This window comes from Streptomyces hilarionis (assembly GCF_024539675.1).
Lineage (GTDB): Bacteria > Actinomycetota > Actinomycetes > Streptomycetales > Streptomycetaceae > Streptomyces > Streptomyces hilarionis.
Genome location: NZ_JAHHIT010000086.1, coordinates 1 through 42,662, shown reverse-complemented (window position 1 = coordinate 42,662; position 42,662 = coordinate 1). Strand labels below are relative to the sequence as shown.

The 42,662-nt window shown below is 73.0% G+C and carries 34 protein-coding genes and 1 pseudogene; 27 read left to right on the top strand and 8 right to left on the bottom strand.

Features of this window, described 5'->3' with window-relative positions; genetic code table 11:
- Nucleotides 1–47: 47 nt before the first annotated feature.
- Nucleotides 48–1,061: a LacI family DNA-binding transcriptional regulator gene (locus KMS84_RS21850; protein WP_256918100.1), complete on the bottom strand. Its 1,014-nt coding sequence runs from the start codon at nucleotides 1,059–1,061 to the stop codon at nucleotides 48–50.
- Nucleotides 1,062–1,481: 420 nt separating this feature from the next.
- On the opposite strand from KMS84_RS21850, the gene KMS84_RS21845 reads away from it, so the two are divergent.
- The 7 genes from KMS84_RS21845 to KMS84_RS21815 all read left to right on the top strand — a co-directional run bounded on the left by KMS84_RS21845 (nucleotide 1,482) and on the right by KMS84_RS21815 (nucleotide 10,926).
- The gene (locus KMS84_RS21845; RefSeq protein ID WP_256918099.1) at nucleotides 1,482–3,419 is read left to right on the top strand and encodes an acyl-CoA dehydrogenase family protein; all 1,938 of its coding nucleotides are present in this window, start codon (nucleotides 1,482–1,484) and stop codon (nucleotides 3,417–3,419) included.
- A gap of 95 nt (nucleotides 3,420–3,514) precedes the next feature.
- Complete coding sequence (gene dxr, locus KMS84_RS21840; protein ID WP_256918098.1) at nucleotides 3,515–4,768, top strand: 1-deoxy-D-xylulose-5-phosphate reductoisomerase; 1,254 nt, start codon at nucleotides 3,515–3,517, stop codon at nucleotides 4,766–4,768.
- Nucleotides 4,765–6,069 (top strand): M50 family metallopeptidase, encoded by a 1,305-nt coding sequence (locus KMS84_RS21835; RefSeq protein ID WP_256918097.1) that lies wholly within the window; start codon nucleotides 4,765–4,767, stop codon nucleotides 6,067–6,069. Before dxr ends, KMS84_RS21835 begins: the two co-directional genes overlap by 4 nt.
- A gap of 278 nt (nucleotides 6,070–6,347) precedes the next feature.
- Nucleotides 6,348–7,505 (top strand): flavodoxin-dependent (E)-4-hydroxy-3-methylbut-2-enyl-diphosphate synthase, encoded by a 1,158-nt coding sequence (gene ispG, locus KMS84_RS21830; protein ID WP_256918096.1) that lies wholly within the window; start codon nucleotides 6,348–6,350, stop codon nucleotides 7,503–7,505.
- A gap of 204 nt (nucleotides 7,506–7,709) precedes the next feature.
- Nucleotides 7,710–8,558: a GNAT family N-acetyltransferase gene (locus KMS84_RS21825; RefSeq protein WP_256918095.1), complete on the top strand. Its 849-nt coding sequence runs from the start codon at nucleotides 7,710–7,712 to the stop codon at nucleotides 8,556–8,558.
- Between the two features lie 20 nt (nucleotides 8,559–8,578).
- Nucleotides 8,579–9,115 carry a GNAT family N-acetyltransferase gene (locus tag KMS84_RS21820; protein ID WP_256918094.1) on the top strand — a complete coding sequence of 179 codons (537 nt, stop codon included), beginning with the start codon at nucleotides 8,579–8,581 and terminating at the stop codon, nucleotides 9,113–9,115.
- Nucleotides 9,116–9,222: 107 nt separating this feature from the next.
- Nucleotides 9,223–10,926 (top strand): proline--tRNA ligase, encoded by a 1,704-nt coding sequence (locus tag KMS84_RS21815; RefSeq protein ID WP_256918093.1) that lies wholly within the window; start codon nucleotides 9,223–9,225, stop codon nucleotides 10,924–10,926.
- A gap of 348 nt (nucleotides 10,927–11,274) precedes the next feature.
- Here the strand turns inward: KMS84_RS21815 and KMS84_RS21810 are convergent, their stop codons facing one another.
- From KMS84_RS21810 to KMS84_RS21800, 3 genes are read right to left on the bottom strand one after another with little or no spacing between them, the layout of a single operon-like run.
- Nucleotides 11,275–12,177 carry an aminoglycoside phosphotransferase family protein gene (locus KMS84_RS21810; protein WP_256918092.1) on the bottom strand — a complete coding sequence of 301 codons (903 nt, stop codon included), beginning with the start codon at nucleotides 12,175–12,177 and terminating at the stop codon, nucleotides 11,275–11,277.
- 41 nt (nucleotides 12,178–12,218) lie between these two features.
- A complete protein-coding gene (locus KMS84_RS21805; protein ID WP_256918091.1) occupies nucleotides 12,219–12,737 on the bottom strand; it encodes a ferritin-like domain-containing protein in 519 nt (172 codons plus the stop codon).
- A complete protein-coding gene (locus tag KMS84_RS21800; RefSeq protein ID WP_256918090.1) occupies nucleotides 12,734–13,336 on the bottom strand; it encodes a hypothetical protein in 603 nt (200 codons plus the stop codon). The genes KMS84_RS21805 and KMS84_RS21800 overlap by 4 nt, the downstream gene beginning before the upstream one ends.
- 224 nt (nucleotides 13,337–13,560) lie before the next feature.
- On the opposite strand from KMS84_RS21800, the gene rimP reads away from it, so the two are divergent.
- The 9 genes from rimP (at nucleotide 13,561) to KMS84_RS21755 (ending at nucleotide 26,137) form a co-directional block, all read left to right on the top strand.
- Nucleotides 13,561–14,073 carry a ribosome maturation factor RimP gene (rimP, locus tag KMS84_RS21795; protein WP_256918089.1) on the top strand — a complete coding sequence of 171 codons (513 nt, stop codon included), beginning with the start codon at nucleotides 13,561–13,563 and terminating at the stop codon, nucleotides 14,071–14,073.
- A 2-nt stretch (nucleotides 14,074–14,075) separates the two neighbouring features.
- Nucleotides 14,076–15,062: a transcription termination factor NusA gene (nusA, locus tag KMS84_RS21790; protein ID WP_256918088.1), complete on the top strand. Its 987-nt coding sequence runs from the start codon at nucleotides 14,076–14,078 to the stop codon at nucleotides 15,060–15,062.
- Nucleotides 15,063–15,164: 102 nt separating this feature from the next.
- Nucleotides 15,165–15,461: a YlxR family protein gene (locus tag KMS84_RS21785; protein ID WP_256918087.1), complete on the top strand. Its 297-nt coding sequence runs from the start codon at nucleotides 15,165–15,167 to the stop codon at nucleotides 15,459–15,461.
- Nucleotides 15,462–15,608: 147 nt separating this feature from the next.
- Entirely contained in the window at nucleotides 15,609–18,743 is a 3,135-nt protein-coding gene (gene infB, locus KMS84_RS41125) for a translation initiation factor IF-2 (protein ID WP_256918086.1), read from the top strand.
- Between the two features lie 184 nt (nucleotides 18,744–18,927).
- Nucleotides 18,928–19,221: a DUF503 domain-containing protein gene (locus KMS84_RS21775; RefSeq protein WP_109002255.1), complete on the top strand. Its 294-nt coding sequence runs from the start codon at nucleotides 18,928–18,930 to the stop codon at nucleotides 19,219–19,221.
- A 60-nt stretch (nucleotides 19,222–19,281) separates the two neighbouring features.
- Nucleotides 19,282–19,731: a 30S ribosome-binding factor RbfA gene (gene rbfA, locus KMS84_RS21770; RefSeq protein WP_054239652.1), complete on the top strand. Its 450-nt coding sequence runs from the start codon at nucleotides 19,282–19,284 to the stop codon at nucleotides 19,729–19,731.
- Nucleotides 19,731–20,636 carry a tRNA pseudouridine(55) synthase TruB gene (gene truB / locus KMS84_RS21765; protein ID WP_256918085.1) on the top strand — a complete coding sequence of 302 codons (906 nt, stop codon included), beginning with the start codon at nucleotides 19,731–19,733 and terminating at the stop codon, nucleotides 20,634–20,636. The genes rbfA and truB overlap by 1 nt, the downstream gene beginning before the upstream one ends.
- 247 nt (nucleotides 20,637–20,883) lie before the next feature.
- A complete protein-coding gene (locus KMS84_RS21760) occupies nucleotides 20,884–25,053 on the top strand; it encodes a serine protease (RefSeq protein ID WP_256918083.1) in 4,170 nt (1,389 codons plus the stop codon).
- Nucleotides 25,054–25,186: 133 nt separating this feature from the next.
- Nucleotides 25,187–26,137, top strand: coding sequence for a bifunctional riboflavin kinase/FAD synthetase (locus tag KMS84_RS21755; protein ID WP_256918081.1), 951 nt, complete (start codon nucleotides 25,187–25,189; stop codon nucleotides 26,135–26,137).
- Nucleotides 26,138–26,215: 78 nt separating this feature from the next.
- On the opposite strand, the gene KMS84_RS21750 is transcribed toward KMS84_RS21755, so the two are convergent.
- The 4 genes and pseudogenes from KMS84_RS21750 to eccE form a co-directional block, all read right to left on the bottom strand.
- Nucleotides 26,216–28,936, bottom strand: a complete 2,721-nt coding sequence (locus KMS84_RS21750) for a MinD/ParA family ATP-binding protein (protein WP_438818970.1) — start codon at nucleotides 28,934–28,936, stop codon at nucleotides 26,216–26,218.
- A 567-nt stretch (nucleotides 28,937–29,503) separates the two neighbouring features.
- Nucleotides 29,504–29,632: pseudogene (locus KMS84_RS43475) on the bottom strand (SCO5717 family growth-regulating ATPase); the annotation flags it as partial.
- A 365-nt stretch (nucleotides 29,633–29,997) separates the two neighbouring features.
- Complete coding sequence (locus KMS84_RS21745) at nucleotides 29,998–30,774, bottom strand: hypothetical protein (RefSeq protein WP_256918073.1); 777 nt, start codon at nucleotides 30,772–30,774, stop codon at nucleotides 29,998–30,000.
- On the bottom strand, nucleotides 30,771–32,084 hold the full coding sequence (gene eccE / locus KMS84_RS21740; protein ID WP_256918071.1) for a type VII secretion protein EccE: 1,314 nt from the start codon (nucleotides 32,082–32,084) through the stop codon (nucleotides 30,771–30,773). The genes KMS84_RS21745 and eccE overlap by 4 nt, the downstream gene beginning before the upstream one ends.
- A 203-nt stretch (nucleotides 32,085–32,287) precedes the next feature.
- Between eccE and eccB the strand changes: the two genes are divergently transcribed.
- From eccB to KMS84_RS21685, 11 genes are all read left to right on the top strand, one after another.
- Nucleotides 32,288–33,811, top strand: coding sequence for a type VII secretion protein EccB (gene eccB, locus KMS84_RS21735; RefSeq protein WP_256918069.1), 1,524 nt, complete (start codon nucleotides 32,288–32,290; stop codon nucleotides 33,809–33,811).
- Nucleotides 33,812–33,841: 30 nt separating this feature from the next.
- The gene (gene mycP / locus KMS84_RS21730) at nucleotides 33,842–35,146 is read left to right on the top strand and encodes a type VII secretion-associated serine protease mycosin (protein WP_256918065.1); all 1,305 of its coding nucleotides are present in this window, start codon (nucleotides 33,842–33,844) and stop codon (nucleotides 35,144–35,146) included.
- Between the two features lie 173 nt (nucleotides 35,147–35,319).
- The gene (locus tag KMS84_RS21725; RefSeq protein WP_256918062.1) at nucleotides 35,320–35,856 is read left to right on the top strand and encodes an SAV_915 family protein; all 537 of its coding nucleotides are present in this window, start codon (nucleotides 35,320–35,322) and stop codon (nucleotides 35,854–35,856) included.
- Complete coding sequence (locus tag KMS84_RS21720; protein ID WP_256918060.1) at nucleotides 35,856–36,158, top strand: DUF6317 family protein; 303 nt, start codon at nucleotides 35,856–35,858, stop codon at nucleotides 36,156–36,158. The genes KMS84_RS21725 and KMS84_RS21720 overlap by 1 nt, the downstream gene beginning before the upstream one ends.
- Nucleotides 36,158–37,447, top strand: a complete 1,290-nt coding sequence (locus KMS84_RS21715; protein WP_256918056.1) for a WXG100 family type VII secretion target — start codon at nucleotides 36,158–36,160, stop codon at nucleotides 37,445–37,447. Before KMS84_RS21720 ends, KMS84_RS21715 begins: the two co-directional genes overlap by 1 nt.
- A complete protein-coding gene (locus KMS84_RS21710; protein ID WP_256918055.1) occupies nucleotides 37,425–37,964 on the top strand; it encodes a hypothetical protein in 540 nt (179 codons plus the stop codon). The genes KMS84_RS21715 and KMS84_RS21710 overlap by 23 nt, the downstream gene beginning before the upstream one ends.
- Nucleotides 37,965–38,165: 201 nt before the next feature.
- Nucleotides 38,166–38,600: a DUF2563 family protein gene (locus tag KMS84_RS21705; RefSeq protein ID WP_256918053.1), complete on the top strand. Its 435-nt coding sequence runs from the start codon at nucleotides 38,166–38,168 to the stop codon at nucleotides 38,598–38,600.
- The gene (locus tag KMS84_RS21700) at nucleotides 38,600–40,312 is read left to right on the top strand and encodes a hypothetical protein (protein WP_256918052.1); all 1,713 of its coding nucleotides are present in this window, start codon (nucleotides 38,600–38,602) and stop codon (nucleotides 40,310–40,312) included. Before KMS84_RS21705 ends, KMS84_RS21700 begins: the two co-directional genes overlap by 1 nt.
- A gap of 28 nt (nucleotides 40,313–40,340) precedes the next feature.
- Nucleotides 40,341–41,609: a S8 family serine peptidase gene (locus KMS84_RS21695; protein WP_256918049.1), complete on the top strand. Its 1,269-nt coding sequence runs from the start codon at nucleotides 40,341–40,343 to the stop codon at nucleotides 41,607–41,609.
- Between the two features lie 67 nt (nucleotides 41,610–41,676).
- Nucleotides 41,677–42,015 carry a hypothetical protein gene (locus tag KMS84_RS21690; RefSeq protein WP_256918048.1) on the top strand — a complete coding sequence of 113 codons (339 nt, stop codon included), beginning with the start codon at nucleotides 41,677–41,679 and terminating at the stop codon, nucleotides 42,013–42,015.
- An 83-nt stretch (nucleotides 42,016–42,098) separates the two neighbouring features.
- Nucleotides 42,099–42,401: a WXG100 family type VII secretion target gene (locus tag KMS84_RS21685; RefSeq protein ID WP_256910436.1), complete on the top strand. Its 303-nt coding sequence runs from the start codon at nucleotides 42,099–42,101 to the stop codon at nucleotides 42,399–42,401.
- Nucleotides 42,402–42,662 lie beyond the last annotated feature (261 nt).

Here is a 42,662-nt window from a genome sequence, read left to right as displayed (position 1 = left end):
GGGAGAGCGGGCTGGGGCTCGGGTGGTGAGGGGAGCGGGCTCGGGGCTCAGGTGGTGACGGGGACCGGTCCGGTGCTCGCCCGGACCGTCAGCTCGGGCGCGATCAGCACGACCTCGTCGTCGCCGCGCCCCTCCAGCTTGGCGACCAGGCGTTCCACCGCGTGCCGGCCCATCTCCTGCGCGGGGATGGCCACGGAGGTCAGCCGCACCGAGGCCTGGACGGCGACCTGGTCGGGGCAGATCGCCACCACCGAGACGTCCTCCGGCACGGCCCGGCCCTGCTGGCGCAGCAGCGCGAGCAGCGGCTCCACCGCCGACTCGTTCTGCACGACGAAGCCGGTGGTGCCCGGACGCTCGTCGAGGATCCGGGCCAGGGTCACGGCCATGGCGTCGTAACCGCCCTCGCACGGGCGGTGCAGCAGCCGCAGGCCGAGTTCCCTCGCCCGGCCGCGCAGCCCGTCGAGCGTGCGCTCGGCGAAGCCGGTGTGGCGTTCGTAGACCGCCGGGGCCTCGCCGATGACGGCGACGTCGCGGTGACCGAGCGCGGCCAGGTGCTCCACGCACAACGCGCCCGTCGCCCCGAAGTCCAGATCGACGCAGGTCAGACCGGAGGTGTCGGCCGGCAGGCCGATCAGCACGGACGGCTGGTCGGTGGAGCGCAGCAGCGGCAGCCGCTCGTCGTCGAGTTCGACGTCCATCAGGATCATCGCGTCGGCGAGCCCGCTGCCGGTGACGCGGCGGACCGCGTCGGGCCCTTCCTCGCCCGTGAGCAGCAGCACGTCGTAGCCGTGGGTGCGGGCCGTGGTGGCCACCGCGATGGCGATCTCCATCATCACCGGCACGTAGATGTCGGTCCGCAGCGGGATCATCAGCGCGATGATGTTCGACCGGCTGCTGGCCAGGGCGCGCGCGCCCGCGTTCGGGTGGTAGCCGAGCTCCCGGATGCTCTGCTCGACGCGCTGCCGGGTGGTCGTGGAGATGGACCGCTTGCCACTGAGGACATAGCTCACCGTGCTCGCCGAGACTCCGGCGTGCTGGGCGACCTCGGCGAGGGTGACCATCCAGCTCTCCAAGTTTTGTGAAGCGCTTCGACAGTGCGCGTGGTGAACAGGGGCGGGTGGGGGTGGTTCGACAGTAGCTTCAGCGCGGGTGGGTGTCCATAGGTTGTCGAAGCGCTTCGACGGCGAGTTGCGGCGACCGGATGGAGAAGAGTACGGGAACGGGCCGCGGGCGTCGCCCACCCGTTCGGCGCAGGCCGAGCGCCCGCGCACGGCGCCCCGTCCGGTCCGCGCGCGGACACCGCGGGACGCCCGTGGGACGCCGGGGCGCGGTGCCCGCGGGCCCGGCCACCGCGCCGCGCGGCGGCTCGAAGGCGCGCGCGTGGGGTGGCCACCGCGGCCCGGATCGGGTACCAACGATCGGGTAGCACCCATCGGTAACCAATGTGGTCCGAGATCCCGATTCGCGGCGAGGTGAGCCTCATGTCCGCACCACCCCTCAAGAAACCCACCGTCACCGAGCGTGAGGCCCGTCAGGTCGCCGAGGCCGCCCGGGAACAGGACTGGCGCAAGCCCAGCTTCGCCAAGGAGCTGTTCCTGGGCCGTTTCCGCCTCGACCTCGTCCACCCGCATCCGGTCCCCTCCGACGAGGCCGTCCGGCGGGGCGAGGCGTTTCTCGCCAAGCTCCGCGACTTCTGCGAGACCCAGGTGGACGCGGCCCGCATCGAACGCGAGGCCCGCATCCCCGACGAGGTCGTGCGCGGGCTCAAGGAGCTCGGCGCCCTCGGCATGAAGATCGACCCCAAGTACGGAGGCCTCGGCCTCACCCAGGTGTACTACAACAAGGCGCTGGCCCTGGTGGGCTCCGCCAGCCCCGCCATCGGGGTGCTGCTGTCGGCGCACCAGTCGATCGGCGTTCCGCAGCCGCTGAAGATGTTCGGCACCCCCGAGCAGAAGCAGAAGTTCCTGCCCCGCTGCGCCACCACCGACATCAGCGCCTTCCTGCTCACCGAGCCGGACGTCGGCTCCGACCCGGCGCGCCTGGCGACCAGCGCGGTGCCCGACGGCGACGACTACGTCCTCGACGGCGTGAAGCTGTGGACCACCAACGGCGTCGTCGCCGACCTGCTGGTCGTCATGGCGCGCGTCCCGAAGAGCGAGGGGCACAAGGGCGGCATCACGGCCTTCGTCGTGGAGTCGGACTCGCCCGGCATCACCGTCGAGCACCGCAACGCCTTCATGGGCCTGCGCGGCATCGAGAACGGCGTCACCCGCTTCCACCAGGTCCGGGTCCCGGCCGCGAACCGTGTCGGCCCCGAGGGCGCCGGCCTCAAGATCGCCCTGACCACGCTGAACACCGGCCGGCTCTCCCTGCCGGCGTCCTGCGTGGCCGCCGGCAAGTGGTCCCTGAAGATCGCCCGCGAGTGGTCGGCGGCCCGCGAGCAGTGGGGCAAGCCGATCGCCCACCACGAGGCGGTCGGCGCGAAGATCTCCTTCATCGCGGCGACCACCTTCGCCCTGGAGGCGGTGCTCGACCTGTCCTCGCAGATGGCCGACGAGGACCGCAACGACATCCGCATCGAGGGCGCGCTGGCGAAGCTCTTCGCCTCCGAGATGGGCTGGCGGATGGCCGACGAACTCGTCCAGATCCGCGGCGGCCGCGGCTTCGAGACGGCGGAGTCCCTCGCCGCCCGCGGCGAGAGGGCCGTCCCCGCCGAACAGGTCCTGCGCGACCTGCGGATCAACCGCATCTTCGAGGGCTCGACGGAGATCATGCACCTCCTCATCGCCCGTGAGGCCGTCGACGCCCACCTCACGGTCGCCGGCGACCTCATCGACCCCGACAAGTCCCTCCAGGACAAGGCGAGGGCGGGCGCGAACGCCGGTGTCTTCTACGCCAAGTGGCTGCCCAAGCTCGTCGCCGGGCCGGGCCAACTGCCGTCTTCGTACGCGGAGTTCAAGCACGCCGGCGTCGACCTGTCGCCGCACCTGCGGCACGTCGAGCGGCATGCCCGCAAGCTCGCCCGCTCCACGTTCTACGCCATGTCGCGCTGGCAGGGCCGGATGGAGACCAAGCAGGGCTTCCTCGGCCGGATCGTCGACATCGGCGCCGAGCTGTTCGCGATGAGCGCGGCCTGCGTGCGCGCCGAACTGCTGCGCTCGCGCGGCGAGAACGGCCGCGAGGCCTACCAGCTGGCCGACGTGTTCTGCCGGCAGTCCCGCATCCGCGTCGACGAACTCTTCGCGCGCCTGTGGCACAACACCGACGACCTGGACCGCAAGGTCGTCAAGGGCGTCATGGCCGGCGCCTACGAGTGGCTGGAGCAGGGCGTCGTCGACCTGTCCGGGGACGCTCCGTGGATCGCCGACGCGACCCCCGGTCCGAGCGAGCGGGAGAACGTCCACCGCCCGATCAGGTGATCCCTCGAACACGGGTCCCGGGCGGCCGGGCCGTGGGGCGTCCCCCAGGGGGACGCCCTGTCCGGCCGCCTTCCCGTTGCGGCAACAATGGGGGGATGAGCGACAGTCCAGCCCCCCTCGCCGACCCGCACCGCGTCTACGACCCCGTCGTGGGCGACGGCCCCAAGGACGTGGTGATCCTCGGTTCCACCGGCTCGATCGGGACCCAGGCCATCGACCTCGTGCTGCGCAACCCGGACCGCTTCCGGGTGAGCGGCCTGTCCGCCAACGGCGGCCGGGTCGCCCTCCTCGCCGAGCAGGCCCGCCGGCTGCGCGTGCGGACCGTCGCGGTCGCCCGCGAGGACGTCGTGCCCGCCCTGCGCGAGGCGCTGGCCGCCCAGTACGGCGCCGCGGAGCCGCTGCCCGAGATCCTCGCGGGTCCCGGTGCGGCCACCGAGCTCGCCGCCTCCGACTGCCACACCGTGCTGAACGGCATCACCGGCTCGATCGGCCTCGCGCCCACCCTCGCCGCCCTGGAGGCGGGCCGCACCCTCGCGCTCGCCAACAAGGAGTCGCTCATCGTCGGCGGCCCGCTGGTCAAGGCGCTCGCCGAGCCGGGGCAGATCATCCCGGTGGACTCCGAGCACGCGGCCCTCTTCCAGTGCCTCGCCGCCGGCACCCGGTCCGACGTGCGCAAGCTCGTCGTCACCGCCTCCGGCGGCCCCTTCCGCGGCCGGACGAGGGCGCAGCTGGCGAACGTCACGGTCGAGGACGCCCTCGCCCACCCCACCTGGTCCATGGGCCCGGTCATCACGATCAACTCCGCGACCCTCGTCAACAAGGGCCTGGAGGTCATCGAGGCGCACCTGCTCTACGACATTCCCTTCTCGCGCATTGAGGTGGTCGTCCACCCGCAGTCGTATGTCCACTCGATGGTTGAGTTCACGGACGGATCGACACTGGCGCAGGCGACGCCCCCCGACATGCGCGGGCCCATCGCGGTCGGCCTCGGCTGGCCCGGGCGGGTCCCGGACGCGGCGCCCGCCTTCGACTGGAGCACCGCGTCGACCTGGGAGTTCTTCCCCCTCGACGACGAGGCCTTCCCCTCGGTGGGCCTCGCCCGGCACGTGGGCGAGCTCGCGGGCACGGCCCCGGCAGTGTTCAATGCGGCAAACGAGGAGTGCGTGGAGGCGTTCCGCACCGGCGCGCTGCCGTTCAACGGCATCATGGAGACCGTCACCCGGGTCGTGCACGAGCACGGCACGCCGGTGACGGGAACTTCACTGACCGTGTCGGACGTCCTCGAAGCGGAGACCTGGGCACGGGCCCGGGCCCAAGAACTGACGGCTACCGCGGAGGCGCGTGCATGACAGCCCTGATGATGATCCTCGGCATAGTCGTCTTCGCGGCGGGGCTGCTGTTCTCGATCGCCTGGCACGAGCTGGGGCACCTGTCCACGGCGAAGCTCTTCGGCATCCGGGTCCCGCAGTACATGGTCGGCTTCGGCCCGACCGTCTTCTCGCGGAAGAAGGGCGACACCGAGTACGGCGTCAAGGCGATCCCGCTGGGCGGCTACATCCGCATGATCGGCATGTTCCCGCCCGGCGACGACGGCCGGATCACGGCCCGCTCCACCTCGCCGTGGCGCGGCATGATCGAGGACGCCCGCTCGGCGGCCTACGAGGAACTGCAACCGGGCGACGAGACGCGCATGTTCTACACGCGCAAGCCGTGGAAGCGCGTCATCGTCATGTTCGCCGGACCGTTCATGAACCTGATCCTCGCGGTCGCGCTGTTCCTCACCGTGCTGATGGGCTTCGGCATCTCCCAGCAGACCACCAGCGTCAGCTCGGTCTCCCCCTGCGTCATCGCCCAGAGCCAGAACCGCGACGCGTGCAAGCCCTCCGACCCGGCCTCCCCGGCCGCGGCCGCCGGCATGAAGCCGGGCGACCGGATCGTCTCCTTCGCCGGACGGAAGACGGACGACTGGGACACCCTGTCCGACCTGATCCGGGTCAGCGCCGGCAAGGACGTCGCCATCGTCGTCGACCGCAAGGGCAGCGAACTGACCCTGCACGCGAAGATCGCCACCAACATGGTCGCCAAGAAGGACTCCAGCGGGGCGTACGTCCAGGGCCAGTTCGTCAAGGCCGGGTTCCTCGGCTTCAGCGCGGCCAACGGCGTCGTCAAGCAGGACTTCGGCGACTCCGTGTCCTGGATGACCGACCGGGTGGGCGAGGCCGTCGACTCCCTCGCCGCCCTCCCCGGCAAGATCCCGGCCCTGTGGAACGCGGCCTTCGACGGCGCGCCCCGCGAGCCCGACTCGCCCATGGGCGTGGTCGGCGCGGCCCGCGTCGGCGGCGAGATCTTCACCCTGGACATCCCGGCCTCGCAGCAGCTCGCCCTGGCCGTGATGCTCGTGGCCGGCTTCAACCTCTCCCTGTTCCTGTTCAACATGCTCCCGTTGCTGCCGCTCGACGGCGGGCACATCGCGGGCGCCCTGTGGGAGTCGCTGCGCCGCAACACGGCCAGGGTCCTGCGCCGGCCGGACCCGGGCCCGTTCGACGTGGCGAAGCTGATGCCGGTCGCGTACGTGGTGGCGGGCATCTTCATCTGCTTCACCGTGCTCGTCCTGATCGCGGACGTGGTCAACCCGGTCAAGATCTCGTAGCAGGTCCGCACCGGCCCCCGGGGCCGGCGTCCCCGGACGGCCCGGCACGCTCCCCGTGCCGGGCCGTCCCGCGTCCCACGGCTTCGACGACCGTCAGGGGCGTCCGACACACGTCCGCGCCGTCACGCTCATGTGCCGGACACCCCCCGGGTGCCCCGCCCGGGTGGTTCGCGGGAGCGGAAGTGCCCGCGCCCCGGCCGGTGCCGTAATCTCGAAGCCTGGAACCCGCCTGAAGACGGGACCTGGGCCATGATCCACGACTTGGGGTTGCACAGCAGATGACTGCGATTTCTCTCGGCATGCCGTCCGTTCCGACCAAGCTCGCCGAGCGCCGCAAGAGCCGGCAGATCCAGGTCGGCTCCGTGGCGGTCGGCGGAGACGCCCCGGTGTCGGTGCAGTCGATGACGACGACGCGTACGTCGGACATCGGTGCGACGTTGCAGCAGATCGCGGAGCTGACGGCGTCGGGCTGTCAGATCGTGCGGGTGGCGTGTCCGACGCAGGACGACGCGGACGCGCTGTCGACGATCGCGCGCAAGTCGCAGATCCCGGTGATCGCGGACATCCACTTCCAGCCGAAGTACGTGTTCGCCGCGATCGAGGCGGGGTGTGCGGCGGTGCGGGTGAACCCGGGCAACATCAAGCAGTTCGACGACAAGGTCCGGGAGATCGCCAAGGCGGCGAAGGAGCACGGCACGCCGATCCGGATCGGGGTCAACGCCGGTTCGCTGGATCGCCGGCTGCTCCAGAAGTACGGCAGGGCGACCCCGGAGGCGCTGGTGGAGTCGGCGCTGTGGGAGGCGTCCCTGTTCGAGGAGCACGACTTCCGCGACATCAAGATCTCGGTCAAGCACAACGACCCGGTCGTCATGATCGAGGCCTACCGGCAGCTCGCCGCGCAGTGCGACTACCCGCTGCACCTCGGTGTGACCGAGGCCGGTCCCGCGTTCCAGGGCACGATCAAGTCGGCCGTCGCCTTCGGCGCGCTGCTCTCCCAGGGCATCGGCGACACGATCCGCGTCTCCCTGTCGGCCCCTCCGGTCGAGGAGGTCAAGGTCGGCAACCAGATCCTGGAGTCGCTGAACCTCAAGCAGCGCGGTCTGGAGATCGTCTCCTGCCCGTCCTGCGGCCGTGCGCAGGTGGACGTGTACAAGCTGGCCGAAGAGGTCACCGCCGGCCTGACCGGCATGGAGGTGCCCCTGCGGGTCGCGGTCATGGGCTGTGTCGTCAACGGTCCCGGCGAGGCCCGCGAGGCCGACCTCGGGGTCGCCTCCGGCAACGGCAAGGGCCAGATCTTCGTCAAGGGCGAGGTCATCAAGACCGTCCCCGAGTCGAAGATCGTGGAGACCCTCATCGAGGAAGCCATGAAGCTGGCCGAGCAGATGGAAGAGGCGGGCATCGCCTCGGGCGAACCGTCCGTGTCGGTCGCGGGCTGACGCACCCGGGACGCGAGCGTCCCCCGCCGGACGGGCCGGTTACGACGTCCGGCCGTCCGGCGGCCGGGGGGCGGCAGCCCCCGGTGGACGGCACCACAAGCCCACGGCCCCCGCGCGCGAACGCAGCCTGAACACGGGGCGGCACGCCAAAGCTTCCGCGGGTACAGTGCGGAGATCAGCAGACCTGAGTGTGAGGCCCCGCGCGTGTTGACCCAGACCACCTCCCGGGTCCTCGAACCGAGCGACCTGGACGCCGCGCTCGCCGTCCTCGACCGCGAGCCGGTCGCCAACGCCTTCGTGACGTCCCGCGTCCAGGTCGCGGGCCTGGACCCGTGGCGCCTCGGCGGCGAGATGTGGGGCTGGTACGAGGACGGCATGCTGACCTCCCTGTGCTACGCGGGCGCCAACCTCGTCCCCATCTGCGCCACCCCGCGCGCGGTGCGGGCCTTCGCCGACCGGGCCCGCCGCGCCGGCCGCCGCTGCTCCTCGATCGTCGGCCCCGCCGAGCCCACCACCCAGCTGTGGCGCCTCCTCGAACCCCACTGGGGCCCGGCCCGCGAGGTCCGCGCCCGCCAGCCCCTCATGGTCACCGACCGCATGCCCGACGACGTCGCCCCGGACCCCTACGTCCGCCGCGTCCGCAAGGACGAGATGGACACGATCATGCCCGCGTGCGTGGCGATGTTCACCGAGGAGGTCGGAGTCTCCCCGATGGCCGGCGACGGCGGACTGCTCTACCAGGCCCGGGTCGCCGAACTCGTCGGCTCCGGCCGCTCGTTCGCCCGCCTCGACGAGCGGGGCAGGGTCGCCTTCAAGGCGGAGATCGGCGCGGCGACGTCCCAGGCCTGCCAGATCCAGGGCGTGTGGGTGGCCCCCGAGTACCGCGGACAGGGCCTGGCCGCCCCCGGCATGGCGGCGGTCCTGCGCTACGCCCTGGCGGACGTCGCCCCCGTCGTGAGCCTCTACGTGAACGACTTCAACACCGCGGCCCGCCGGACCTACGAGAGGGTCGGCTTCCAGGAGGTCGGCGCCTTCACGAGCGTGCTCTTCTGACGCCCCTGTAGGCTCCCGTCATGGACCTCGTGATCGGCCCCTTGGACCTTCCCGCCCACGTGGACGAGGCCCTGGCCGTCCAGGCCGTCGCGTTCGGGCTCGGCCCCGACGAAGTCGCCGTCCGACGCCAGATCGTGCTGCGCCACATGACCAACCCGGGCGCCCGCGCGTTCGGCGCGACGACGGCCGAGGGCCGTCTCGCCGGCTTCGTCTACGGCATGCCGAACGACCGCACCCACTGGTGGTCCACCGTCGTCCAGCCCTATCTGCGCGCCGAGCACCACGAGCACTGGCTGGACGACTCCTTCGTCATCACCGAGCTCCACGTCCACCCCGCGTACCAGAACCGCGGAGCGGGCCGGGCCCTCATCACCACGATCACCGACACCGCGGACGAGCCCCGCTCGATCCTCTCCGCCATCGACACGGAGAGCCCCGCACGGGCCCTGTACCGCTCCCTCGGCTACCGGGACCTGGCCCGCCGCGTCCTCTTCCCCAGCGCCCCCCGCCCCTACGCGGTGATGGGCGCCCCGCTTCCGCTCGCGCGGCCGCAATAACCGATTTCCGGGCACGCCGGGCTCCCGGCTAACCTCCTAGCCATCACCCTCCTCCGCTCCCGGCGTCGTTCGAGCGGGGGTACCCCATCGGCAGGAGTACGACAACCATGGCCAACGCACCGGTCCAGCGCATGTCCCAGTTGATGGCGAAGACGCTGCGCGACGACCCGGCGGACGCCGAGGTCCTCAGCCACAAGCTCCTCGTCCGTGCCGGCTACGTCCGTCGCACCGCCGCCGGCATCTGGTCCTGGCTGCCCCTCGGCAAGAAGGTCCTCTCCAACGTCGAGCGCATCGTGCGCGAGGAGATGGACGCGATCGGCGCCCAGGAGGTGCTGCTCCCCGCCATCCTGCCCCGGGAGCCGTACGAGGCGACCGGGCGCTGGGAGGAGTACGGCGCCGAACTGTTCCGCCTCCAGGACCGCAAGGGCGGCGACTACCTGCTCGGCCCCACCCACGAGGAGATCTTCACCCTGCTGGTGAAGGACCAGGCGTCCTCCTACAAGGACCTGCCGGTGATCCTCTACCAGATCCAGAACAAGTACCGCGACGAGGCCCGCCCGCGCGCCGGCATCCTGCGCGGCCGTGAGTTCCTCATGAAGGACTCCTACTCCTTCGACACCGAGGACGAGGGCCTCGCCCACTCCTACGCCCTGCACCGCCAGGCCTACCAGCGCGTCTTCGAGCGCCTCGGCCTCGACTACCGCATCTGCGCGGCGACCGCCGGCGCCATGGGCGGCTCGAAGTCCGAGGAGTTCCTCGCCCCGGCCGAGGCCGGCGAGGACACCTTCGCGGACTGCCCCCACTGCGACTTCGCCGCGAACACCGAGGCCATCACCTACGAGCTGGCGCCGGTCGACGCCGACGGCGTCGCCGCGCTCGAGGAGATCCCCACCCCGGACACCCCGACCATCGAGACCCTCGCCGCCCACCTCGGCGTCCCGGCCTCCGCCACGCTGAAGAACCTGCTGGTCAAGGTCGACGGCGAGATCGTGGCCGTCGGCGTGCCCGGCGACCGCGAGGTGGACCTCGGCAAGGTCGAGGCGCACTTCGCGCCGGCCGCCGTCGAACTGGTCACCGCCGAGGACTTCGTCGGCCGCCCCGACCTGGTGCGCGGCTACGTCGGTCCGCAGGGCCTCGGCGACAAGGTCGCCTACATCGCCGACCCGCGCGTGGCGCCCGGCACCTCCTGGATCACCGGCGCCAACAAGGAGGGCACGCACGCGAAGAACGTCGTCGCGGGCCGTGACTTCGAGGTCGGCGCGTACGTCGACGTCGTCGTCGTCCAGGAGGGCGACCCCTGCCCGAAGTGCGGCACGGGCCTGAAGCTGGACCGCGCCATCGAGATCGGCCACATCTTCCAGCTGGGCCGCAAGTACGCCGACGCCCTCAAACTCGACGTCCTCGGCCAGCACGGCAAGCCGGTCCGCGTCACCATGGGCTCCTACGGCATCGGCGTCTCCCGCGCCGTCGCCGCCCTCGCCGAGCAGACCGCCGACGACAAGGGCCTGTGCTGGCCCGCGGAGGTCGCCCCGGCCGACGTGCACGTGGTCGCCGCCGGCAAGGCCCTCCAGACCGAGCTGGCGCTGGAGGTCTCGGAGAAGCTGCGCGCGGCCGGACTGCGCGTCCTGGTCGACGACCGGGCCGGCGTCTCCCCGGGCGTGAAGTTCACCGACTCCGAGCTGATCGGCGTGCCGCAGATCCTGGTGGCGGGCCGTCGCTCCGCCGAGGGCGTCCTGGAGCTGAAGGACCGCAGGACCGGCGAGCGCGAGGAGCTCACGGTGGACGAGGCGATCGCCCGCCTCACCGCGTGACGCACGAGCCGCTCCCGAGAGGCTGACAGGGCGCGGGGCCGCCCCGGCGGACCTCTCACCGGCCGTTCCCCGAGGCAGCCGCGCCCGCGCACCGCCGCCGAGGGGAACGGCCACCGCGGACCCTGCCGGAGTGCCGGCTCGCGCGCGTGCGCGTGGGGCTGCTGCCGGGGCGCCGCGCTGTGGGCCGACGCTGTGTGCCGGGCCTCGACGCCGATGCCCGGGCCCGGCAGGTGGGCTCGTCGGCAGGGTGTCCGGGGTTCCGCCCCGGCGTGGTGCGCCGACGCCGTGCCGTCGGCGGGCCCCGCCGAGGGCGTCGGCCCGGGTGCGGGGCTGCCGACGGGGCCGCCGTCAGAGCCAGCCGGCGAACTCCAGCAGGAGCTCGGCGTCGCGGGGGCGTCCGACGCGCAGCGCCCGCACCCCGGACTCCACCGCCCGGAACAGCGTCCACCCGCGTACCCGCTCGCCGTCCAGCTCCAGCGACTCCGCCAGCTTGCGCACCCGGCGCCGCGTGGTCGCCGGCCCCGAGGGGGAGGCGATCAGATCCTCCACCCGGTCGCGCACCAGCCGCGCCAGGTCGAAGGCGCACTCCCCGACCACCGGATCGGGGCCCACCGCGAGCCAGGGCGACCGTTCGGCCGCCAGCACCTTGCTCTGCCGGAACGTGCCGTGCAGCAGCCGCACCTCCGGCGCCGTTCCCACGAGTGCCTCGCGGGCGGCGAGCGCCTCGTCCACCAGAGCCGCGACCGCCGCCCCGGAGACCGCCGCGCTGCTCCGCATCGCCTCGGCCTGGCGGCCGGTCCGCTCCGCCACCGTCTCGAAGACCTGACCGGCGGGCGGCTCCACCCACAGCCGACGCAGCGTCCCCGCCGCCTCCAGCAACGCCTTGGCCTCCGGCAGGGACCGCACCGACACGTCGGGGTGCAGCCGCTCCAGGAGCAGGGCGCCCGCCGTCCCGGGCCCGTCCAGCGTCTGCACGGCGCCCAGGCCGTCCCAGTGCGCCAGCGCGGCCCGCTCGGCCTCGGGGCGGAAACGCGGCGGGGCCAGCTTCAGGACGGCCGGCGTCCCGTCCGCCCGGCGCACCAGCATCACCAGGCTGGACCTGCCGCCCGGCACCTGCACCCGGTCCACGGTCAGCTCGCGCAGGGCGACGGCCCTCCGGACCGTCTCCGGCAGCTCCTCCAGCCAGCCGTCCCCGTCCGGCGCCGTCTCACCGAGCGCCTTGACCAGGCGCTGCGGCGGTGCGAAAGCCATGCGCGAGTCGTCCCCTTCCGTGCTTCCGGCCGAGCCGTCGGTCACCCCGTGGCCGCCGGCGACACGGCCGCCGGGGGCGCGGCCGGCGCCGCCGTCGTGGCGGGCGCCGAGCCCGTGGCCGGATCCGTGCCGTCCCGCTCCGCGAGACCAGGGAAGGCTACGCTGCTGCCGCGCCAGCGCACCGCGCGGACCGCCGCCTCCCGCAGCGCCGCCGCGGCCTCCCGGCGCCGTGCGTCACCGGCTGCCCGCACGAGGTCCGAGTACACCCCGGCCACCCGGCTCTCCAGTTCGGCGGCGAGCCGCACCGCCGCGGCGGAGTCCGGCACCGCGAACGGCAGCGCGTACCCGGCGCTCGCCGCGACCGGCTCGGCGCCCAGCGCCCGCACCTCGCGCGCCAGCGCGTCACGGCGCGCCCGGTGCGTGTCGTAGCCGGCCCGTGCCTCGGCGCGGCGGGCCTCGCCGATGCGCCCGCCCACGACCCCGTAGCCGTAGACGGCGGCATGCTCGGCGGCCAGCGCCGCCTGCAACGCCGTCAGTTCCGCGCCGGCCTTCTCGCTCATCGCGTCCCCTCCGTCAGCAGAAAGGCGTGGGCCGCGCCGGCCGCCGCCACGGAGGCGAGCAGCCGGGCCGGTTCACCGGGCAGCCCCGCCAGCTCGGCGGCCCTGCGGTCGGCCAGCGTCCGCTCGGCGGCGGCCAGCTGCGCCAGGGCGTCCTTCTCGACCACCGGGACGGGGGACGCGGCCGCCGAGGACGGCGAAGCCGCGACCGAGCCCGTGGACGAACCGGCCGGCGACCCGGTGGGGGAGGCGTCCGTCGACCCGGTGGGGGAGGCGGACGGCGACGGGGACGCCCGGCGGACCCCGCCGAACGCCTCCACATGCCGCACGACCTCCGCCCGCAGCGGCCCCAGCAGCCCCGCCAGCCCCGGATGAACGGCCAGGACGGCGTCGTAGCGCGCCACCAGGGCGTCGCTGTCCGCGGCCGCCCGCGCGCGTGCCCGCTCGGTGACCCGCGGGCTGCCGCTCGCGTCCGCGCCGCCCTCCTCGCCGCCGTCGGCGCCCGACGAGCAGCCCGCGAGCAGCGCCGCTCCCGCGGCGGACGCGAGCAGGGATCTTCTGCGCGGTCCCGACGGGGCACGCGAGGGGAGGGAGAGCGGCACGGCGGACGTCCTCGGGAACTCGTACGAAAGAAACACCACGAAGGGCGCAGGCCCGTGATCACCGTACCCGCGCGTTCCGCCCCCGCCGCTCAGCGGCACCGTGTGCGCGAGGGTTGGCCACCCTCCGTGCACAGGTGGACGGCAACACACCCTGCGACCGGATACCCTTTGACCAGACACGCGCACCGTCCCACAACAGCACACGCGGCCGAGGAGTCACCCGGATGAGCACCACCCAGAGCGAGAGGCTGCGAGAGCTCCTGGAACCGCTCGTCGCCTCCCAGGGACTGGATCTCGAAGAGATCACCGTGGACTCCGTCGGACGCAAGCGGGTGCTGAGCGTGGTCGTCGACTCCGACACCGGAGCCGACCTGGACGCGATCGCCGATGTGAGCCGCGCGCTCTCGGCGAAGCTCGACGAGACGGACGCGATGGGCGAGGGGGAGTACACCCTCGAGGTCGGCACCCCCGGCGCGGAGCGCGCCCTCACCGAACACCGCCACTACGTGCGCGCCACGGACCGGCTGGTGCGGTTCCAGCTGACCGACGGCGGAGAACTGGTCGCCCGGATCCTCCAGGTGGACGACGAAGGAATCGACGTCGAGGTGCCGGGCGTGAAGGGCCGCAAGGCCACCGCCCGCAGACTCGCCTTCGGCGACGTCGACCGGGCGCGCGTGCAGGTGGAGTTCAACCGCAAGGACAAGCACGACGAGAACGAGAAGGAAGAGGAGGCGTAGCCGTGGACATCGACATGAGCGCCCTGCGGGGCTTGGTACGGGAGAAGGAGATCTCCTTCGACCTGCTGGTCGAGGCGATCGAGTCGGCCCTCCTCATCGCCTACCACCGCACCGAGGGAAGCCGCCGTCACGCGCGCGTGGAGCTCAACCGGCAGACCGGGCACGTGACCGTGTGGGCGAAGGAGGACCCCGAGGACCTCGACGAGGGGCAGGAGCCCCGCACGTTCGACGACACCCCGTCGGACTTCGGACGCATCGCCGCCACCACGGCCAAGCAGGTCATCCTGCAACGCCTGCGCGACGCCGAGGACGACGCGACGCTCGGCGAGTACGCCGGCCGTGAGGGCGACATCGTCACCGGCGTGGTCCAGCAGGGCCGCGACCCGAAAAACGTGCTCGTCGACATCGGCAAGCTGGAGGCCATCCTGCCGGTGCAGGAGCAGGTCCCCGGCGAGACGTACGCGCACGGCCTGCGCCTGCGCTCGTACGTCGTCCGGGTGGCGAAGGGCGTGCGCGGCCCGTCCGTGACCCTCTCGCGGACGCACCCCAACCTGGTGAAGAAGCTCTTCGCCCTGGAGGTGCCGGAGATCGCCGACGGCTCCGTCGAGATCGCCGCGATCGCCCGCGAGGCCGGTCACCGCACGAAGATCGCCGTCAGGTCCACCCGTTCGGGTCTGAACGCCAAGGGCGCCTGCATCGGCCCGATGGGCGGCCGGGTGCGCAACGTGATGGGCGAGCTGAACGGTGAGAAGATCGACATCGTCGACTGGTCCGACGACCCGGCCGAGATGGTGGCCAACGCGCTGTCCCCGGCCCGGGTCTCCAAGGTGGAGGTCGTCGACCTCGCGGCCCGTTCCGCGCGCGTGACCGTGCCGGACTACCAGCTGTCCCTGGCGATCGGCAAGGAAGGGCAGAACGCCCGGCTCGCCGCCCGGCTGACCGGCTGGCGCATCGACATCCGTCCGGACACCGAACAGCCGCAGGAATAGATCTCGGCCTCAGGTGGCTGAGATCACGTCAGAGTACGTCACAGCACGTGTTCGATTCCTGCCCCATAGGGGTGAGGTCGGCACGGGGAGGTAGACTTAACTGTGTCTGGCCGGACGCAAGCCGGAGCATGCCCTGAACGCACCTGTGTGGGGTGCCGGAAGCGGGCGGCCAAGACGGAGCTGCTGCGCATCGTGGCGATCAAGGACGCATGCGTCCCCGATCATCGCGGTACGCTGCCCGGCCGGGGTGCGTATCTGCATCCCGCCTCGGTCTGTCTCGACCAGGCGGTGCGCCGCCGGGCGTTCACGAGGGCGTTGCGAGCCCCGGGAGCGCTCGACACGAACGCGTTGCGCCAGTACGTCGAGCAGACGACCGTTGCCGATCAGGCGACACCGTAAGAAGGCGTCGCACGGGACCCCCGTGCGGCTCTGGTACCCCGCGAGTTGGAAGTAGGTCGAGATTGCGATGAGCACTCGATGAGCACGCGATGAGTACGCCCATGAAGTAGCGACGGTCCGGACACACCCGGACCTAAAAGGAGCGAAGTGGCTAAGGTCCGGGTATACGAACTCGCCAAGGAGTTCGGGGTGGAGAGCAAGGTCGTCATGGCCAAGCTCCAGGAACTCGGTGAATTCGTCCGTTCGGCGTCTTCGACCATCGAAGCGCCCGTTGTCCGCAAACTGACTGACGCCTTCCAGGGCGGTGGCAGCGGCAGGTCCGCGAAGCCCGCCCCGCGCAAGGCTGCCCCCAGGCCCGCGGCGCCGTCTCCGGCGCAGGCGGCCCGTCCGGGCCCGGCCGCTCCGCGGCCGGCCGCCCCCAAGCCCCCGGCGGCGCAGACGCCCGCGGCTCCGGCCGCGCCGGCCGCTCCGTCGGCCCCCGCGCCGGCCGCCTCCGGCCCGCGTCCGACGCCGGGCCCCAGGCCCGCGCCGCGTCCGGCCCCGGCCGCCCCGGAGTTCACCGCTCCGCCGGCCGCTCCGGCCGCCCAGTCCGCTCCGGCCCCCTCGGGTCCGGCGCAGCCCGCCGCCCGTCCGGCCGCCCAGGGCCCGCGCCCCGGCGCGCCCCGTCCGGGCCGTCCCGCGCCCGGTCAGGGTCAGGACCGCGGCGACCGCGGTGAGCGTGGCGACCGCGGTCAGCGTCCGGCCGCGGCCCAGGGTCCGCGTCCCGGCGGTTCCGGCGCCCCCCGTCCGGGCGGTGCCCGTCCGGCCGGTCCGCGTCCGGGCAACAACCCCTTCACGTCCGGCGGCAACGCCGGCATGGCGCGTCCGCAGGCGCCCCGTCCGCAGGGCGCTCCGCGTCCCGGCGGCCCGGGTGCTCCCGGCGCCGGTCCCCGTCCCCAGGCCCCCGGTGGCCAGGGCGGCGGTCCCCGTCCGCAGTCTCCGGGCGGAGCGCGTCCGAGCCCGGGCGGCATGCCCCGTCCCCAGGGTGCGGGCCCCGGCGGCCCCCGTCCCGGCGGCGGTCCGCGTCCCAACCCCGGCATGATGCCGCAGCGTCCCGCTGCGGGCCCGCGTCCCGGCGGCGGCCCCGGCGGCCGCGGTCCCGGCGGTGCGGGTCGTCCCGGCGGCGGCGGTCGTCCCGGTGGCGGCGGCGGCTTCGCCGGTCGTCCCGGCGGTCCCGGTGGCGGCGGCGCCCGTCCCGGCGGCGGCGGCGGCTTCGCCGGTCGTCCCGGTGGTCCCGGTGGCGGCGGCGGCTTCGGCGGCGGCGGTGGCCGTCCCGGCTTCGGCGGTCGTCCCGGCGGTCCCGGTGGCCGTGGTGGCACGCAGGGCGCCTTCGGTCGTCCCGGCGGTCCCGCGCGTCGCGGTCGCAAGTCGAAGCGGCAGAGGCGCCAGGAGTACGAGGCCATGCAGGCCCCGTCGGTCGGCGGCGTGATGCTGCCCCGCGGCAACGGCGAGACCATTCGCCTGTCGCGCGGCGCCTCCCTCACCGACTTCGCCGAGAAGATCAACGCCAACCCGGCGTCGCTCGTCGCGGTGATGATGAACCTCGGCGAGATGGTCACGGCCACGCAGTCGGTCTCCGACGAGACGCTGCACCTCCTCGCGGGCGAGATGAACTACACGGTTCAGATCGTCAGCCCCGAGGAGGAGGACCGCGAGCTGCTCGAGTCCTTCGACATCGAGTTCGGCGAGGACGAGGGCGACGACGAGGACCTGGTGGTCCGTCCGCCGGTCGTCACCGTCATGGGTCACGTCGACCACGGCAAGACCCGACTGCTCGACGCCATCCGCAAGACGAACGTCATCGCGGGCGAGGCCGGCGGCATCACCCAGCACATCGGTGCCTACCAGGTCTCGACCCAGGTCAACGAAGAGGACCGCGCGATCACCTTCATCGACACCCCGGGTCACGAGGCGTTCACCGCCATGCGTGCCCGTGGTGCCCGGTCGACGGACATCGCGATCCTGGTCGTCGCGGCCAACGACGGCGTCATGCCGCAGACGGTCGAGGCGCTCAACCACGCCAAGGCGGCCGAGGTCCCGATCGTCGTCGCGGTCAACAAGATCGACGTCGAGGGCGCCGACCCGACCAAGGTGCGCGGTCAGCTCACCGAGTTCGGTCTGGTGGCCGAGGAGTACGGCGGCGACACGATGTTCGTCGACATCTCCGCCAAGCAGGGTCTGAACATCGACTCGCTGCTGGAGGCCGTGGTCCTCACCGCCGACGCCTCGCTCGACCTGCGGGCCAACCCGAACCAGGACGCGCAGGGCATCTCGATCGAGTCCCGTCTCGACCGCGGCCGCGGCGCCGTGGCGACGGTCCTCGTCCAGCGAGGCACCCTGCGGGTCGGCGACACGATGGTCGTGGGCGACGCCTACGGTCGCGTGCGCGCCATGCTCGACGACAACGGCAACAACGTCGCCGAGGCCGGCCCGTCGACGCCGGTCCAGGTCCTGGGCCTGACCAACGTCCCGGGTGCGGGCGACAACTTCCTCGTCGTCGACGAGGACCGCACCGCCCGCCAGATCGCCGAGAAGCGTGCCGCGCGTGAGCGCAACGCCGCCTTCGCCAAGCGCACGCGCAGGTTCTCCCTGGAGAACCTGGACGCCGCGCTGAAGGCCGGCGAGGTCCAGCAGCTGAACCTGATCATCAAGGGTGACGCTTCCGGTTCGGTGGAGGCCCTCGAGTCCTCCCTGCTCCAGCTGGACGTCGGCGAAGAGGTCGACATCCGCGTCCTGCACCGCGGCGTCGGTGCGGTCACGGAGTCGGACATCGACCTGGCCATGGGCTCGGACGCCATCGTCATCGGCTTCAACGTCCGCGCGGCGGGCCGCGCGGCGCAGATGGCCGAGCGCGAGGGCGTGGACGTCCGGTACTACTCGGTCATCTACCAGGCGATCGAGGAGATCGAGGCGGCCCTGAAGGGCATGCTGAAGCCGGAGTACGAGGAGTTCGAGCTCGGTACGGCGGAGATCCGCGAGGTCTTCAAGTCGTCCAAGCTCGGCAACATCGCCGGTGTCCTCATCCGCTCGGGCGAGGTCAAGCGCAACACCAAGGCGCGCCTCATCCGCGACGGCAAGGTGATCGCGGAGAGCCTCAACATCGAGGGCCTGCGTCGCTTCAAGGACGACGTCACCGAGATCCGCGAAGGCTACGAGGGCGGTATCAACCTCGGAAACTTCAACGACATCAAGATCGACGACGTCATCGCGACGTACGAGATGCGCGAGAAGCCGCGGGTGTAAGCACCCATGGCCCGGACCGGCCGGCGGGGGATCGCTCCCCGCCGGCCGGTCCGGCGTCCGGCGCACGCCCAGCCGGGCAAAACCCCGTCGAGCCGTCGCCGGGAACGCTGTACCGTTCTCGATGTCCCTGTCCCACGGCGGCAGGGCCGTCGATCCCGTACCGGCGGGTGAACCGGTTACACACATGTACGTGGGGACTCTGTCCTTCGACCTCCTCCTCGGCGACGTACATTCGCTGAAGGAGAAGCGCTCCGTCGTCCGTCCCATCGTCGCCGAGCTCCAGCGCAAGTTCGCGGTGAGCGTGGCCGAGGTGGACGACCAGGACCTTCACCGCAGGGCCAGGATCGGCCTCGCCGTGGTCTCGGGTGACGCGGAGCACCTGACCGACGTGCTGGACCGGTGCGAACGGCTGGTCGCCGGGCGCCCCGAGGTGGAACTGCTGTCGGTCAGACGGCGCTTCCACGGCGAAGACGACTGACTGACCGACCGACCTACCACGCGAAACGCAAGAGCAGAAGAAAGAACGGGAGACGGACCAGTGGCCGACAACGCGCGCGCCAAGAGGCTGGCGGACCTCATCCAGCAGGTGGTGGCCCAGAAGCTCCAGCGCGGGATCAAGGACCCGCGGCTCGGCTCCCACGTCACCATCACGGACACCCGCGTCACGGGCGACCTCAGGGAGGCGACCGTCTTCTACACCGTCTACGGGGACGACGAGGAGCGGGCGGCCGCGGCCGCCGGCCTGGAGAGCGCCAAGGGCGTCCTGCGCTCCGAGGTGGGCCGGGCCGCGGGCGTGAAGTTCACGCCGACGCTGGCCTTCGTCGCCGACGCCCTGCCGGACAACGCCCGCACCATCGACGACCTCCTCGACAAGGCGCGCGCCGCCGACGAGAAGGTCCGCGAGGTGTCCGCGGGCGCCGGCTACGCGGGCGACGCCGACCCGTACAAGAAGCCCGGTGACGAGGACGAGACGGACGACTCCGCCTGATGAACCGCAAGCCGACCCCGCCCGACGGCCTGGTCATCGTCGACAAGCCGTCGGGCTTCACCTCGCACGACGTCGTGGCCAAGATGCGGGGGATCGCGGGAACCCGCCGCGTCGGCCACGCCGGCACGCTCGACCCGATGGCCACGGGCGTCCTCGTCCTCGGCGTCGAGAAGGCGACCAAGCTCCTCGGGCACCTCGCGCTCACCGAGAAGGAGTACCTGGGCACCGTCCGGCTCGGCCAGACGACCCTGACCGACGACGCCGAGGGCGAGATCACGGGGTCCGCGGACGCCTCGAAGGTCACCCGGGAAGCGATCGACGCGGGCATCGCCGAGCTGAGCGGCGCCATCATGCAGGTGCCGTCCAAGGTCAGCGCCATCAAGATCAACGGGGTCCGCTCCTACAAGCGGGCCCGTGACGGCGAGGACTTCGAGATCCCGGCCCGCCCGGTCACCGTCTCCTCGTTCTCCGTGTACGACGTCCGCGACGCCGTCGCCGAGGACGGCACTCCCGTGCTCGACCTGGTCGTGTCCGTCGTCTGCTCCTCCGGCACCTACATCCGGGCCCTGGCCCGCGACCTGGGCGCCGGACTCGGCGTCGGCGGCCACCTCACCGCCCTGCGCCGCACCCGTGTCGGCCCCTACAAGCTGGACTCGGCGAAGACGCTCGACCAGCTCCAGCAGGAGCTGAGCGTGATGCCGATCGCCCAGGCGGCCGCCGCCGCGTTCCCCCGCTGGAACGTGGACGCCAAGCGGGCCCGGCTCCTCCTCAACGGTGTACGCCTGGAGATGCCCGAGGAGTACGCCGACGCGGGCGCCGTGGCCGTCTTCGATCCCGAAGACCGCTTCCTGGCCCTGGTGGAGGAGCAGAAGGGCAAGGCGAAGAGCCTCGCCGTGCTCGGCTGAGGCCTTTCCCTCCGGCCCGTGGAGCGGCGAACACGGGGTCGTACTGCGCCGCCGCTCCACGGTCCCCCCTCGGTTCCCCCACCTCTAGCGTGTGTCCGGGGCCCCCTCTTCATTCACCCGTCCGGGCAGGCGCTCGGAGTGAACCGAGGGAGCGCAGGGGGGCGCTTTCGCTCGACGATCTGTCCCGCTGATCAACTCGCCCCTACCGTCGTACGCAGGACACGCGGGCGCTGCGGGAGGTACGACGATGGCGGGACGGGGCCCGCGGGCACCGTGGCACGACTGCGGGCGCGACGCGCCCCAGGACGGTCAGGCCGACGCCTCCCGCGCCGCCCCGGACTCCGGCCCCCACCTCGTCCGCATCAGGGACCTCGACGGCCGGCCGCGCGGCGCCGGTTTCGTCGCCGACCACCACGGCACGGTGATCACCAGCCACGAGGCGGTCGACGGCCTGCCCGGGCTCGTCCTGCACACCGACGGCGACCGCACCTGCGTCGTGACGGCCGATGCGGTCACCGCGCTGCCCGAACTCGACCTCGCCCTCGTGCGCACCGAGGGTCTCGGCGCGGATCCGCTGCCCGTGACCGTGCGGCAGGGCGTGGAGAGCGGCCGCTACGTCCGGGTGGCCGCCGGCTGCTGGCGTGAGGCGCGGGTGCTGGCCGAGACCACCGCGACCTACACGGCGACGGACCGCCCCCACCTCCTCGACCGCGCCCTGGAGTTGGCGATCGGCACCGCGGGCCGGGACGCGCTGCGGCCCGGCGGCGGCGCGGCCGGCGGCCCCGTCCTCGACGCCCGGACCGGCGCCGTCGTCGCCGTCCTCGGCACCGCCCTGCGCTGCGGCCACCGCGACACCGGCTTCGCCGTGCCGCTGCGCCCCCGCACCGGCACGAACCGCGACCAACAGGGCGAGCACCACGGCGAGTCGGCCACGGCGTCCCCGACCGGTTCGACGTCCACGACGACCGGGACGGCCCCGGCGGCCGGCCGGGCGACGGGGGAGTTCCCGGCGCCGACGGAGGAGGCGCATTCGTCAGACGGCGCCGGGATTCCGGGAGAGGCGATGGCGGCCGACGGCGTCGCGATCCCCGAGGACGGGGACGGGGCCGCGGTCGACGGCGTGCGGATGCGGGCAACGCCGTCGCCGACCGCGCCGACCGGGCGGACGGCGGCCGCGGCAGGCGCCCTGCCGACGGCGGGAGCGGCGCAGGCTTCCGGCGATGCGGGGGCCAGGGCTACCGGACCCGCAGGGGCCACGGCCGCTCCCGGCGGTGCGGGCGGTGCGGGCGGGGCGGGAGACCGCGGTCGCCCGGCGACGGCGGGGCATGCGGGAACAGCCGAGGGCCCGGGGCCGACCGGAATCTCCCCTGACGCCGAGGCGACGCGGGCGTGGGCCGAGGGGCCCCTCGGCGAGCTGCTCGCCCGCAACGCGGCCACCGTCCCGGCGTACGGCGCGGACCTCAACCTGGCGGGCGTCCTGGAGCTCACGGCCACGTCCGTCGGCTCGGACGGCCCGCCCGGCGCGCTGCACCACACCCCCGACCGCACCGGCAGGGGATCCCGCACCGCCGCCTCGGTACCCGTCGAACGGGCCCTCGTCGTGGAGGAGTTCGCCCGGTTCGCGGCGAGTCCGGCCGCCGTCCTCGGCCTGGTCGGCGCCCCGGGCAGCGGCCGGACGACGGAACTCGCGGCCCTCGCCGCCCGCCGCTCACGCGGCTCCCGGCCCGCCCCCACCCTGTGGCTGCGCGGCGCCGACCTGCACGACGAGGACGAGTCGCTCGCGGACGCGGCCCGCCGCACCCTGGCCAGGGCCGCCCGCATCGTGGCGGCCTCGCGACCGGGGTGGGCCGCGACCCCCTCCCCGGCCGCCGGTCCCACCGGCGCCGACCTCGGGGACGTCACCCCGGAGCGGCTCGCCCGGCTCGCGCGCACCGTCGGACGCCCGCTGCTGCTCCTCCTCGACGGCCCCGAGGAGATGCCCCCGGTCCTCGCCCACCGGCTCACCGAGTGGACCGACGGCACGGCACGGTGGCTGAGGGAGACGGGCGCGCGGCTGGTGGTGGCGTGCCGGAACGAGTACTGGGAGCACGCCGGAGCCCTGTTCCCGCCGGGGACGCTGTACGGAGCCGCGGCCCCCGGGGATCCGCTCCCGCCCTGCGTCCGCCTGGGCGACTTCACCCCGGACGAGGCGCGCGAGGCCCGCGCCCGCCACTGTCTCCCCGAGGGCGCGCTCGCCGCCCCCGACGACCGGCACCCGCTCACCCTGCGCCTGCTCGGCGAGGTCCGCGCCGCGCTCCCCGGCGGCCCGCCCGACCAGGTCCCCGTCGACCGCGACGACGTCCTCTCCGCCCACCTCGACCTGATGTGCCTGCGCGTCGCGGTCCGCCTCGCCGCCGCCAACGGGCTGCGCGGCACCGCTGTACGACGCCTCGCGGCGAAGGTCTCCGGCCAGGTGCACGACGCCGCCCGACGCAGCCTCGGCCCCGGACAGGGCGGTCTGGACCGGGCGTCGTTCGAGGCGGTCTTCCCGTGGGGGCCCGCGCCCGCCCGGCTCGGCGGCGGAACGGGCTGGGCCTCCGCCGTCCTCGCCGAGGGCCTCCTCGTGCCGGCCGGCGACGGCTACCGCTTCGCCCACGAGGAACTCGCCGACTGGATCCAGGGCGCCCACCTCGACCTGGACGAGGCACTGCGTGCCCTGGTCCACCGCCCCGACGCCCCCGCCGAGGACGGCCGTCCGCTGCCCGTCCCGCACCACCGCATCGGTCCCGTCGTCGAGGCCCTGCTGCTCCTCGCCTGTCAGCAGGGCCCGCACCGGCTCGCCGCCCAGCTGCGCGAGCTCACCCACGCCCTGGAGGCCGACCCGGACTCGTGGTGGGCCGCCCGCCTGCTCACCGGGACCCTGCTGCGCGTCCCCGACGCCACCCCGTACACGGCCGTCCTGCGCCTGATCGCGGACCGGATCGGCGCCGGCGCCACGGACGCCGCCCGCTGCGCGGACCTCGGCCCCGCCTTCTGGACGCGGCTCGCCCTCCCGTCCGACGCGCGCCTCGACCTGCTGCGCCGCCTGGTCCTCGCCGACGGCGCCCCGCACGACGCGGACGCCCCCCGCTACCTCGACGCCGTCGCCGGCCTCCTCGCCGCCGCCCCCACCGCCGTACAGCCGCACCTCACGCACTGGTTCGACGACGAGCGGCCGCTGCCCGCAACCCCGCACGCGACCGTGGCGACCGCGGCGCAGGCCCTGCTGCACACCCACCGCCACCGGGCGCCCGACGACCTCACCGAGGCCCTCGCCGACTGCGCCCATCCCCGCGCCGACGAACTGCTCGCGGTGCTGGCGGAGGAGGAACCGTCCGCCCTGTGCCGGGCCGTCGACCGGTGGGCGCACGACGCGCGGCCCGCACGGCGGTCGGCGGCGATGACGCACGGGGCGCGCGTGGCGCCCCACGTCCGCACCGGACACGACCGCCTGCTGCTGCGCCGCGCCGCCCGCGCCCTGCTCGCCCGACCGGCCGACCGCACCCTGCACGGCGGCGCGCTCGCCCTCCTTGTCCGGGACCCGGAGACACGCGCCCACCACCTCGCACAGGCTCTGGAGCGTTTCGCGGCGGGCGACCCGCGGCTGCCCCCGGACGCGCTCCTCACCGCACTGGACACCCATCCCGAGCCGGTCCTGCACGCGGTCCGGACCCGGCTGCTCGGCCGCGGCCGGCCGGCCCCCGACGGCACGGACAGCCCCACCCCGGCGGACGACGGCGGCACCAACACCGCCTGGACGGACGGGGACGGGCCGGAAGGGACCGAGCGGGAAAGGGGCCGGGCGGACGGGGACGGCGTCCTGGTCGCCCTCGTCGAGGCCACGCCTCCCGCGCTGGCGCCCCGGATCGCCGCGCTCGTGCGGGAGGCGCTGGAACGCCGGCCGGAGAGCGCCGGGCGCCTGGCCGCCTCCGTCGGCCGTCGCCTCGACGACGGGCCCACCGCGTACTCCGCCCTCCTCCCGCTGGTCCGGGGCCTGTTGGACGCGGACTGCCCCGAGCGGGCGCGGGCCGCCCTGGGCGGCGTGCTGGCCGCTCCCGGCGCCCCGCCGTCCGCCCCGCTCCGCCGTGAACTCCTGGACCACCTCCTCACGCACGAACGCGCCCCGGCCGTCCTGACCGCCGTCCTGTACGGGTGCGCCGGACGCGCCGGCGAGGACCTGCGCGCCCTCGTCCACCGCACCGGCCTGCTCCTCGTCCGCACCCCCGACGGCGCGACCCGCTTCGACCGCGGGCTCGTCGACCTCGGACGCCATGTGCCGGGATTCGCCGCGCAGGCGGTGGACTGGCTCGTCCGGGCGCCGGGAGAGTGGGACGCGCTGGTCGGCCCCGGCGCCCGCCGGACGCTGGAGAGCCTGGCGGGAGCGCGCGTGCCCGCGTGAGCACGCCGGGCCGGGCCAGTGTGCCGGGTCACAGCCTCCATGCCGATGCGGGCCCGGAGCACCCGGCATGGCACCCTTAGACCTGCGTAAGAGACAACAGTGGATACGGACACGGGTTCGAGGAGCGGTCACAGTGCAGCGCTGGCGTGGCTTGGAGGACATCCCCGAGGACTGGGGACGCAGCGTCGTCACCATCGGGTCCTACGACGGGGTCCACCGCGGGCACCAGCTGATCATCCAGCATGCCGTGGACCGCGGCCGTGAGCTGGGCGTTCCCGTGGTCGTCGTCACCTTCGACCCGCACCCCAGCGAGGTCGTCCGCCCCGGCAGCCACCCCCCGTTGCTCGCCCCGCACCTCCGCCGCGCCGAACTGATGGCGCACCTGGGCGTCGACGCCGTCCTGATCCTGCCGTTCACGACGGAGTTCTCGAAGCTCTCGCCCGCCGACTTCGTGGTGAAGGTCCTCGTCGACCGGCTGCACGCCAAGGCGGTCGTCGAAGGCCCGAACTTCCGCTTCGGCCACAAGGCGGCGGGCAACGTCGACTTCCTCGCCGAGCAGGGCAAGGTGTACGACTTCGACGTCGAGGTCGTCGACCTGGTGCTGTGCGGTGAGGCGGGCGGCGGGCAGCCGTTCTCCTCGACCCTGACCCGCAGGCTGGTCGCCGAGGGCGATCTCGCGGGCGCCGCCGAGATCCTCGGCCGTCCGCACCGGGTCGAGGGCGTCGTGGTGCGCGGGGCCCAGCGGGGCCGCGAACTCGGCTTCCCCACCGCGAACGTCGAGACGCTCCCGCACACCGCGATCCCGGCGGACGGCGTCTACGCGGGCTGGTTGCACGCGGCCGGCGAGGCGATGCCGGCCGCGATCTCGGTCGGCACGAACCCGCAGTTCGACGGCACGGAACGCACGGTGGAGGCCTACGCCATCGACCGCGTGGGCCTCGACCTCTACGGTCTGCACGTCGCCGTCGACTTCCTCGCCTTCGTGCGCGGTCAGGCCAGGTTCGAGTCGCTGGAAGGCCTGTTGGAGCAGATGGCGCGCGACGTGCAGCGCTGCCGGGAGCTGGTGGCGGCGCAGCAGCCGTAGCCGCGCACGGTCCGACCGTGAACGCCGAAGGGCGGCCGGTGTCCCACGACACCGGCCGCCCTTCGGCGTTCCTCACCCCTACTGCTGCGGAGGCTGCGGCGCCTGGGGGTGCTGCGGCTGCTGCGGCTGCTGCGGCTGCTGGGGGTAGCCGTACCCCGGCGGGGGATACCCCGGGTGCGGCTGCTGGGGCTGGGCCTGCGGCTGCTGTTGCGGCGGATAGGGCTGGCCGGCGTCCTGTGGATACGGCGGGCCCTGCGGAGGGTAGGGCTGGCCGGGACCGGGCTGGGGAGCCTGCGGGTACGGCTGCCCGGCCTGCGCCGGATAGGGCTGCCCGGGCATCGGCTGACCCGGCATCGGCTGACCGGGCATCGGCGGGGCGGCCACCGGCGGCGGGTTGCCGTCGCTGGTCCACAGCCCCTGGCGCTGCTGGTGACGGATGAAGTCCTCCGCGACCAACGCCGTCAGATTGAAGTACGCCTCGCGCACCTTGGGCCGCATCATGTCGAGATCGACCTCGGCGCCGGCCGCCAGGTGCTCGTCGAACGGCACGACGACGACACCGCGGCAACGGGTCTCGAAGTGCGCCACGATGTCGTCCACCTTGATCATCTTGCCGGTCTCGCGCACCCCGGAGATGACGGTGAGGGACCGCGAGACCAACTCGGCGTACCCGTGCGCGGACAGCCAGTCCAGCGTGGTGCTGGCGCTGCTCGCGCCGTCGACCGACGGGGTGGAGATGATGATGAGCTGGTCGGCGAGGTCGAGCACCCCGCGCATGGCGCTGTAGAGCAGACCGGTGCCCGAGTCGGTGAGGATGATCGGGTACTGGTTGCCGAGCACCTCGATCGCGCGCCGGTAGTCCTCGTCGTTGAAGGCCGTCGAGACGGCCGGGTCGACGTCGTTGGCGATGATCTCCAGGCCGGACGGCGCCTGCGAGGTGAACCGCCGGATGTCCATGTAGGAGTTGAGGTACGGGATCGCCTGGACGAGGTCCCGGATCGTCGCCCCCGTCTCGCGGCGCACGCGTCGGCCGAGCGTGCCGGCGTCCGGGTTGGCGTCGATGGCGAGGATCTTGTCCTGGCGCTCGGTGGCCAGCGTCGACCCGAGGGCGGTGGTGGTCGTCGTCTTGCCCACGCCGCCCTTGAGGCTGATGACCGCGATCCGGTAGCACGACAGCACCGGCGTGCGGATCAGCTCCAGCTTGCGCTGACGCTCGGCCTCCTCCTTCTTCCCGCCCAGCTTGAAGCGGGACGGCGCGGCGGTCGGCCGGCCGCTCTTCGCCTTCTGCTTCTTGTTGTTGAGCAGGCGGTCCGACGACAGCTCCACGGCAGCCGTGTAACCGAGCGGCGCGGCACCGGGGTTGACCGGCTGCCGCTGGTCGTGCTGGATCGGCTGCGGCCAAGCGGCCCCGGACCGGGGGTCGATGGGCTGCTGCGGAACCTGCGGCGCGGCCTGGTGCCCCTGCGACGACAGGTCAGGGCCGGGGCCCTGCACGGGTGCGGGACCGGAGCCGGGCTCGGGTGCGGGCGCGGGAGCCTGAGGTGCGTACGGCGTCGGCTGCGGCGCGGGCTGCGGGGCCTGTCCGGCGAAGCCCTGCGGGGCCGCGCCCTGCGGAGCTCCGTGCGGAAAGCCCTGAGGAGCGGCCGCCGGGAAGGACGCGTCCGGCTGCTGCGGGAACCCGGGCTGGGCGCCGGGCTGCGGGAACCCCGGCTGCGGCTGCGGAACCTGAGCCTGGGGCTGTGCCTGGGGCGCGGGCGGCTGGGGGAAGCCGTAACCGCCGGGCACGGCGGGCGGGGTGGGCGCCGGCGCCTCGCCGGGCTGAGGGAAGCCGTAACCCGGCTGGGGCGCGGGAGGCTGCTGGGCCGCCGGCGCGGGTGCGGGGGGCTGCGGAAAGCCGTAGCCGGGCTGTCCGGGTTGCCCGGGATGGTCGGTTTGCTGAGGGGGCTGAGGGCGCTGGGGGTCTTGGGGGTGCTGGGCCTGCGGGAAGCCGTAGCCGGGCTGCGGTGCGGCCGGAGCGGGCTGCGGGCCCGCCGGGTTCCAGCCGACCGGCGCCGGTGGGGCCGCCTGCGGCGGGACGTGGGACTGCGGCGCGGGGGCCGGGGCTTCGGCCGGCTGCGGCTGGGCCGGCCACTGTGCCGCCGGAGCCGGAGCGGCGGGCTCGTACGACGGCGGCAGCGGAGGCAGGCCGCTCTGTGGCACGGGCGGGGGAGTCCAGAGGGGCGGACCGGTGGGCGGGGCCTCTTCGGGTGCGCCGTCCCGAGGTGCGCTGTCCTGCGGCTCCTGTACGTCCTGCGGCTCCTGTACGTCGTGAGGCTCGTGGGCGTCGTGAGGCTCGTGGGACTCAGGGCGAGGCGGGGCCTCGGCAGTGGGCTGGGGAGCGGCGTTCGACGGAGCCTCGGCGGCGGCGTGCCCGGGAACTGCGTCCGCGACCGCGGGAGACTCCTCGGGCGCCGGACCGGCCCCGGACTCGGCGTCCTGAGCCGCCGGGCCCTCGGAGAGGTCGGCACCGGCTTCTCCGGCGTCGCGCGCAGGGTCGTCGGCGGCACCGTGGGCACCGTCGACGGAGGCCTGAGGCGCGACGACCGCCGCAGGACCCGATTCCGATTCCGCTTCCGGCTCCGGTTCCGCGACGGCGGGCAGGGCCTGGTCGAGCGCGGACCCGTCGGCCGACTGAGAACCGTCCGCCGGACGACCGTCACGCTGCATGTCGGCGGGCGCTTCCTGCGGCGGGCTCACGGGCCCTGCCGCGGCGGCGTGTTCGGCGATCTCCCGCTTGAGGGCGATCGCTGAGAAGCGCATGGTGGCGCCGCTCTCGAGGTCGCCGTTCCCGGAGTCGCCGTCGTCCTCGGCCGGCGGCGCTGCCTGGGCGACCGGAGGCGTCACGGGCGCGGCCGTCGGGGCGGGCGCCGGGGCCACCGGACGCTGGAGCTCGAACCCGCTGTCCGCCGGAACGGCGGGCACGGCTTCCGGCTGCGGGACGGAGCCCACGGGAGCCACCGGCGGCGCGGGCGGAGCGAACGGAGCCTCGGGCACCTGGGGAGGGGCGGGAGCAGGAGCAGGAGCGGGCGCCGGAGGGACGGGCGCGGGCGGCGCGGGCGCGGCGACAGGGGTCTCCGCCGCGTAGGGCGCCGGAGGCACCGGAGGCGCCGCCGGAGTGAACGGCACGCCAGGAGCGCCGGGCGCACCGAGGGGGCCGGGTGCAGCGGGCGCACCAAGCGCGTCGGGCTCCACCGGACCGGCCGGACCTGCCGGACCCGCGGGCGGCCCGGCAGGGGCTGCCGCGCCAGGGTTCACGGCCGCTTGCCCCGTCGGCCCCGTCGCGGTCGGCCCCGTCGCGCCGCTCGTCGCGGCCGCGCCCGCGTTCTGCGTGTACCAGGCAGGCGGCGCGTAGTCGATGGTGAACTCGCCCGTCGCCTCGACGGAGGACTCCGCGTCGGGCTGGTCATCGCCGGGTGTGGCCCAGCCCCCGCGGATCCCGTCCCGATCGCTGCTCACAATTCCTCCTGAAGTGGTCGAGCACCCTCATGCCGTGGCGGGGCGACCGTTTCTCTCGTCGTCCGAAGTGATGCGAGGCGGTCTGAGGTCGTCCGATGCGCCGGCCCTCCCCCAGAGGCGTGGACACCCGTCCCACGGTTTCCGGTACCGCGCCCCCGCACCAGCCTAATCATCGGACGCCCGGCGCAGGCAGGCCCGCCCGCCCCTGAGCACCAGTCCATCACGTCACCGACTCCGCGACCACGCCGGTGACTCCACGACGCAGTGGCCGCTGTTCCCCACGTCACTAGGCAAACCGGGCAAATGGCCGGAAGTGCCGTGGGGGGAGCGGGAGTAGCGGGCCGATGTCTCGGTGACGTCTCGGTTCAGTCCATGCGACGCGGAGTGCCCAGCAACCCGATCTCCGCATCCGTGGGTTGCGTCATCACGTACTGCCGGTCGCGTGCGGCGCACCACAGGGTGAAACCGTCGGCGAGCGTGGGAAGCGCCTCCACGTCCGCACGGGGCAGTGCCAACGCGCGGCCCAGCTCCGCGGCTTCGTCCGGCGAGATCCGCTGCACGCCGACCAGCCGGGCCTGTCGGACGAGGCGCGGGGCGACCGGGCTGAGATACGGCAGCAGCGTCAGCACGGCCTGCCAGGGCCCGGAGGCGACGCGCCCCCTCGGCGGCCGCATTCCGCAGTCCCGCACCACCAGCACCGGCGTGCCCGCCGAAGCGCCCTGCGGAGGCACCCGGCCGACCTCGTACACCGCCAGCCCGTTCTGCCCGCCGCCCATCGCGTGCAGCATCTGCTCCCACGCCTGCGGACGTCCCGTCTCCACGGCGACCCGCGCACCGGTCGCCGCCGCCCTGAGCGCCAGCACCTGCGCCGTCCACAGCCCCCCGATCAGGACGACGTCGTACGCCGTGGGCCGGTTGAGCCCCAACACGGCGGGCCGCCCCTCGGCATCGACCCCGACGACGACACCGTCGTCCCCGATGGGCAGGGCGAGCGCGGCCAACTGGTCCACGGAAACCGAGTGCCGTCCGTGCCGCGGGCCGATCAGGCCGAAGCCGCTGCGCGGCGAGAGGCGCCGGAACCGGGCGGCGGCGGGCTCGGGTTCGCCGGGAGCCGTGCCGCGGGGTATCGGCGTCGCTGTCATCGGGCACCTCCGAGAGGCAGAGTCGCGAGCATGCCCGGCACCTGCTCCCGGTCGAGACGGGCGAGTCCGGCGCCGGTGTGCCGGGCCGCGCCCTGCACCGCGCGCCGGACGGCCACGAGTTCGTCGTCGCTGCGGCCCGTCACCCGGACGTGCCCGGTCAGGGACATTTCCTGGCGGTCACCGTGCGCGAGGGTGACACTGAACGTGGTGGCGAGCGCGGGCACCGCCGTGATCAGGGCCACGAACTGCGGCAGGGACGGGCCGCCGGCGCCCGAGGCGGGCCACCGGTGCAACCAGTACGTGGTGTGGCGCCGGTTGTCGCACCGCCAGCTCCGGCTGGTCTCCTCGGTGCGCCGATCCACCTGCCCGGTCCGTCCTGCCTCCGCCGTCACCAAGGGGTTGGCGCAGGCCGATGTGGCGATGGCGGTCGTCAACTCCTCCACGTTCAACACCGTCGCCCGGAACCCGGCGCCGGTCAGCCGGCTCGCGAGGTGGTCCGCCGCGCGGACAGCGCACTTCTGCGCACCGATCAGGCCGCCTCCGCGGACGGCCACGGCCTGCGGACACCGCTCCGGATCGAGTTTCAGCGCGATCCAGGTGATGCGTACCGCCGGCGCTCCGGTCTGCTCCTGCAAGGGCAGGTAGTTGGCCACGGCCACGGACTGCGGAGGCAGATGCAGTGCGGGGGCGGGCTGGGTGTGCAGCACGATCTGCGCGGACTCCAGCCGGATGCCGTCCACTTCAAGGGCGTCCCGCACCAGGGCGAGCGGCAGCGGCCGGTGGTCGCGTGGGGCCCGCATCGCCGTCGCGTCCGCCTCCACCTGGAGCACGACCGTGACGAAGGTCCCGTCCCCGACGAGCCCGACGGGACGACGGTCGCGGCCTCCGTACACGTAGGTCCGCAGCCCGGGATCGCACTCCACGGCCGGTCCGAAACCGGGTTCCGTGCCGGGCGGTATCTCCAGTCGGCCCGCCCGCCTCCGGCGGGCCTTCAACTCCCGTGCCGTCGCGAGCCACTCGGGCAGCGAGCGGCCCCGGCGACGAGCGAAGGCGAGGACCACGAGCACCACGGCCGGGATCGCCGCCGCCGGCAGCACCGCGGGACCGCTCACCCAGCCGACGAGCAGGAGCGCGGCCGCGATCTCCACCAGCACGAGCCGTTGCAGACGGAACGACCGGCCGCGGCCCGCGCCGCCCCGGGCCCTGAGCGCGCCCGGAGCCGACGGCTGCCCCGGCGGCAGCGGACCGGCAGCCGGAGAGCTCCCGGTCCGTGACCGGCCGGCGGAGCGCACGCCTGTTGCCGAAGCCATCACTCGATCCCCGTTCCGTTCACGCTTCCCCCGTGGTGCGGCACCGCACCGGGCACCCGACGGCCCGGGAACCCTACCCGCTCCTCAAGTCCCCACGGTCACCAGGCATAGTAGGTGGCCGCTCTGACATCGAGGACGGGGTACCGGGGCACCGTGCCGAAGCTCGCGCGGATCGGCCGGAAAACGGGGAGAGACGGGCACAGATGGCATCTCGGCGGGATCAGCTCAACGCCTACACCTTCGCGAAGCGCCGGATGCTGGCGGCCTTCCTGCAGTCCTCGCCCGACGGTTCGGAGGAAGGGGCGCCGCGCCCGCTGCGAGCGATCCTGCCCGGCATCGTCGTCGGGATCGTCGTGATGGCCGTCTTCGGCGCGTGGGGCATGTTCAAGCCGACCGCGCCCAAGGGCTGGGACGTGCCGAACGCCAAGGTGATCGTCGCGAGCAAGTCGACCACCCGGTACGTCGTCCTGAAGACCGGTACGCAGGTCCAGCTGCACCCTGTCCTGAACATGGCCTCCGCGAGGCTCCTCCTCGACGAGGGGCAGGGCGAGGTGGTCACCGTCTCGGAGTCCGTCCTGGACAGCGGCAGGATTCCGCACGGTGTCACCGTCGGCATCCCGTACGCCCCCGACCGTCTGCCGGCGGCCTCGGAGGCGGGCACCGCGAAGCGCTGGGCGGTCTGCGAACGGCCGGACGCGGGCGGTGCCTCCGTGCAGCGGGCGGCACTGGTCCTGGCGTCCCGTGAGCAGGACGCGACCGAGGGCGCGAACCGCCTGCACGGCGGCCAGTTGCTCTATGTGAAGGACCCGGCCGGCACGCAGTACGTCGTGGACGCGGCCGGCACGGCGTACCAGGTCGACAAGGGCGACGAGTTGCTGCTGCGGGCGGTGGTCGGATCCGGCCGGGAGCCACAGCGGGTGTCCACGCAATGGCTGGCGACCCTGCACCGGGGCGACCCGATCACCTTCCCGCACATCCCCGGCCGGCCGGGCACGGCGACCGGCGCGCCGGGCCGGCTGGACGGGCCGGGCGACAAGGTCGGCACGGTGCTGCGGGCGTTCGACAACAACACCCAGCAGTACTACGTAGTGTTGAGCGACCGGGTGGCTCCCGTGTCCGCCTTCGTCGCCCAGCTTCTGCTGTTCAGCAAGGAGCTGGCGCCGCTCGGCCAGGCCGGCCACGCCCGCGAGGTCAGCCCCGGTGCGATCGTGCCGGGCCAGGCGTTCGGCACCGAGCACCGCTGGCCCACCGGGGACCCCGCGCCGGTCAACGACGCGTCGCGGGGCGAGAGCGGCCGCCGCACGGTCTGCAACGTCCTGCGCGGCGTGAACGCCCGATCGGGCGCGACGACCCTGAGCACCTGGGCGGGCGCCGACTTCCCGGCCGAACTCCCCACCGGTTCCTCCAGCGCCTACGTCACACCCGGCTCCGGCCAGCTCTACCGCCAGTTCCAGGGCGAGGAGACCACGGTCGGCCCGGTCTTCCTCGTCACGGACACCGGCCTGCGATACGTCCTGCAGTCCAACGGCGACAGCGCGACGGACGACGCGGGCATCGGCACGACCGCGAAGAAGCGCGAACAGCTGCGGCAGGAGGCCCGGCAGGCCCAGACCCTGTTGGGCTACAAGGACGTCGACGCGGCGCCGATCCCGGCCGCCTGGTCGGAGTTCCTGCCCACCGGGCCACGTCTGTCGACGGCGGCCGCCCGCCAGCCCCAGGGCTCCTGAGTGGAAGGGCCGAGCATGCCGCGTACGGCGATGCCGCTTCGTACCGTCATGACGCCCGGCGGGCACGCGCTGCTGCGCACCGCCGTCGTCGCGGCCGCCGCCCTGCTCACGACGGCCACGGCCCTCGCGCCCCCGGCGGCCGCGGCGGGCAAGCTGCCCTACTCGGACCAGTGCACGTTCCCCAACGGTGAGTACCCCGGCCGTCCCTGGGCCCTGCAGCGCGTCCTCCTGGACGAACTGTGGAGCCGGTCCAAGGGCGAGGGCGTCCGCGTTGCCGTCATCGACACGGGCGTGGACGTGACGAACCCGCAGCTCAGCGCAGCGGTCGACGTGAAGGCCGGCCGCAACCTCCTGCCGAGGAACCTCAAGGACGACGAGGGCGACCCCATCGAGCGGGGCGCCGAGAACGGCACGACGGACACGGTCGGCCACGGCACCAAGGTCGCCGGCATCATCGCGGCCCGCCCCCTCGACGGCACCGGCTTCGTGGGCCTGGCCCCCGAGGCCACCGTCATCCCGATCCAGCAGAACGACGCGGAGGGCCACGGCGACGCCAAGTCGCTGGCCCGCGCGATTCGCTACGCCGTCCAGGCCGGGGCCGGGATCATCAACATCTCCCAGGACACGTCGAACGCGGTCAGACCCTCCGACGACCTGGAGCGGGCTGTCGACGAAGCCCTGGCCCGCAAGGTCGTGGTCGTGGCGTCGGCGGGCAACGACGGTGTCGGCGGCAACGTCAAGAAGACCTATCCGGCGTCCTATGCGGGCGTCCTGGCGGTCGCCGCCTCGGACCGCAACAACGAGCGCGCCTCCTTCTCCCAGTCCGGCGACTTCGTCGGCGTGGCGGCCCCAGGCGTCGACATCGTCTCCACCGTGCCCAAGGGCGGCCACTGCGCCGACAACGGGACGAGCTTCTCGGCACCGTACGTGGCGGGTGTGGCGGCGCTGCTCAAGGCGAGGCACCCGGACTGGACGGCGCGCGAGATCGTCGCCCGGATCGAGCAGAGCGCGGAACGCACGATCGCCGGCCACGACCGTCTGGTCGGGTGGGGCGTCGTCGACCCGGTCCGCGCCCTGACGGACGACGACCGGCCCGTCGAGTCCCCGAGTCCCCGGGACGGTCTGGGGCAGGCCCAGGCGCCGTCGCCCGCGACGTTCCGGACCGGCGAGACCCCCGACGAGCGCAGCGCGCGCCTCGCCACCTACGTGGTCGTGGCGGCGGCGGTCCTGGTCGCGGGCCTCGGCGGCGCTGCGGTGGCGGTCAGGGACGCACGCAGGCGGGCTCGACGGATCACGGGTGCGGCCGACGACGTCGGCGTCGGCCGGGCACAGTAGCGGCGGATCGGGTCATCCCGCGGTCAATTCCTGATCTGGCCGCGGCCAAACACCTGTATGGGTTCTGCATGCTCCGGTCACGTCAACCTGACAAAGCCGGACTTACCCGAAAGCTCCCTGGCTACGGTGGTGCCGCCATACGTCCGCAGGTCCACGGGGAACAGGAGTCGGCGGTGGGCACACCCATCCGTTCACGCCTCCTCGACTACGTCGAGGCAGAGCCGCCCACCGGTGCGTCACCGGAGTCCGCGCCGACGCCGGAACCTCGCAGAACGCGATCACGCCTCCTCGAATACGCGGAGCCCGCCGGCGCCGAGCCGGCCCGGCCCTCGGGCCCGAAGCCCGGCGTGCCCGCCTACCACACCCCCGTTTTCGTACCGGCCCATCCCCGGTACGCCGACGTGACGGACGCGGACGGCCGACCGGCCCGGGTGCCCTTCATCGCGTACGAACTCTTCGCGCACCCGACGGCCGCAACGGGAACCGTGACCGCGAGCGGGACGGGAGCGGTGGCGTTCGCCTTCACCACACGCGAGCGGCTCGTCGCCGCGCTGGGCGAAGCTCAGCCCTGGGTGGCCACCTCGATCGGCCCGCTGGCTGAGGCCGTCGCCGCGCACGACGGCACGGTCCTCCTCGACCCGCGCGTGGCGCCCGGACACCACAACTGGCGACCGGACGACCTGGCCGCCTACGCCCGGGAGGTGCGCTGATGCCGCCCGACTTCAAGGCCGTCCTCAGCGACCTCACCGCGATGTCCACGACCTTCCACGACGAAGCCGTCAACTACCGCAAGCTGCACGCCGACGTCGCCCCGCCCCTGGTCGGCGGAGGCGACGCCGGGTTCGACCACGCCCTCAAGGAGGTCGCCGACCTGATCGTCGCTCTGCACATCGGTTTCGCCGACCGCCTCGACGACCACGGCGACAAGGTGGCGTACGCCCGCGACTCCTTCCGGCGGCACGACATCGACGTCCACGGACTCTTCGAAGACCTGATGGCGGGTGACGGCTGATGGCCGACAGCTGGGTCGGCGGCGACATCGGCGGACTGCGCACGATGGCCGAGACGTACAAGAACGCCAAGGACAAGCTCGACGACGTCATCACCCCGGTCAGCCGTGCCGTCGAGGCACTCGTCGGCGACGCGGCCTGGAAGGGCGAGGCGGCCGAGACCTTCCGCGCCGCCTGGAGCGAGGACGCGCTGACGGCGGGCGCCTTCGCCAACCTCGTCCACGACGCCGGGGACATCCTCTCCGACCTCGCCGACGCGCTCACCACCTGCGAGACGGCCCTGCAGAACGCCGAGCACGTGGCGACCCGCAAGGGCGTGCCCATGGCGGCGAACGGCGTGCCCCGGACGATCGTCACCGCGAACCCGCCGAGCGCGCAGGACCAGGAGACGATCTCCGCCATGGGCGAGTACGACGCGATACGCCGGCAGGTGCTGCACGCGGCGCAGCACGCCCGGCTGGTGGCGGCGGACAAGCTACGGGGGCTGTACGCACAGGTGACGGCGCCCGCGTCGACCGGCGACAAGGTCACTGTCGCCGACTACCTGCGCGGGCTCTACGCCTACGACGCGGAGGACGCGCGGGCCGGCGGAGCGAAGGCCCGAGCGCAGATCGACGACGCGAAGGCCGAGGAGAGGGCGGCCAAGAAGGAACTGCGCGCCGAGCGCAAGGCGTTCCAGAAGGCGGGCCGCGCCCTGCCCCACGACCTTCCGGCCAAGAGCGCATACGCCGACGCGGTCATGAAGGTGGACTCGCTCGAAGAGGCCATGGCCCGCGCCGACCACGGCAGCACCGCGCTGCCCTACGACCGGGCCCTCAACGTCAAACTGGCCGACGCCGCCGACGCCCTCCGCGCGGGCAGGAGCCTGGAAAAGCTGCCGGACTTCCTGAAGGAGATCCCGGTCCTGGACGTCGCGGCAGCCGGCGCCTGCGGACTTCTCGAGGCCTCCGACGACCACGACAAGGGCTGGTCATGGCAGAAGTCGGTCGCCGTCGACGGCGGCGCCAACGTCGCCGGGCTGGTGGCCGGCACCGCCATCACGGCGGGCGTCGTGGCGGCCCTGCCCGTCGAAGCCCCCGTCGCAGCCGTGGCCGTGGCCGGCGGGCTGGTGGTGATCGGCGCCACCGGCATCATCGATCACTCCTTCCACGAGCACTGGAGCGAGGACATCCACGACCACGGCGTGGTCGGCGGGGTGCTGCACGGCACCGGCAACGTCCTCTCCGAGACCGGGGACGACTTCGTACGACTCAAGGATGACGTCTGGCATGGCATCAAGAGCATCTTCTGACGTTCCCGCTTCCGAGGTCCCGGTCCCGATCCCCGCGCTGCCCGGGCTCGGCACCACTTGGTACGAGCGCGGCGCCCGCTACTGGGCCCGCCGGGTCTGGACGGCCGTTTTGCTCCTTCTCGTCCTGGCCTTCGTCTGCTACATAGCCCTGAGGCTGTACCTGGGCGTTCCCCGCAGCGACCTGTCCCCGAGCGTGCGCACGGTGTGGGACTGGACGCAGGCGGGCGCATCGGTCGTGGCCGCCGGATGGGGCTGGACGAAGCAGCGCCGGGACCACCGCAGGAAGCTCCTCGCCCCGCCCACTCCCCAGCAGACGGGGGACGCCAAGCGCGGCGAGAGGGGGCGTGCCACCGGACTGGCCCGTGCCGCCGTCATCCCCCTGCTGATCGCGGCGCCCGTCCTGCCGGCGGTCGTCGCGTGGGGCGTCGGCTGGTTCCTGGCCATGCTCACGGTCCGGGAGTATCCGAGTGAGGCGGGGGCCCGGCTCTGGTTGCAGGGGAAAACGATCGGAACGTGACGGTCGAGGCGTCATGACCGGTGTATGGAGTTCCGCGAGCAAGGGGCCGAGTGTGCTCGGATCCACAGCAGGGTTGTTGCGTGGGGCAGTTGGGGCTGTCAGTGGGAGTCATTAAAGTGGTCGTGTCGCAATCATGAACACTTGAGAGGCGCGGGTTGAGCCGCCCGGGACGGGCGGCGGAAAACGGGGAGATGGGCTGTCGTGATTCCTGCGGACCTGGGTGAGGGCGCCGCCGACGTTCGGCGTGGCTACATGGCGCTCTCGACGTTCAAGAAGCGGGTGGACGACCTGCTTACGGCCTTCGAGAAATCCGCAGGCGGCTCGGCGAAGGTCGGGGACCACGATCTGTCGGAGGCCACGTTCGGCGCGGGGCACTTCCCGGAGGCAAAGGCACTCCACCTCCAGTACGCGCGCGTGCACGAGCGCATTACGGCGCTGTCCAAGTCGCTGGGGCTCCAGCTGGAGGCGATGCAGATCGCCGTGCACGGCGTGGACGTCACCTTCGACAACCTCGAAGAGGACCTCCGGTACCGCTTCCACGAGATCCGCGCCGAGGTCAACCGGGACCGGGAAGAGGCGCTGAACAAGCAGATACAGCGCACCAACGACGCCGACCACACCGACGCGGGGTACTGATGAGCGGCGACAAAAGGAAGCCCGACCCCTACCAGGCGGAACGCCGCGACGCCGCCCAGCAGAACACGGGTGTCGACGACGCGGTGAACAAGGCCGCGGTGGTCAGCCCCCCGCCCGCCGGTAGCCCCGGCGGCTTCGGCAGGACCGACTTCGAGGGCTACGACCTCAACACCATGATCGACATCGTCGAGTCGGCGAGCCCGGAGACACTGGAGAGCGCTGCCACGGCACTCGTCGACGCCCGGGACGCCATTAACGACGCAGCCGACGAACTCAGCCGCAACCTCGGCGACGTCGACTGGAAGGGCGAGGCCCACACCGCCTTCTACACGTGGGGCATGAACCTGACCACCACGGCCCTGGCGCTCGCCGGTTACACCGACGAGGTCGGCACCCAGGTCCTGGCGGCAAGCTCCGGCCTCGCCTCCGTACGCAAGTCGATGCCGCCGCGTGACGGTCGCCTCGTCCCCAAGAAGGTCGACGACATCCCGACGCCTCAGCGAGTCGAGGGCAACGCGGAGTACACGGCGGCCGTCAAAGCCGAGAAGGACCGCCAAGAGGCGATCAACCAGATGTACCGGCTGGCCTCCTTCTACACGGTGTCGAGCGGGATGATGGAACTGGCGCAGGAGCCGGTGTTCCCGGAGATGCCGAGTGTGGGGGTGCCGGCGCCGGATCTGTCCGCCGGGGATCCGGACAAACCGCCGACGGGGCATGGCTCGCTTTCCGACCTGGCTGATTCGGGAACCGCGCGCCACCACTCTGTGAACACCGGGACAGAGCGACCACACGCGGAGGCACTGCCGTCATCGCGCACGAGCACCGGCGACGTGGTCGGGCTTCCCGAACAGCACGTGGGCACGGAGATCGACAGCGTCGGCACATTGCCGCCGCAGGACACGGTGAAGCCGACGACTGTGACCCCGCCCTCGACTTCGGGTCCCCACGCGACTCCAACGGGGACGATCCCGCCCTTCGCCCCCACTGGTGTATCTCCCGCTTTCCGGGGGCCGACAGGACGGGCGCAGGGGTTTGGGGGCGTTCCACGAGGCAGGGTTCCCAGCTCGGCGCAGGGGCGCGTGGGCGGTGTGCCCGGCGGCACCGCAGCGGGGCGTACGGGAACCGGCCCGACGGGGCCGACGGGACGTGCCGCTGCGACAGGGAGGGCGGGCGGCCGAGCCGCTGGTCCCATGGGGCGAGGTGTGGTCGGCGGAGCGCCGAAGGCCAGTGAGCAGGCGTCAGGACGTAACGGCGGCGTTCCACGAAGCCCCGTCACCGGCATGGGCGCTACGAACCCTGGACGTCCGGGTGCTCGACCTACCGGCGCCGCACGTAGGAGCGATGGCGTTGTCGGCGGGAGACCTGCCACCGGCGGCACGTCCGGCGTCAACGGTTCCAGGTTGCCGCGCGGCACGGTCGTCGGCGGCGAGGGTGCTTCCGCCTCACGTGCCGCGGGCGAGAAGCCGGGCCGGCGTGGGGTGATCGGCGAACCCGGCTCCACCACGGGAAAGGGCCCGGCGCAGGCCGTTCGCCGCCCCGGCGGCAGCCCTGAGGGCGTGGTCGGAACACCGGACGGGCGAGCCTCTGGAAGCAAGAGCAGCAGCACACCCGGCGGCCGGGGCGCGGAGCGTGGTTCCACGCGCAACCAGGGTTCGGGCCAGACCCGATCACGCCGCGACGAACGGCGCGACGACGTGTCATCGACCGACTGATCCGACAAGAGCGAGGACAGACAGAGGCATGGTGGCAGCGATCGGTCAAGGTGGCCGGCTGAGCGCGTCTTTCGGGCGACGAAACGGAAGACGGGCTTCTGCCGTCTGTTCGGCATTCGGAGCCGTGGCCGTTCTGTCGGCAGGTCTCGCTCCGGATGCGTCGGCCGCTGACGCCCAGCCCCGGCAGTGGTACCTGACGGCGATGAAGGCCGAGGAAATGTGGAAGGTGAGCACGGGCAAGGGCGTCAAGGTGGCCGTCATTGATACGGGAGTCAACCCCGAAACCCCTTCGCTGAAAGGTCAGGTGCTGGCTGGCGAGGTGCCGAAGGCCGTCGGCTACAAGGCGACCGAGGACTACCTTGGTCACGGAACGAGTATGGCGGAGCTGATCGCTGGCACCGGTGCCGGCGGTGGCCTGAAGGGTCTTGCGCCCGGAGCGAAGATCGTTCCTTACCGGATCGCACTCACTGGGCTCAAGAGTGAGGCAGAAAAGGAGAAGGCTCCTCGGCTGCCCGCTGTGATCAGGGCTGTCGCTGACAGTGACGTGAAAATCATCAGCATGTCCTTCGGTTCGGAAATCAATAGGCCGGAAGTCCTTGCGGCCGTCAAGTACGCCCAGTCCAAGGGTAAGTTGATGATCGCCAGTACGGGCAACAAGGCCGAGGTGAAGAACTTCATCGGATACCCGGCCGCATACCCCTATGTAGTCGGCGTCGCCGCTTCGGATGAATCCGGAAAGGTCGGCAAGTTCTCGGAGCACGGTAACTACGTCGACCTGGCGGCTCCCGGACTTGACATACCGACGTGGTGTGACGCCACCTTCCGCTCGTACTGCGACGGGGTGGGAACGAGTATGGCCACGGCCATCGCCTCCGCCTCCGCCGCCCTCGTCTGGTCCGCCCACCCCAAGTGGACGGCCAACCAGGTTCTCGCCGGCCTGATCGACACCGCCGGACGCGACTGGGCGAAGGACGACCCGAGCACGTACCTCGGCTACGGGCTGATCAGGCCCCGCAAGGTGCTGGAGAACGCCGACTTCAATCCCGGCGCGCCCAACGTCGACCCGCTCGCCAGGGAGAACGCGACGGGCGAGACGGGCAGCGCGCCCTCCGTTTCCGCGCCGGCCTCGTCCCAGCCTTCGAAAGGCACTTCCGGTGAGGACGCGGCCTCGGCGGCAGTACCGAGCTCGCATTCCTCCGACGACAACACGCGCTGGTACGTGATCCTCGGCGCAGTCCTCGTCGCGGCGGTCGGAGGGGGCGCGTTCGCCCTGGCACGCAAGAGGCGAACCGCCTGACCAGCTCGCCGAACGGTCTCATGAACACCCGTAAGCACAGCGAATTTCAGCGAAAGGAAGTCCGGAGATGGCGGATGGGCAGCGGCTGAACGATGGCCAGGTAATCAAGCTTGAGAAGGAGATCGTCGAGCGCTACGAGTCCATCAAGGGCCAACTCAGCAGCCTCCAGGGCACCCTCGACACGATGGAGGTGCACTGGAAGGGCATCGGCGCCGGCGCGTTCAACGCGAAGCAGACCGAGATCAACGAGCGGGTCAAGCACATCGGCGGGCTGCTGGCCTGGTTCCTGGAGAACATCAACGAGACCCGCAAGCTCTCCTCGCACACCGATGACCAGGTGCTCGCCACGATGAAGAGCATCGACGTCCAGTACGGCGGAGCCCACTCGGCGCTCAGCAGCTACTGAGCCGCACCGTCGGTCGATCGAGCCCGGCCTCTCGCCGGCGCCGGGCGGCCGTGCCCCGCACCCATACGAAGAGATGAGGATTCATGGTCAACGTGCACTATGACGAGCTCGCCGTGAAGTACGGCGGTCTCGACGCGATCACCACCGAGTTGGGCAACCAGGCCAAGAAGCTTGAGGACGACCTGGCGGCCCTGAAGGCCGCGGTGCAGCAGGTCGCCGCGGGCTGGGAAGGCGAAGCCGCAGGGGCTTTCCAGACCAAGATGACCGAGTGGGACAAGGACGCCGCGGCCATCCACGCCGCGCTTCTCGCCATCGGCCACCGGGTCACCGAGGCCAGCGGTGACTACCGCGGCGGCGACCTCAAGGCGGCCGGCTACTTCCTCTGAGGCCGCACGGGGACGACAACACAGCACACAGGGTGGGCACGCGCGGGAGGTGCCCACCCTGCGGTGTGTCACGCCGTCGGACGCTCATGGCCGGAAGCGGTTTGCCGGGCCCGTCCTGCGGTGAAAGCGGCGTTGCCGCTGCGAAGACGCTGCGGCAACGCCCGCCATGACCGGAGTGCCCCTCATTGTGCTTCGAGGGGGACTGGAGCCCGGTCGGGCGGCGGCTACGGCAGAGGCGGCGGGTCCGATGGCGGGGGCGGG

Excerpts from the sequence above, each read along its gene's own strand:
- KMS84_RS21850 (WP_256918100.1), bottom strand. The coding sequence starts at position 1,061 with ATGGTCACCCTCGCCGAGGTCGCCCAGCACGCCGGAGTCTCGGCGAGC.
- KMS84_RS21845 (WP_256918099.1), top strand. The coding sequence starts at position 1,482 with ATGTCCGCACCACCCCTCAAGAAACCCACCGTCACCGAGCGTGAGGCC.
- dxr (WP_256918098.1), top strand. The coding sequence starts at position 3,515 with ATGAGCGACAGTCCAGCCCCCCTCGCCGACCCGCACCGCGTCTACGAC.
- KMS84_RS21835 (WP_256918097.1), top strand. The coding sequence starts at position 4,765 with ATGACAGCCCTGATGATGATCCTCGGCATAGTCGTCTTCGCGGCGGGG.
- ispG (WP_256918096.1), top strand. The coding sequence starts at position 6,348 with ATGACTGCGATTTCTCTCGGCATGCCGTCCGTTCCGACCAAGCTCGCC.
- KMS84_RS21820 (WP_256918094.1), top strand. The coding sequence starts at position 8,579 with ATGGACCTCGTGATCGGCCCCTTGGACCTTCCCGCCCACGTGGACGAG.
- KMS84_RS21815 (WP_256918093.1), top strand. The coding sequence starts at position 9,223 with ATGGCCAACGCACCGGTCCAGCGCATGTCCCAGTTGATGGCGAAGACG.
- KMS84_RS21810 (WP_256918092.1), bottom strand. The coding sequence starts at position 12,177 with ATGGCTTTCGCACCGCCGCAGCGCCTGGTCAAGGCGCTCGGTGAGACG.
- KMS84_RS21805 (WP_256918091.1), bottom strand. The coding sequence starts at position 12,737 with ATGAGCGAGAAGGCCGGCGCGGAACTGACGGCGTTGCAGGCGGCGCTG.
- rimP (WP_256918089.1), top strand. The coding sequence starts at position 13,561 with ATGAGCACCACCCAGAGCGAGAGGCTGCGAGAGCTCCTGGAACCGCTC.
- KMS84_RS21775 (WP_109002255.1), top strand. The coding sequence starts at position 18,928 with ATGTACGTGGGGACTCTGTCCTTCGACCTCCTCCTCGGCGACGTACAT.
- truB (WP_256918085.1), top strand. The coding sequence starts at position 19,731 with ATGAACCGCAAGCCGACCCCGCCCGACGGCCTGGTCATCGTCGACAAG.
- KMS84_RS21760 (WP_256918083.1), top strand. The coding sequence starts at position 20,884 with ATGGCGGGACGGGGCCCGCGGGCACCGTGGCACGACTGCGGGCGCGAC.
- KMS84_RS21750 (WP_438818970.1), bottom strand. The coding sequence starts at position 28,936 with ATGCGCTTCTCAGCGATCGCCCTCAAGCGGGAGATCGCCGAACACGCC.
- KMS84_RS21745 (WP_256918073.1), bottom strand. The coding sequence starts at position 30,774 with ATGACAGCGACGCCGATACCCCGCGGCACGGCTCCCGGCGAACCCGAG.
- eccE (WP_256918071.1), bottom strand. The coding sequence starts at position 32,084 with ATGGCTTCGGCAACAGGCGTGCGCTCCGCCGGCCGGTCACGGACCGGG.
- eccB (WP_256918069.1), top strand. The coding sequence starts at position 32,288 with ATGGCATCTCGGCGGGATCAGCTCAACGCCTACACCTTCGCGAAGCGC.
- mycP (WP_256918065.1), top strand. The coding sequence starts at position 33,842 with ATGCCGCTTCGTACCGTCATGACGCCCGGCGGGCACGCGCTGCTGCGC.
- KMS84_RS21720 (WP_256918060.1), top strand. The coding sequence starts at position 35,856 with ATGCCGCCCGACTTCAAGGCCGTCCTCAGCGACCTCACCGCGATGTCC.
- KMS84_RS21715 (WP_256918056.1), top strand. The coding sequence starts at position 36,158 with ATGGCCGACAGCTGGGTCGGCGGCGACATCGGCGGACTGCGCACGATG.
- KMS84_RS21710 (WP_256918055.1), top strand. The coding sequence starts at position 37,425 with ATGGCATCAAGAGCATCTTCTGACGTTCCCGCTTCCGAGGTCCCGGTC.
- KMS84_RS21700 (WP_256918052.1), top strand. The coding sequence starts at position 38,600 with ATGAGCGGCGACAAAAGGAAGCCCGACCCCTACCAGGCGGAACGCCGC.
- KMS84_RS21695 (WP_256918049.1), top strand. The coding sequence starts at position 40,341 with ATGGTGGCAGCGATCGGTCAAGGTGGCCGGCTGAGCGCGTCTTTCGGG.
- KMS84_RS21690 (WP_256918048.1), top strand. The coding sequence starts at position 41,677 with ATGGCGGATGGGCAGCGGCTGAACGATGGCCAGGTAATCAAGCTTGAG.
- KMS84_RS21685 (WP_256910436.1), top strand. The coding sequence starts at position 42,099 with ATGGTCAACGTGCACTATGACGAGCTCGCCGTGAAGTACGGCGGTCTC.